At 65.7% G+C, this 54,058-nt stretch carries 68 protein-coding genes and 1 tRNA gene (1 of these 69 running past the window's edge); 54 read left to right on the top strand and 15 right to left on the bottom strand.

Going from position 1 to position 54,058, the window contains the following annotated elements; all coding sequences use genetic code 11:
* A protein-coding gene (treS, locus tag PCK14_RS13795) for a maltose alpha-D-glucosyltransferase (RefSeq protein WP_269939080.1) crosses the window boundary here: on the bottom strand, positions 1–448 show its start. The gene continues 1,340 nt to the left of window position 1, outside the view; 448 of the gene's 1,788 nt are visible here — the first part of the coding sequence; its start codon is at positions 446–448; its stop codon lies off the left edge, out of view.
* Positions 449–450: 2 nt separating this feature from the next.
* Positions 451–2,487 (bottom strand): alpha-1,4-glucan--maltose-1-phosphate maltosyltransferase, encoded by a 2,037-nt coding sequence (locus PCK14_RS13790; RefSeq protein ID WP_269939085.1) that lies wholly within the window; start codon positions 2,485–2,487, stop codon positions 451–453.
* Between the two features lie 301 nt (positions 2,488–2,788).
* On the opposite strand from PCK14_RS13790, the gene glgP reads away from it, so the two are divergent.
* Positions 2,789–5,404, top strand: coding sequence for an alpha-glucan family phosphorylase (gene glgP / locus PCK14_RS13785; RefSeq protein WP_269939079.1), 2,616 nt, complete (start codon positions 2,789–2,791; stop codon positions 5,402–5,404).
* A gap of 107 nt (positions 5,405–5,511) precedes the next feature.
* Here the strand turns inward: glgP and glgX are convergent, their stop codons facing one another.
* From glgX to PCK14_RS13755, 6 genes are all read right to left on the bottom strand, one after another.
* Entirely contained in the window at positions 5,512–7,677 is a 2,166-nt protein-coding gene (gene glgX, locus PCK14_RS13780; protein WP_269939078.1) for a glycogen debranching protein GlgX, read from the bottom strand.
* Positions 7,678–7,681: 4 nt separating this feature from the next.
* Positions 7,682–8,680: a 23S rRNA (guanosine(2251)-2'-O)-methyltransferase RlmB gene (gene rlmB, locus PCK14_RS13775; protein ID WP_269939077.1), complete on the bottom strand. Its 999-nt coding sequence runs from the start codon at positions 8,678–8,680 to the stop codon at positions 7,682–7,684.
* Positions 8,681–8,973: 293 nt separating this feature from the next.
* The gene (gene cysS, locus PCK14_RS13770) at positions 8,974–10,389 is read right to left on the bottom strand and encodes a cysteine--tRNA ligase (protein WP_269939076.1); all 1,416 of its coding nucleotides are present in this window, start codon (positions 10,387–10,389) and stop codon (positions 8,974–8,976) included.
* Positions 10,386–10,928: a 2-C-methyl-D-erythritol 2,4-cyclodiphosphate synthase gene (gene ispF / locus PCK14_RS13765; protein WP_269939075.1), complete on the bottom strand. Its 543-nt coding sequence runs from the start codon at positions 10,926–10,928 to the stop codon at positions 10,386–10,388. The genes cysS and ispF overlap by 4 nt, the downstream gene beginning before the upstream one ends.
* A 2-nt stretch (positions 10,929–10,930) precedes the next feature.
* Positions 10,931–11,710: a 2-C-methyl-D-erythritol 4-phosphate cytidylyltransferase gene (gene ispD, locus PCK14_RS13760; protein ID WP_269939074.1), complete on the bottom strand. Its 780-nt coding sequence runs from the start codon at positions 11,708–11,710 to the stop codon at positions 10,931–10,933.
* 96 nt (positions 11,711–11,806) lie between these two features.
* A complete protein-coding gene (locus PCK14_RS13755; RefSeq protein ID WP_269939073.1) occupies positions 11,807–12,289 on the bottom strand; it encodes a CarD family transcriptional regulator in 483 nt (160 codons plus the stop codon).
* 322 nt (positions 12,290–12,611) lie between these two features.
* Here PCK14_RS13755 and PCK14_RS13750 point away from each other — a divergent pair, with 322 nt between their 5' ends.
* Positions 12,612–13,121, top strand: a complete 510-nt coding sequence (locus PCK14_RS13750; RefSeq protein ID WP_269939072.1) for a hypothetical protein — start codon at positions 12,612–12,614, stop codon at positions 13,119–13,121.
* Positions 13,122–13,285: 164 nt separating this feature from the next.
* Here PCK14_RS13750 and PCK14_RS13745 read toward each other — a convergent pair whose 3' ends face one another.
* The 3 genes from PCK14_RS13745 to PCK14_RS13735 all read right to left on the bottom strand — a co-directional run bounded on the left by PCK14_RS13745 (position 13,286) and on the right by PCK14_RS13735 (position 20,410).
* Entirely contained in the window at positions 13,286–18,238 is a 4,953-nt protein-coding gene (locus tag PCK14_RS13745; protein ID WP_269939071.1) for a beta-galactosidase, read from the bottom strand.
* A 159-nt stretch (positions 18,239–18,397) separates the two neighbouring features.
* Positions 18,398–19,078 (bottom strand): response regulator transcription factor, encoded by a 681-nt coding sequence (locus PCK14_RS13740; protein WP_269939070.1) that lies wholly within the window; start codon positions 19,076–19,078, stop codon positions 18,398–18,400.
* Between the two features lie 15 nt (positions 19,079–19,093).
* The gene (locus PCK14_RS13735; protein WP_269939069.1) at positions 19,094–20,410 is read right to left on the bottom strand and encodes a sensor histidine kinase; all 1,317 of its coding nucleotides are present in this window, start codon (positions 20,408–20,410) and stop codon (positions 19,094–19,096) included.
* A gap of 161 nt (positions 20,411–20,571) precedes the next feature.
* Between PCK14_RS13735 and phoU the strand changes: the two genes are divergently transcribed.
* A complete protein-coding gene (gene phoU / locus PCK14_RS13730; protein WP_269939068.1) occupies positions 20,572–21,234 on the top strand; it encodes a phosphate signaling complex protein PhoU in 663 nt (220 codons plus the stop codon).
* A 258-nt stretch (positions 21,235–21,492) separates the two neighbouring features.
* Here phoU and PCK14_RS13725 read toward each other — a convergent pair whose 3' ends face one another.
* Positions 21,493–22,239, bottom strand: coding sequence for a phosphoglyceromutase (locus PCK14_RS13725; protein ID WP_269939067.1), 747 nt, complete (start codon positions 22,237–22,239; stop codon positions 21,493–21,495).
* 233 nt (positions 22,240–22,472) lie between these two features.
* Here PCK14_RS13725 and PCK14_RS13720 point away from each other — a divergent pair, with 233 nt between their 5' ends.
* Complete coding sequence (locus PCK14_RS13720) at positions 22,473–23,330, top strand: class I SAM-dependent methyltransferase (protein WP_442864719.1); 858 nt, start codon at positions 22,473–22,475, stop codon at positions 23,328–23,330.
* A 32-nt stretch (positions 23,331–23,362) separates the two neighbouring features.
* Positions 23,363–24,220, top strand: coding sequence for a PhzF family phenazine biosynthesis protein (locus PCK14_RS13715; RefSeq protein ID WP_269939066.1), 858 nt, complete (start codon positions 23,363–23,365; stop codon positions 24,218–24,220).
* A gap of 55 nt (positions 24,221–24,275) precedes the next feature.
* On the opposite strand, the gene PCK14_RS13710 is transcribed toward PCK14_RS13715, so the two are convergent.
* Positions 24,276–24,638, bottom strand: coding sequence for a DUF2516 family protein (locus PCK14_RS13710; RefSeq protein ID WP_269939065.1), 363 nt, complete (start codon positions 24,636–24,638; stop codon positions 24,276–24,278).
* Positions 24,639–24,703: 65 nt separating this feature from the next.
* The gene (locus tag PCK14_RS13705; RefSeq protein WP_269939064.1) at positions 24,704–25,906 is read right to left on the bottom strand and encodes a trans-sulfuration enzyme family protein; all 1,203 of its coding nucleotides are present in this window, start codon (positions 25,904–25,906) and stop codon (positions 24,704–24,706) included.
* 156 nt (positions 25,907–26,062) lie between these two features.
* On the opposite strand from PCK14_RS13705, the gene tmk reads away from it, so the two are divergent.
* The 4 genes from tmk (at position 26,063) to PCK14_RS13685 (ending at position 29,623) form a co-directional block, all read left to right on the top strand.
* Positions 26,063–26,710: a dTMP kinase gene (tmk, locus tag PCK14_RS13700; protein WP_269939083.1), complete on the top strand. Its 648-nt coding sequence runs from the start codon at positions 26,063–26,065 to the stop codon at positions 26,708–26,710.
* Positions 26,707–27,876, top strand: a complete 1,170-nt coding sequence (locus PCK14_RS13695; protein ID WP_269939063.1) for a DNA polymerase III subunit delta' — start codon at positions 26,707–26,709, stop codon at positions 27,874–27,876. The genes tmk and PCK14_RS13695 overlap by 4 nt, the downstream gene beginning before the upstream one ends.
* Positions 27,877–27,894: 18 nt before the next feature.
* Positions 27,895–29,442 (top strand): alpha/beta hydrolase, encoded by a 1,548-nt coding sequence (locus PCK14_RS13690; protein WP_269939062.1) that lies wholly within the window; start codon positions 27,895–27,897, stop codon positions 29,440–29,442.
* Positions 29,443–29,550: 108 nt separating this feature from the next.
* Positions 29,551–29,623, top strand: a tRNA-Thr gene (locus PCK14_RS13685).
* Here the strand turns inward: PCK14_RS13685 and PCK14_RS19375 are convergent.
* On the bottom strand, positions 29,579–29,911 hold the full coding sequence (locus PCK14_RS19375; protein WP_442864721.1) for a helix-turn-helix domain-containing protein: 333 nt from the start codon (positions 29,909–29,911) through the stop codon (positions 29,579–29,581). The two genes, PCK14_RS13685 and PCK14_RS19375, sit on opposite strands and share 45 nt — an antisense overlap.
* A gap of 137 nt (positions 29,912–30,048) precedes the next feature.
* Here PCK14_RS19375 and PCK14_RS13675 point away from each other — a divergent pair, with 137 nt between their 5' ends.
* The 45 genes from PCK14_RS13675 to PCK14_RS13460 all read left to right on the top strand — a co-directional run bounded on the left by PCK14_RS13675 (position 30,049) and on the right by PCK14_RS13460 (position 54,052).
* Positions 30,049–30,276 (top strand): helix-turn-helix domain-containing protein, encoded by a 228-nt coding sequence (locus PCK14_RS13675; protein ID WP_269939060.1) that lies wholly within the window; start codon positions 30,049–30,051, stop codon positions 30,274–30,276.
* Between the two features lie 5 nt (positions 30,277–30,281).
* On the top strand, positions 30,282–30,428 hold the full coding sequence (locus tag PCK14_RS13670; protein ID WP_269939059.1) for a hypothetical protein: 147 nt from the start codon (positions 30,282–30,284) through the stop codon (positions 30,426–30,428).
* Positions 30,428–30,760 carry a hypothetical protein gene (locus tag PCK14_RS13665; RefSeq protein ID WP_269939058.1) on the top strand — a complete coding sequence of 111 codons (333 nt, stop codon included), beginning with the start codon at positions 30,428–30,430 and terminating at the stop codon, positions 30,758–30,760. The genes PCK14_RS13670 and PCK14_RS13665 overlap by 1 nt, the downstream gene beginning before the upstream one ends.
* A gap of 4 nt (positions 30,761–30,764) precedes the next feature.
* Positions 30,765–30,947, top strand: a complete 183-nt coding sequence (locus PCK14_RS13660; protein ID WP_269939057.1) for a hypothetical protein — start codon at positions 30,765–30,767, stop codon at positions 30,945–30,947.
* Between the two features lie 34 nt (positions 30,948–30,981).
* Complete coding sequence (locus tag PCK14_RS13655) at positions 30,982–31,299, top strand: hypothetical protein (RefSeq protein ID WP_269939056.1); 318 nt, start codon at positions 30,982–30,984, stop codon at positions 31,297–31,299.
* 31 nt (positions 31,300–31,330) lie between these two features.
* Complete coding sequence (locus tag PCK14_RS13650) at positions 31,331–32,503, top strand: hypothetical protein (protein WP_269939055.1); 1,173 nt, start codon at positions 31,331–31,333, stop codon at positions 32,501–32,503.
* Positions 32,503–32,781 carry a hypothetical protein gene (locus PCK14_RS13645; RefSeq protein ID WP_269939054.1) on the top strand — a complete coding sequence of 93 codons (279 nt, stop codon included), beginning with the start codon at positions 32,503–32,505 and terminating at the stop codon, positions 32,779–32,781. The genes PCK14_RS13650 and PCK14_RS13645 overlap by 1 nt, the downstream gene beginning before the upstream one ends.
* 120 nt (positions 32,782–32,901) lie before the next feature.
* Complete coding sequence (locus PCK14_RS13640) at positions 32,902–33,132, top strand: hypothetical protein (protein WP_269939053.1); 231 nt, start codon at positions 32,902–32,904, stop codon at positions 33,130–33,132.
* A 2-nt stretch (positions 33,133–33,134) separates the two neighbouring features.
* On the top strand, positions 33,135–33,329 hold the full coding sequence (locus PCK14_RS13635; RefSeq protein ID WP_269939052.1) for a hypothetical protein: 195 nt from the start codon (positions 33,135–33,137) through the stop codon (positions 33,327–33,329).
* 29 nt (positions 33,330–33,358) lie between these two features.
* Positions 33,359–34,006, top strand: coding sequence for a hypothetical protein (locus tag PCK14_RS13630; protein WP_269939051.1), 648 nt, complete (start codon positions 33,359–33,361; stop codon positions 34,004–34,006).
* 58 nt (positions 34,007–34,064) lie between these two features.
* Positions 34,065–34,691 carry a hypothetical protein gene (locus PCK14_RS13625; protein ID WP_269939050.1) on the top strand — a complete coding sequence of 209 codons (627 nt, stop codon included), beginning with the start codon at positions 34,065–34,067 and terminating at the stop codon, positions 34,689–34,691.
* A gap of 240 nt (positions 34,692–34,931) precedes the next feature.
* Positions 34,932–35,525, top strand: a complete 594-nt coding sequence (locus PCK14_RS13620) for a bifunctional DNA primase/polymerase (RefSeq protein ID WP_269939049.1) — start codon at positions 34,932–34,934, stop codon at positions 35,523–35,525.
* Positions 35,522–35,797, top strand: coding sequence for a hypothetical protein (locus PCK14_RS13615; RefSeq protein WP_269939048.1), 276 nt, complete (start codon positions 35,522–35,524; stop codon positions 35,795–35,797). Before PCK14_RS13620 ends, PCK14_RS13615 begins: the two co-directional genes overlap by 4 nt.
* Positions 35,794–36,093, top strand: coding sequence for a hypothetical protein (locus tag PCK14_RS13610; protein ID WP_269939047.1), 300 nt, complete (start codon positions 35,794–35,796; stop codon positions 36,091–36,093). Before PCK14_RS13615 ends, PCK14_RS13610 begins: the two co-directional genes overlap by 4 nt.
* The gene (locus PCK14_RS13605) at positions 36,090–36,308 is read left to right on the top strand and encodes a hypothetical protein (RefSeq protein WP_269939046.1); all 219 of its coding nucleotides are present in this window, start codon (positions 36,090–36,092) and stop codon (positions 36,306–36,308) included. Before PCK14_RS13610 ends, PCK14_RS13605 begins: the two co-directional genes overlap by 4 nt.
* Positions 36,305–36,757, top strand: a complete 453-nt coding sequence (locus PCK14_RS13600; protein WP_269939045.1) for a DUF4406 domain-containing protein — start codon at positions 36,305–36,307, stop codon at positions 36,755–36,757. Before PCK14_RS13605 ends, PCK14_RS13600 begins: the two co-directional genes overlap by 4 nt.
* The gene (locus PCK14_RS13595; RefSeq protein ID WP_269939044.1) at positions 36,754–36,987 is read left to right on the top strand and encodes a hypothetical protein; all 234 of its coding nucleotides are present in this window, start codon (positions 36,754–36,756) and stop codon (positions 36,985–36,987) included. Before PCK14_RS13600 ends, PCK14_RS13595 begins: the two co-directional genes overlap by 4 nt.
* Positions 36,984–38,420: a DNA cytosine methyltransferase gene (locus tag PCK14_RS13590; RefSeq protein WP_269939043.1), complete on the top strand. Its 1,437-nt coding sequence runs from the start codon at positions 36,984–36,986 to the stop codon at positions 38,418–38,420. The genes PCK14_RS13595 and PCK14_RS13590 overlap by 4 nt, the downstream gene beginning before the upstream one ends.
* Entirely contained in the window at positions 38,417–39,055 is a 639-nt protein-coding gene (locus PCK14_RS13585) for a hypothetical protein (RefSeq protein WP_269939042.1), read from the top strand. The genes PCK14_RS13590 and PCK14_RS13585 overlap by 4 nt, the downstream gene beginning before the upstream one ends.
* Before the next feature lie 29 nt (positions 39,056–39,084).
* Positions 39,085–40,635 carry an AAA family ATPase gene (locus tag PCK14_RS13580; RefSeq protein ID WP_269939041.1) on the top strand — a complete coding sequence of 517 codons (1,551 nt, stop codon included), beginning with the start codon at positions 39,085–39,087 and terminating at the stop codon, positions 40,633–40,635.
* On the top strand, positions 40,628–41,077 hold the full coding sequence (locus tag PCK14_RS13575; RefSeq protein ID WP_269939040.1) for a hypothetical protein: 450 nt from the start codon (positions 40,628–40,630) through the stop codon (positions 41,075–41,077). Before PCK14_RS13580 ends, PCK14_RS13575 begins: the two co-directional genes overlap by 8 nt.
* Complete coding sequence (locus tag PCK14_RS13570; RefSeq protein WP_269939039.1) at positions 41,074–41,292, top strand: hypothetical protein; 219 nt, start codon at positions 41,074–41,076, stop codon at positions 41,290–41,292. The genes PCK14_RS13575 and PCK14_RS13570 overlap by 4 nt, the downstream gene beginning before the upstream one ends.
* Positions 41,289–41,504 carry a hypothetical protein gene (locus PCK14_RS13565; RefSeq protein ID WP_269939038.1) on the top strand — a complete coding sequence of 72 codons (216 nt, stop codon included), beginning with the start codon at positions 41,289–41,291 and terminating at the stop codon, positions 41,502–41,504. The genes PCK14_RS13570 and PCK14_RS13565 overlap by 4 nt, the downstream gene beginning before the upstream one ends.
* Positions 41,505–41,716: 212 nt before the next feature.
* Positions 41,717–42,133, top strand: a complete 417-nt coding sequence (locus tag PCK14_RS13560; RefSeq protein WP_269939037.1) for a RusA family crossover junction endodeoxyribonuclease — start codon at positions 41,717–41,719, stop codon at positions 42,131–42,133.
* Positions 42,133–42,417: a hypothetical protein gene (locus tag PCK14_RS13555; protein ID WP_269939036.1), complete on the top strand. Its 285-nt coding sequence runs from the start codon at positions 42,133–42,135 to the stop codon at positions 42,415–42,417. The genes PCK14_RS13560 and PCK14_RS13555 overlap by 1 nt, the downstream gene beginning before the upstream one ends.
* Complete coding sequence (locus PCK14_RS13550) at positions 42,410–42,688, top strand: hypothetical protein (protein WP_269939035.1); 279 nt, start codon at positions 42,410–42,412, stop codon at positions 42,686–42,688. Before PCK14_RS13555 ends, PCK14_RS13550 begins: the two co-directional genes overlap by 8 nt.
* Positions 42,689–42,817: 129 nt before the next feature.
* A complete protein-coding gene (locus tag PCK14_RS13545; RefSeq protein WP_269939034.1) occupies positions 42,818–43,132 on the top strand; it encodes a hypothetical protein in 315 nt (104 codons plus the stop codon).
* Positions 43,125–43,460, top strand: a complete 336-nt coding sequence (locus tag PCK14_RS13540) for a hypothetical protein (protein ID WP_269939033.1) — start codon at positions 43,125–43,127, stop codon at positions 43,458–43,460. Before PCK14_RS13545 ends, PCK14_RS13540 begins: the two co-directional genes overlap by 8 nt.
* Positions 43,457–43,843: a hypothetical protein gene (locus PCK14_RS13535; protein WP_269939032.1), complete on the top strand. Its 387-nt coding sequence runs from the start codon at positions 43,457–43,459 to the stop codon at positions 43,841–43,843. The genes PCK14_RS13540 and PCK14_RS13535 overlap by 4 nt, the downstream gene beginning before the upstream one ends.
* A complete protein-coding gene (locus PCK14_RS13530; RefSeq protein WP_269939031.1) occupies positions 43,840–44,640 on the top strand; it encodes a hypothetical protein in 801 nt (266 codons plus the stop codon). Before PCK14_RS13535 ends, PCK14_RS13530 begins: the two co-directional genes overlap by 4 nt.
* Positions 44,637–44,828, top strand: a complete 192-nt coding sequence (locus tag PCK14_RS13525; protein WP_269939030.1) for a hypothetical protein — start codon at positions 44,637–44,639, stop codon at positions 44,826–44,828. The genes PCK14_RS13530 and PCK14_RS13525 overlap by 4 nt, the downstream gene beginning before the upstream one ends.
* Entirely contained in the window at positions 44,828–45,280 is a 453-nt protein-coding gene (locus tag PCK14_RS13520; protein ID WP_269939029.1) for a hypothetical protein, read from the top strand. Before PCK14_RS13525 ends, PCK14_RS13520 begins: the two co-directional genes overlap by 1 nt.
* Positions 45,277–45,435: a hypothetical protein gene (locus PCK14_RS13515; protein ID WP_269939028.1), complete on the top strand. Its 159-nt coding sequence runs from the start codon at positions 45,277–45,279 to the stop codon at positions 45,433–45,435. The genes PCK14_RS13520 and PCK14_RS13515 overlap by 4 nt, the downstream gene beginning before the upstream one ends.
* Positions 45,432–45,581, top strand: coding sequence for a hypothetical protein (locus PCK14_RS13510; RefSeq protein WP_269939027.1), 150 nt, complete (start codon positions 45,432–45,434; stop codon positions 45,579–45,581). Before PCK14_RS13515 ends, PCK14_RS13510 begins: the two co-directional genes overlap by 4 nt.
* Positions 45,574–45,792, top strand: coding sequence for a hypothetical protein (locus tag PCK14_RS13505; protein ID WP_269939026.1), 219 nt, complete (start codon positions 45,574–45,576; stop codon positions 45,790–45,792). Before PCK14_RS13510 ends, PCK14_RS13505 begins: the two co-directional genes overlap by 8 nt.
* On the top strand, positions 45,780–46,094 hold the full coding sequence (locus PCK14_RS13500; RefSeq protein ID WP_269939025.1) for a hypothetical protein: 315 nt from the start codon (positions 45,780–45,782) through the stop codon (positions 46,092–46,094). Before PCK14_RS13505 ends, PCK14_RS13500 begins: the two co-directional genes overlap by 13 nt.
* Before the next feature lie 554 nt (positions 46,095–46,648).
* Positions 46,649–46,861: a hypothetical protein gene (locus tag PCK14_RS13495; protein ID WP_269939024.1), complete on the top strand. Its 213-nt coding sequence runs from the start codon at positions 46,649–46,651 to the stop codon at positions 46,859–46,861.
* A 117-nt stretch (positions 46,862–46,978) separates the two neighbouring features.
* Positions 46,979–47,296, top strand: coding sequence for an HNH endonuclease (locus tag PCK14_RS19370; protein WP_442864718.1), 318 nt, complete (start codon positions 46,979–46,981; stop codon positions 47,294–47,296).
* Between the two features lie 284 nt (positions 47,297–47,580).
* The gene (locus tag PCK14_RS13490) at positions 47,581–47,868 is read left to right on the top strand and encodes a hypothetical protein (protein ID WP_269939023.1); all 288 of its coding nucleotides are present in this window, start codon (positions 47,581–47,583) and stop codon (positions 47,866–47,868) included.
* A complete protein-coding gene (locus PCK14_RS13485; RefSeq protein WP_269939022.1) occupies positions 47,846–49,456 on the top strand; it encodes a hypothetical protein in 1,611 nt (536 codons plus the stop codon). The genes PCK14_RS13490 and PCK14_RS13485 overlap by 23 nt, the downstream gene beginning before the upstream one ends.
* A 293-nt stretch (positions 49,457–49,749) precedes the next feature.
* The gene (locus tag PCK14_RS13480; protein ID WP_269939021.1) at positions 49,750–49,974 is read left to right on the top strand and encodes a hypothetical protein; all 225 of its coding nucleotides are present in this window, start codon (positions 49,750–49,752) and stop codon (positions 49,972–49,974) included.
* A gap of 27 nt (positions 49,975–50,001) precedes the next feature.
* Positions 50,002–51,408: a phage portal protein gene (locus PCK14_RS13475; protein ID WP_269939020.1), complete on the top strand. Its 1,407-nt coding sequence runs from the start codon at positions 50,002–50,004 to the stop codon at positions 51,406–51,408.
* 2 nt (positions 51,409–51,410) lie between these two features.
* Positions 51,411–52,415, top strand: a complete 1,005-nt coding sequence (locus PCK14_RS13470) for a hypothetical protein (RefSeq protein ID WP_269939019.1) — start codon at positions 51,411–51,413, stop codon at positions 52,413–52,415.
* A 21-nt stretch (positions 52,416–52,436) separates the two neighbouring features.
* Positions 52,437–53,684, top strand: a complete 1,248-nt coding sequence (locus tag PCK14_RS13465) for a phage major capsid protein (RefSeq protein WP_269939018.1) — start codon at positions 52,437–52,439, stop codon at positions 53,682–53,684.
* A 14-nt stretch (positions 53,685–53,698) separates the two neighbouring features.
* On the top strand, positions 53,699–54,052 hold the full coding sequence (locus PCK14_RS13460) for a hypothetical protein (protein WP_269939017.1): 354 nt from the start codon (positions 53,699–53,701) through the stop codon (positions 54,050–54,052).
* The last annotated feature ends 6 nt before the right edge of the window (positions 54,053–54,058 follow it).

The raw sequence follows: 54,058 nt of genomic DNA, 5'->3' as shown, positions 1-54,058 counted from the left end.
CGCTCCACATGTAGAAGTCGCCAAAGGGGCCCGTGGGGTCTTCCCGGGACGCCTTGAACCAGGGGTGCTGGTCCGAGGTGTGGTTCAGGGGCAGGTCAATGATGATGCGCATGCCGCGCTCATGGGCCTGGGTGACCAGCGACTTGAAGTCCAGGATGGTCCCGTACGTCTCCATGACGGCGGTGAAGTCGCGGACGTCGTAGCCGCCGTCGAGCTGGGGCGAGTCAAAGAACGGCGGCAGCCACAGGCAGTCAACCCCCAACCACTGCAGGTAGTCCAGGCGGGAGATGAGCCCGGAAAAGTCCCCCGCGCCGTCGCCGTTGGCATCGGCAAAGCTCTGCACCAGGACCTCATAGAACACGGCCTTGCGGTACCAGTGCGGATCATGGGCCAGCCCCGGTGCGTTCAAGTTGAACTGCGGGGCGCTGTTGGCGCGGGGGAAGGCCATGCTCAGCGCCTGATGTGCAGGATGTGGGCCGGCTCCAGGTGGGCGTCGAGGCGGAAGTAGTTCTTCTTGCCCCAGTTCCAGGTGGCGCCGGTGACGAGGTCCTCCACGAGGAAAGTGCCGTCCGGGGACAGCCCGTCCAGCGACAGCGCATCGAGGTCCAGCGTGACCTCGCCCTCGCGCATGCTGTGCGGGTCCACGTTGATGACCACGATGATGGTGTCCTTGCGGGCCGGCTCCGTGGCGGTCGCGGCAATGTTCTTGTGCTTGCTGAACACGAGCGTGGCGGGGTCCGAACTTTCGTGCAGGCTCAGGTTCTGCAGGTCCAGCAGGGCCGGGTGTGCGCGGCGGATCCGGTTCAGCAGAGTGACGAACGGGGCCAGCGAGCTGCCGGCCGCCTCGGCGGCGGCGAAGTCGCGGTCCTTGAACTCGTACTTCTCGTTGTCTATGTTCTCTTCCGAGCCGGGGCGGGCAACGTGCTCGTAGAGTTCGTAGCCGGCGTACATGCCCCACAGCGGGTTGGACATGGCTGCCAGGATGGCGCGGATCTTGAACCCGGCCGGCCCGCCGTACTGCAGGTATTCGGTGAGGATGTCAGGGGTGTTGACAAAGAAGTTGGGGCGGAAGTAGCCGGCTGAATCGCGGCTGACATGCACCAGGTACTCCTCCAGTTCCTCCTTGGTGTTGCGCCACGTGAAGTAGCTGTAGGACTGCTGGAAGCCGGCCCGGCCCAGCGCGGCCATCATGGCCGGGCGGGTGAAGGCCTCGGCCAGGAACACGATGTCGGGGCGCTCGGCGTTGATGGTGCCAATGAGCCATTCCCAGAACCAGACGGGCTTGGTGTGCGGGTTGTCCACCCGGAAAATGCGCACGCCGCGCTCGATCCAGAGCCGCACAATGCGCAGGATCTCGTGGGACAGCCCGGTGGGGTCGTTGTCGAAGTTCAGGGGGTAGATGTCCTGGTACTTCTTGGGCGGGTTTTCCGCATAGGCGATGGTTCCGTCAACGCGCGTGGTGAACCATTCGGGGTGCTCGGTGGCCCAAGGGTGGTCGGGGGCGCACTGCAGGGCCAGGTCCAGGGCAATTTCCAGGTCAAGCTCGTTCGCGGCCGCCACAAATGCCTCGAAGTCCGCCAGCGAGCCGAGGTCGGGGTGGATGGCGTCGTGGCCGCCGTCGGCCGATCCGATGGCCCAAGGGGAACCGGGATCCGCTGGCCCCGCCACGAGGGTGTTGTTGGGGCCCTTGCGGTTGATGGTGCCGATGGGGTGGATGGGCGGCAGGTACAGCACATCGAAGCCCATCGCGGCGACCGCGGGAAGCCGGTGGCGGGCTGTGCGGAAGTTGCCGCTGGTCCACTCCCCCGTCTCCGGGTGGCGCATGGCACCCTCGGAGCGCGGGAAGAATTCGTACCAGGCGCCGCGCCCGGCGGCGTCGCGCTCAACGAGCAGCGGGAACCTTTCACTGCTTGTCACGAGGTCGCGCAGCGGGAAATGTTCGACGGCGGCACGCACCTCCCGGCTTGTCCCGCCGGCCAGGCGGTCGTTGGTGTTCAGGGACGGATCGGCCAGCGTGGCGGCCGCGGCCTTGAACACCTTGGCTGCCTCCGGCGCTGCGGACTTGGCGGCCTTGGCCGCGTTGCCCAGCAGCAGTGCGCCCTCGGCCAGCATGACATCCACGTCGACGTCGGCGTTGATCTTCACCTGTGCGTTGTGCGCCCAGGTGGCATACAGATCGGTCCAGCCTTCGACGGCGAAGCTCCAGTTGCCCTCCGTGGACGGAGTCAGCACGCCTTCCCACGCATCGCTGCCCTTGGCGCCGGGGCGCATCCTGGCCCGCTGTCCCTCTGAGCCGTCGGGTGCGAAGAGGACGGCAGTTGCGCCCAGGACGTCGTGGCCCTCACGGAAAACCACTGCACTGACCCGAACATCGGCGCCGCGGATGCCCTTGGCCGGGAACTTGCCGCCTTCCAGCACAGGCTGGACGTTTGTGACGGGGATCCGGCCAAAGCGCAGGCCCTCGCGGGGGTCGGCCTGGGCTGCCACGGCGGCGGCGCGGCCAGCAGCGGCGGGTGAGCCAGCCGGCGTCGTGCCATTCACGGCGGCCGGGGATGCGGCGGAAGCGGTGGACGGTGCGGCGGGCGCTTTGCGCGAAGGCTTGGAAGTACTCACAAATTAGACGTTAGCGACTCACCGGCCGGATTGCTAAGGTGCTGCGCCTTTTAGCCGCCGCGGCCCGTCACACGGGAGCAGATTTCGCGTTTCCGGCGGGCGTGTCGGCGTAACAAGGGCCAAATTTGTCACAGATCTTGCCGGGGCGCGTCAGACGTGGGCTATGGTGACCGGCATGAAGGCAATCCGCAGATTTACAGTCCGCACCGTCGTCCCGGCCCAGATCTCAGCACTGACCCGGCTGGCCACCAACCTGCGCTGGTCATGGCATGTTCCCACCCGCGCGCTCTTTGAATCCCTGAACCCGGAACAGTGGGAAAAGTCCCGCCGCGACCCGCTCGCCATGCTGGCCGGGCTCTCCCGCGAACAGCTCCAGGAACTGGCCGCGAACCCGGATGTGGTGGCCCGCGTTGACGCCGCCGCGCAGAGCCTGGACAGTTACCTCAGCGAGCCGCGCTGGTTCCAGTCGCTCGGCGCCGGGGCCCCGGAATGCATTGCCTACTTCTCCCCCGAATTCGGCATCACCGAGGTGCTGCCGCAGTACTCCGGCGGCCTGGGCATCCTGGCCGGCGACCACCTCAAGTCCGCCTCCGACCTGGGCGTGCCGCTCATTGGCGTGGGCCTGCTGTACCAGGCCGGATACTTCAAGCAGTCACTGTCCAAGGACGCCTGGCAGCAGGAAAGCTACCCGCTGCTCGACCCCGATGCCCTGCCGCTGACCCTGCTGCGCGAGGAAGACGGCAGCCCCGTGGAGATCCAGCTGCCCCTGCCCGGAAACCGGCTGCTGCGCGCCCACGTCTGGCGCGCCGATGTGGGCCGGGTGCCGCTGCTGCTCCTGGATTCCAACGTGGCCGAGAACGACGACGCCGCCCGCGGCGTCACCGACCGGCTCTACGGCGGCGGCGGGGACCACCGCCTGACGCAGGAACTGCTGCTCGGCATGGGCGGGGTCAAGGCCCTGCGCGCCCACGCCCGCCTCACCGGCACGGCGGCCCCCGAGGTGTTCCACACCAACGAGGGCCACGCGGGCTTCCTGGGCATCGAGCGCATCCGCGAACTCATGGATCCCTCGATCACCCCTGTGCCGCTGTCCTGGGGCGAGGCACTTGCGGCCGGCCGCGCGTCGACCGTTTTCACCACCCACACGCCCGTGCCCGCAGGCATCGACCGCTTCCCGCGCAGCATGATCGAGCACTTCTTCGCCGGCCAGCTGGCGCCGGGCGTGCCCGTTGCGGAAATTCTGTCCCTCGGCGCGGAAAACTACGACGGCGGCGACCCCGAAGTCTTCAACATGGCCGTCATGGGGCTGCGCCTGGCCCAGCGCGCCAACGGCGTCGCCAAGCTGCACGGCGTGGTCTCGCGCGGCATGTTCTCCGGGTTGTGGCCGGGCTTCGACGTGGCCGACGTGCCCATCACCTCCGTCACGAACGGCGTGCACGTGCCCACCTGGGTTGACCCGCAGCTGGCCGAGCTGGCGCGGGAGCGCTTCGGCGCCGAAGTCCTGGACGGGCCCGACTGGTCCAAGGTGTACGACGTCAGCGACGCCGACGTCTGGGCGCTGCGCCGCCGCCTGCGTTCGGCGCTGGTGGATGACGCCCGGCGCCGGCTGCGCGCCTCCTGGAAGAAGCGCGGCGCCGCCGACGCCCAGCTGGCCTGGACCGATTCCGTGCTGGACCCCGATGTGCTCACCATCGGCTTTGCCCGCCGCGTCCCCACCTACAAGCGTCTGACCCTGATGCTGCGCGACCCCGCCCGGCTCAAGGCGCTGCTGCTGCACCCCGAGCACCCCATCCAGATCATCATCGCCGGAAAGTCGCACCCTGCCGACGACGCCGGCAAGAAGATGATCCAGGATCTGGTCCAGTTCACCGACGACCCCGAGGTCCGGCACCGGATTGTGTTCCTGCCCAACTACGACATCGCCATGGCCCGCACCCTCTTCCCGGGCTGCGACGTCTGGCTGAACAACCCGCTGCGGCCGCTCGAGGCATGCGGCACCTCCGGCATGAAGGCCGCCATCAACGGCTCGCTGAACCTGTCCGTCATGGATGGCTGGTGGGATGAAATGTACGACGGCGAAAACGGCTGGGCGATCCCGACGGCCAATACCGGGGCCGGGGATGAGGAACGCGACGACATCGAGGCCTCGGCCCTGTACGAGCTGCTCGAAACCCAGGTGGCGCCGCGCTTCTACGGCGAGGTGGTTGCTGCCGGTGCCGGGGCGGCCGGACCCTCGCAGCCGCACGAAGGCGCCCTGCCGGCGCACTGGATCTCCATGATCAAGCACACCCTGGCCAACCTGGGCCCGGCGGTGTCCGCCAACCGCATGGTGGCCGAATACGTGCAGCGCCTGTACCAGCCGGCCGCGGAATCGGGCCGGCTAGCACGCGCCGACGGCTACGCCTCAGTGCGGACGCTGGCCGGGTGGATCGGGCACGTGCGCGATTCCTGGCAGGACGTCCGTGTGGAGCACGTGGAATCCCACGGGCTGGCCGATGAGCCGCAGATCGGCGAGACGCTGCAGGTGCGGGCCTGGGTGGACCTGGGCCGGCTGGACCCCGCCGATGTGCAGGTCAATGTCATTTACGGCACGGCCGGTGAAAGCGACGAACTCCTGGACACCCAGGTGCTGGCGCTGGAAGCCGTGCAGGAAAACGGCGGGGGCCGGCACCAGTTTGCCGCCGAGCTGCTGATCGACCGCTCGGGCGACTTTGGCTACGGCGTCCAGGTGCTGCCGCGCCACGGCGCCCTGGCCAACCCGGCCGAGCTGGGGCTCATCACCACCGCGTAGAGACCGGTGATCGAGCTTGTCGAGATCAGTTCCTCCCGGTGATTGAGCCTGTCGAAATCCAGGGGGTCTCGACAGGCTCGACCACCGGGGTGTTCGCCGGGCCGGAGTTACCTTGCGGTGAGGTCGTTGCGGTAGATCTGGACGGTGTTGGCGCCCACGCGCACGGCGTCTCCCGGTGCCACGAGCGGCACCGAACGGGGCAGGCTGAAGGTGGGCTCGCCGTCGTCGTTCTGGCGCGCCTCGGCCGTGGTCATCCGCAGCATGTACGGGCGGGGGCGGCCGGGACGGGCCTCGGGGCTGTCCGCGCCGAAACGGGGGTTGGCCGGCAGGACCACGTCCTCGTCCGTGACTCCCGTGTTGAAGACCACCAGGCCATCCACCTTGCCGTCGGGGGAACCCATGAGCATGGTCAGGACGCGCTCGTGCGGGTTGGTCCAGCGCTCCGGGGTCATGGGCAGTCCGTCGGCACCAAACCAGTGGATGAACGACTTCCCGCCGCGGGTGGGATAGCTGCTGGGCTGCTCGGCCAGGAAGTCCTTGCGGATCTGCAGAAGGCGGCGCGTGGCCGCGAGCATGGTCTTGGCTTCCGCATCCATGGTCCAGTCAACCCAGGCGATCTCGTTGTCCTGGCAGTAGACGTTGTTGTTGCCGCCCTGGCTGCGCCCGAGCTCGTCTCCTGCCGTGATCATGGGAACGCCAAGCGCCAACAGCATGGTGGCCATCAAGTTCCGGGACGTGCGGGCGCGCTGGGCCAGGGTGTGGGGGTTGTTGGTGATGCCCTCCACGCCGTGGTTCCAGCTGCGGTTGTTGCTGGTGCCGTCCCGGTTGTCTTCCTGGTTGTCCTCGTTGTGCTTGTGGTTGTAGGCCGTGAGGTCGGCCAGGGTGAAGCCGTCGTGGGCGGTGATCAGGTTGATCGAGGCCATGCGGCTGCGGCCCGAGGCGGCAAAAAGCTCCGCCGAACCGGCAAGGGCGTCGCCGAACTTTGCCAGGCCGTTGTGGTGGTAGCCGGCAAACATGGCGGCACGGTCGGTCAACCACACCTCGCGGACGGTGTCGCGGAAGGAATCGTTCCAGTCCGCCCATCCAGTGGGGAACTTTCCGGTCTGCCAGCCGCCGTAGCCCACGTCCCAGGGCTCGGCAATGAGCTTGGTGGAGGCCAGCACGCCGTCGGTGGCGGCCGCCAGCAGGAACTGGTGCTGGCTGTTGAACTCATGCGCGGCGTCGCGGGCCAGGGAGACGGCCAAATCAAAACGGAAACCGTCGATGTGGTACTCCTGGACCCAGTGCCGCAGCGAATCCATGGCCATCTTGATGACGTGCGGGTTGCTGAAATTCAGGGTGTTGCCACAGCCGGTGGTGTCGTAGTACTTGCCGTCGCGGAGGCGGTAGTACTGCTCCTCGGCAAGGCCCCGCCAGCTGTAGGCGGGCCCGCCGGCGCCGCCCTCGGCCGTGTGGTTGTACACAACGTCCAGGATGACCTCGATGCCGGCCATGTGCAGCAGCTTGATCATGCCCTTGAGCTCGGCCTGCACGGCCTGCGGACCTGCCGCCTGCGCCGCGGCGCTGGCGTAGCCCACGTGCGGGGCGAAGAATCCCAGGGAGTTGTAGCCCCAGTAGTTGGCCATGCCGGTGCCGTCCAGGTGCGGCTCGTCGACGTGGAAGTGGATGGGCAGAAGCTCGACGGCGGTCACACCCAGCCCCTGCAGGTGCTTGATCATTGCCGGGTGCGCCATGCCGGCATAGCTGCCGCGGATGTCCTCGGGCACGTCGGGGTGCAGCATTGTCTGGCCGCGGACGTGTGCTTCGTAGAAGACGGTTTCACGCCACGGGGTGTTGGGCCGGGCAACCGTGCCCCAGTCGAATCCGGGGTCCATCCGGACCGAGAGGTAGCGGGTTTCGCCGCCGGCACCCTGGTGCTCGTCAATGTATTGCCCATACGGGTCCAGCAGCAGCTGGACCGCGTCGGGGTCAATCAGGAGCATCTCCTCCCGGCTGGCACCGGGCTCGGTGTAGAAGCCGTAGCGCGTGCCGGGAGGCATGTTTTCCACCAGGCCGTGGTGGACGCCGTCGGTCTTGTCCGGCAGCAGCATGGCCTTCCACGCCCCGCCCGGAGGCTGGAAGCACAGGACCACGTCGCTCAGGGCAGGCGAATACACCGCCACGTTGGCCGCATCCGGCCCGTGTTCGGCGGGAAGGCCGCTGACGCCCAGCGGAAAATGGCGCGACAGGGCCGCGCCCAGGGTGCTGACGGCCCGGATGACTGTGACGGCCATGCGGCTACCCCTTGACCGCGCGTTGCCTCGAGATCTCGTACAAGCTGATGCCGACTGCCATGGAGGCGTTCAGCGATTCCATGGCGGAGTCGATCGGGATGGAGACGATCTGGTCGCAGTTTTCGCGCACCAGACGGGACAGGCCCTTGCCTTCGGAACCCACAACGATGCAGACAGGTTCCTGCGCCAGGGTGAGGTCGGGCAGAGCAACGTCGCCGTCGCCGTCGAGCCCCAGGACAAAGTAGCCCATCTTCTGGAACGCACCGATGGCGCGGTTCAGGTTCGGGGCCTTGGCGACCGGGACGCGCACGGCTGCACCGGCGCTGGTCTTCCAAGCTGCGGCCGTGACGCCGGCGCTGCGGCGTTCCGGGATGATGACGGCGTGGCCGGAGAAGGCCGAGACGCTGCGGATGATGGCACCGAGGTTGCGGGTGTCGGTGATGCCGTCCAGTGCCACGATGAGCGGGGCGTTGGCGATGTGGCCCTTTTTCCACTTGGCGATGATCTCGCTGGCCGTGTCAACGGCGTCCTCGTAGTCGTACGGGGGGATCTGCAGGACCAGGCCCTGGTGGACGGCGTCCTCGGTGAGGCGGTCCAGTTCCGGCTTCTGGGCTTCCAGCAGCGGGATGCCGCGCTCTGCGGCCAGCTTGATGGATTCGCGCACGCGCTCGTCCATGTCGACGCGCACGGCGACGTAGAGGACCTTGGCGGGGATGCCGGCGCGCAGCGCCTCAACAACCGAGTTGCGGCCCGTGACGAGTTCTTCCATGGCCTTGCCCTTGGGGCCGCTGTTGCGGCGCGGCGAGGCGCTGGTGCCGGCGGTGCGCTTGGCAGCCGAACGCTCCGCAAGCTCCTTGTTCTTGAACGCCTTGTGGTACGTGCGCTCTTCGGCCTTGGGGGTCGGGCCCTTGCCCTCGAGTGCCTTGCGGCCCAGCCCGCCGGTGCCCTTGGAGGGGCCCTTCTTGAGCTTGCGGACGGCGCCGGAACGGGGATTGTTGGCCATGGTGAAACCCTTACGATTGGTGCGGCGCCCTATGTGCAGACCCCGAAGTTCGTCAAACAAATCTTCTCAGCGGGCACATTTTTGGCACGCCTGATAACGGGAATCAAAATACCCGTAGCTACCAGCTTACGTCCTCCGGGCAAATTCAGTGGTGTATGGGCCAAAAAGTGCGCATTGTCACCGCCCGCGGGGCCTGCATCAGCATCCAGGTGATGCCGCGTTGGTGAAAAAGCTGCATCTGGTGGTGCCGCGTCGGGAAAAAGGGGACGTTAAGTGATGCGGCGTCGGAAGGGCTACTTTTTCAGGGACCAGGTGGCGCCGGCTGCTGTGTCGGCCACTTCGACGCCGGCCGCCGCGAGCACGTCGCGGATGCGGTCCGATTCGGCCCAGTTCTTCTCCACGCGCGCCTGCGCCCGGGCTTCCAGCTGTGCCTTGACCAGCACATCGAGGGCGTTGGCCATGGACTCCGAACCGCTCCCCTGCTGCCACTGCGCATCGAGGGGGTTGATGCCCAGCGCCTCCGTCATGCCGACGGCCCCCAGGAATGCTGCCTCGGCGTTGTCGCGGTCGGCGGCCGCCAGTGCGGTGTTGCCGGCGCGGACCGTTTCATGCAGCACGGCCAGGGCCGCGGGGATGTTCAGGTCGTCGTCCATGGCGGTGCGGAAAGCCTCCGGCAGCGTGCCCTGGTAGTCGGAACCGTCCGGGTGGAGCTGGCCCAGGGCTGCGTTCATGAACGTCTCGATGCGTTCGACGGCGGCCGCGGCCTCCGTGAGCGAGCCCGGCCGGTAGTCCAGCACAGAGCGGTAGTGGGCCTGGCCCAGGTAGTACCGGACCACGAGCGGGCGGGCGATTTGAAGCATTTCGCGCGGGTTGATGGTGTTGCCGATGGACTTGGACATTTTTTCACCCTGGTAGGTGACCATGCCGTTGTGCATCCAGAAGTTGGCGAAGCCGTGGCCGGCCGCCTGCGACTGGGCCATCTCGTTCTCGTGGTGCGGGAAGCGCAGGTCCAGGCCGCCGCCGTGGATGTCGAACTCGGTGCCGAGGTACTTGGTGACCATGGCGGAGCACTCCAGGTGCCAGCCGGGACGGCCGGCACCCCAGGGGGACTCCCACTTGGCGGTCTCCGGCTCGCCCTCCTTGAAACCCTTCCACAGCGCAAAGTCGCGGGGGTCGCGCTTGCCCCGGGGGTCGGCGTCGGGCGCTGCCTGCATGTCGTCAATGTTCTGGCGGGTCAGGGATCCGTACTGCTTCCAGGAGCGGACGTCGAAGTAGACGTCGCCGGAATCATCCAGTGCCGGGTAGGCGTGGCCGCGCTCGATCAGCAGCGCAATGAGGGCGTGCATCTCCGGGATGTGGCCAGTGGCGCGCGGCTCGTAGCTGGGCTTGAGGATGCCCAGGGCGTCATAGGCGTCCTCGAAGGCCTGCTCAAAGCGGTAGGCCAAGGCCCACCAGGGCTCGTTGTTCTCCTGCGCCTTGACCAGGATCTTGTCGTCGATGTCCGTCACGTTGCGCACCACTGTGACGTCGTAGCCGCTGGCCTGCAGCCAGCGGGTCAGCTGGTCAAAGGCGAGGGCCGAGCGTACGTGCCCAATGTGCGGCTCGCCCTGGACCGTGGCGCCGCAGTAGTACAGCGAGGCCTTCCCCTCTCGGAGCGGGGTGAAGTCGCGTACGGCGGCGGTGGCGGAGTCATGGAAGCGCAGGGTCACGGCTCTAGGGTATCCCGTTGTCCGGCGGAGTGGGCTTCTTCGGAGCCAAGCCCTGGGGCAACGGCCACCACGAGTGCCGTGGCGACTGCCGTGATGCCCTCGCCGCGGCCGGGGAATCCCAGCCTGTCCGACGTCGTTGCGGTCACCGACACCGGCGCGCCCGCGGCCTCGCCCAGCACGGCCTCGGCTTCCTGGCGTCGGGGCGAGAACTTGGGCCGGTTGCCCACGAACTGCACGGCGATGTTGCCGATCTCGAAGCCGGCGGCGCGCACGATCCTGGCGGCCTCGGACAGCAGGCGCACGCCGGAGGCTCCCTTGTATTCGGGGCGGTCGGTGCCGAAGTGGGTGCCGAGGTCGCCCACCCCTGCAGCGGAAAACAGGGCGTCGGCGGCGGCGTGGGCCACGGCGTCGCCGTCGGAGTGGCCGCTGAGGCCGCGCTCCCCCTCCCAGAGGAGCCCGGCGAGCCAAAGCGGGGCCGGGTCGCCGTCGGGTGCGAAGGCGTGGATGTCAATGCCAATGCCGGTGCGGGGCAGGTTCATGGTTATCCCTCCACCCAGCGCGGGCGCAGCGGGCCCTCGAGCATGGCCTCGGCGAGCAGCAGGTCCATGGGCGTGGTGACCTTGAAGCTGTGGGTGGAGCCCTGCACCACGAACACTTCCTCGCCGAGGGCCTCGACCAGCATGGCGTCGTCGGTGATCTGGGCGGCCGTGGCGGGATCCATGTCCAGGGCGCGGGCGTGGGCGTCGCGCAGGGTGGCCAGGTCAAAGCCCTGCGGGGTCTGCACGGCACGCAGCTGGCTCCTGGCCGGTGTGCCTTCAACCTTTTCCACGCCGGCGCCGGTTGCCGGGAGGCTGGCCGGGACCACTGTCTTGATGGTGTCGGTGACGGCCAGGGCCGGGATGACGGCCTTCGCGCCGTCGCGCAGGGCCGCGGCCACGCGGTTGAAAACGCCGGCAGGGGTCAGCGGCCGGGCGGCGTCGTGCACCATGACCCGGGTGACGCCGTCGCCAATCAGGGCCAGCGCCGCCGCAACGGAGGCCGACCTGTCGGCACCGCCCTCAACGGAGCTGAAGTCCAGTCCGGCTGTAACCGCCTCGGCGCCCAGGCGCTGGCAGATGGCCTCAAGTTCCGGGTCCCCGGCCGGGATGGCCACGCAAATCTGCGTGGCGACGCCCGCCCGCATGACGCCGCGGACGGCATGGACCAGCATGGTCTCCCCGCCCAGGGGCACGCGCGCCTTGGGAACCCCGTGGCCCAGGCGCTGCCCCGAGCCTGCTGCAACAATCACCACGGCGCATCCGCCGGCCTTCATCTCGTTCATGGCTTCTACATTAGACCGCCGCACGCATTGCGGCCCCAAATGCGAAAAACCCCCGCACCAAGTGGGTGCAGGGGTTTTTCAAAAATGTGCGACTTGCTATGAAGCGAGTACCTCGTCGAGGACTTCAGCAGCCTTGTCCTCGTCGGTCTTTTCCGCCAGTGCCAGCTCGGAAATCAGGATCTGGCGGGCCTTGGCCAGCATGCGCTTTTCGCCAGCCGAGAGGCCGCGGTCGTTGTCACGGCGCCACAGGTCGCGAACAACCTCGGCCACCTTGATGACATCGCCGGAGGCCAGCTTTTCCAGGTTTGCCTTGTACCGGCGGGACCAGTTGGTGGGCTCCTCCGTGAACTCCGCGCGAAGCACTTCGAATACGTGCTCCAGCCCTTCCTTGCCTACAACGTCACGAACCCCAACCAGGTCAACGTTTTCTGCAGGGACCTCAATGGTCAAATCCCCCTGCGCAACCTTGAGCTTGAGATACATCTTCTCTTCACCCCGGATGGTGCGCATCTTGATCTCTTCGATCTTTGCCGCACCATGGTGTGGGTAAACTACTGTCTCGCCGACCTCAAAAAGCATGTGGATTCTCCCTTTCCAATACCTCTAGTTTACCACGGTTAACTTCCCGCTCCCTTGAGTTTCCGCAGGTCAGGGGCCGCCGGGACTACGCTGAACGCGCAATTGTTCCAGCAATTGGAGATTTCCCGCCCCCTTGACTAAAGGCTGCCGAGGTGCATCGGGCACCCAGGGTGCCGGCGGAGGCAAAGTTGCCCCGCCGCAACCGAAGAGTACTTTTACCACGTTTGCGGATAAGCTGGGCAAAGATATTTTGTCTTTTCCATGAGGAGTTACTGACGTGAGAATCGCTGCCGGCATCCGCGGTACAAAACGAGCGCAACGCTTGAGCCTGATTGCAGCCATCGGCATTGGCGCCATGGCATTCACCGGTTGCAGTGCCATCAACCAGCAAAGCACCGCCATGGAGGTCACTGTTTCCGACGGCGTGCACCTGGACATGGGCAAGCTGGAACTGCGCAACGTGTTGATCATTTCCGAGGCAGCCGGCAAGCCCGGCCGCGTCGCCGGATCGTTCTACAACGATGCAGACTCCGACATCACCCTGACCATCAGCGGTGCCGCCGGTTCCCAGACGGAGATCACCGTCAAGCCGGGCGTGCCCCTGATCCTGAGCACCGCAAGCGACCAGGCCATCCTCAGCACTGTTGAGCAGCCCCCGGGAAGCGTTGAAACAGTTGAACTGCGCCAGTCCGGTGCCGGCTCGGAGACTGCAAGCCTGAAGGTTCCCGTCCTGGACGGCACCCTGGCCGAGTACAAGAACCTGGTCCCCACGGCTGCCCCCACCACGGAGGCCGCGGCAGAGGCAACCCCCACTGCCACCGCCACTCCGTAGTTCCAGCTTTCACGCGAGAAGGGCCCGTTGTCACCATGACAACGGGCCCTTCTTGCGTCCGGCCCCTGAAGCTGCGCGCCATTTCCGGTTAACCATGCGCCACTGACGAAGCTGCGCCCCGTTGATTCACAACGGAGCGCAGCTTCAGTGGCCTTGCCGTGGTGCTAGTGGCTGGCCTTCCGGCGGCGGTTCAGGACGAACACCGCGGTGCCGGCCAGGAGCAGCAGCACTGCCGCGCCGCCCAGGGCCGTGTTGTTGGCACCCGTGTTGGCGAGGTCATCTTCCGCAGCGGGGGTGGTGGTGGCGGCAGTGATGGTCAAGGCGATGCTGAGCTGGCGGGGCTTGCCGTCAACCCCCACACCGTCAACGACAATCGAGTGCGCACCGGCGGCAACGTCCGCCGGCAGGGTCACTGCCAGGGACGCCACACCCTTGGCGTCGGCCGTCGCGGTTCCCAGCAGCACCGGCGTGGAGTGCAGCGTGAAGCTGACCTTGCTGCCGGGCTTGAAGCCCGTGCCGGTGATGGTGAGCTTGCCGCCCGGAGCAGCCGTGCCGGAGCTCAGCGTGACCGGGGCCTTCGGGCTGGCACTGGGGGCAACCGAGGGCTTGGTGCTCGTGGACGGGGTCCCCGTGGCACCCGGCGTGGCCGAGGACGAAGCCGACGGTGACGCCGACGGCTCCACCGACGGGCTTGCCGACGGTGACGCGCTGGGCGTGGCACTCGGCGTTGCCGAAGGCGTTGCACTCGGCGTCGCACTGGGCGTCGCCGACGGCGTTGCACTGGGCGTGGCGCTCGGGGTTGCACTGGGCGTTGCGCTGGGCGTAGCCGACGGTGTTGCCGTGGGCGTCGTGCCCGGTTCGGCCACCGTGACCGCGACGCTCTTGCTGCCCAGCACGGCGCCGGAAACGGCATCCTTGATGGTGACGGTGCTGGAGTAGCTGCCCTTCGCGGTGAAGCTGTGCTCCGCCGAGTAACTGCCGTTGACCACGGGAACCGTGACGGCCGCAGTGCCGTCACCGTAGTTGATGACGGCGTTGGTCAGTGCGCCGTTGCCGATCGCGGCCAGCGCAGAGGTGCCGCTGAAGGCCGTCTTCTCGCCGACGTCGAGCGTTGACTTGGCGGCTGCTGCCGTGACAACCGGCAGGGTGTAGTCCGGCGCCGTGTTCAGCGTGGTGGGCACGCCGCCCAGGCTGGTGCCGCGGTCCACCAGGGTGAAGGAGTCCGGGCCCTGGGCGTCGCGCTCGGTGGTGAGGGCAATGGCCAGGGTGTTGTCCCCGGACTTGTTCAGGAAGCCGCTGGGGATGGTGAAGGTGCTCTGCGGGCCCACATCTCCAACCCAGGTTCCGGTGTTCCAGCCGTTGACGTAGATGACGGCGCGCGCGAAGGACTGGCGGCCGGCGTCGAACTTGGCGTCATTGACCTTCAGGCCGATGGCGGTGTCGGTGCCGGCCGGGATGGCCAGCTTGAAGCTGCTGCGGTACCAGGTCACCCCGGCCTTGGCAGGCTTGAAGCCGCTGGCATCCGCCCACTGCGAATCCGGGTAGCCGGGCAGGTACCAACCGGCACGCTCGCCGTACAGACCGCCTGTGTTGTACATGGTGCGTGCAACATCAACCGGGGCTGCCTTGTCCTTGGCGCCCTGGAGCTTCCAGGTGACGGCTCCGCTGCTGGGCAGGACTGCGTCGAACAATCCGCGGTTCTGGCGTGAGAGGCCGTCGTCGGACCAGTCGAGGTTCTGTCCGTTGTTGCGGACCACTACCGCGACGAGGGTCGGCTCGCCGCTCTTGATGACGCCGGCCGGGACAGGCACCGTCACCATGTTGCCATTGGCGTCGGGTGCGCCAACGAAGGTGCCGTTGACCCAGACCAGCATGTTGCCGGCGTTTCCGCCCTGTCCACGCAGCTGGATGCTGGTGGCGGCGGTGGCGGCCGTGAAGCTGGCGCGGTACCAGGTGTCGCCCTCGTAGAAGCCGTGGAAGGCGGTGTCCAGGACCTTGCCCTGGTTGGGGCCGGGGCCCTGGCGCGTGTTGGCGGCAGTGGTGGCGTTGGCCACCACCCACTTGGAGTCGTCAAACGCCACGGCGGACTCCGGGTTTTCGCCCGAGACCTTCCAGTTTGTCAGCGCCGGCAGCACGGCCGGGGCCGGTCCTGCCAGGTTGGCGACCAGCTGGCCGTTGGCGCCTGTTGTTGTGGCCAGTGCCACGCCGTTCCAGCTGGCCTTGGTGATGCCGGCCGGGACGTAGATGTTGATGGCCCGGGCTGCCTTGGTGTCGCCCACGAGCTTGACGGTTTCGCCGTCGAACTCGGCGGAACGGAGCAGGTCAACGCCTGCCACCATGACGGTCTTGTTGGTGGTGCCGCCCTTGACAATGCCGTCCACCTGCCACTGCTGGCCGGTGGCGCTGCGGTCGGTGGTGACGATGCGCAGCTCGGGGGCGCCGCCGCCGGTGATCTTCACAGCGGTGCCGTTGCCGTGGACGTAGTTCAGGCGCAGCGTCTTGGTGGCTGCGTCCCACACGGATTCCACGGGGGTTCCGCCCAAGGTGGTGACGGCGGGCTCGGAGGCGTACTTCAGAACTGTTTCGCCGGCGTCGTTCTTGGAGCCGTTGAGGACCAGCAGCGTGCCGGTGGCGACGGGCATCTTGGTGAACAGCTCGGAGGTGGAGTACATGAGCTTCTGGCCGTCGAAGGCGTAGTCGGCAATGACCATGTTGGCGTCGCGGCCGTGCATGCTCAGGAACGTGCCTGCCTTCTGCGGGACGCGGGCGAAGGTGATGGAGTCATCCGGGACCTCGGGGGTGGTGCCGCCCGGGGTTGAGGTTTCAATGGCGTCAATGCCGATGAAGGTGCCGTTGGCTTCGAGATCGCCCTTGACGCCTGTGTTGACCACCTTGATGGTGTGGCTAACGTTCGGGTCCAGGCCCTTCTTTTCAAAGGCCTTGAAGCCCGACTGGCCAGCCGGGTTCGACACGTACGTGTTGGTCTCGCCCGCCTTCACGCCGTCAATGAAGACATCTGCCTTGGCGTGGTTGGTGGCCTGCGGGGTGATGAGGCGGACCTCGGCGGCCTTGAACGTGTACTCATAGAAGGCGCCTGCGATATCGCTGAACGTCTGGGTGCCCTGGTAGTCATTGGCCGTCCAGTTCTCGCCGGTGGCGTGCGTCCACTGGGACACCCCGCCGGCCTTGGAGTACGTGATGGCGGCGTCGACGTCGTCGGGCTTGACCACCGTGGCCTGGGCCGGGGCGGCGATGACGTCAAAGGCGTCAACGGTGACAAACGTGCCCTCGCTGGCCGCATCCTTCTGGCCCGTCACCACAATCTTGATGGTGTGCTCAACGCTGGGATCCAGCCCGTCCTTTTGGAAGGCGACGTACTGGAAGTTGGCGTTCTGGCCGCGGTAGGTGTTGGTCTGGCCAACCTTCACGCCGTCAATGTAGACATCGCCGTAGCCGTGGTTGGTGGACTGTGCGGCAATGACGCGGATGCCGGCGCCGGTGAACTTGTATTCAACAAAATCACCGGTGCGGTTGCTGAACGTTTCGGTTCCCTTGTAGTTTCCTGCGGCCCAGCCTTCGCCGTTCGACTTGCCCCAGGTGCCCGTGTACTTGATGGCGGAGGTGTCGCGGTCGTCGTTGGTATAGCTGGCTTCGACAACTTCCTTGCGCGGGGACAGCGTCAGCGGGAAGGAGTACTTCAGCTCTGACGTGCTGTTGCTGTCGGACTGGCGGAAGCCAAGGAAGCGGGAGCCGTTGCCCGAGACGGAATCCGTGGCCAGGTCCTCGGTGGCAATGCGCTGGTAGGATTTGATGCTCCCGGCGCCGCCCTCAACTGTGACGGGCGCTCCCTCTTGCGCAACCATGTTGGAGATGGGCGTGAAGTCACCCTGGAAGTAGCCCAGTTCCTTCTGGACGGCAGCCTTGGGCGTGAGCTGACGGTCCGCATTGATGGCCGCACCGTAGTCGTAGGAGGTGAAGCCGGAGGACGGCGAGCCGGTCCAGCCCCAGTTGGTGCCGCCGTACTGCATGTAGTAGTTGAACATGTTGATGCCGTTGTTGAGATTGTTCACGCCGTATTGGCGGGTGAAGGCCGGGTCAACAAATTCGGCGCAGCGGTCCGGGTTGAAGTTGGCACCCCACGGGGTGAAGGCGCCGCCCTGGCCCTCGGCGATGAACATGGGGCTGGTGGCGGTCATGGCGCGGAAGCGGGTTTCCATGTCCGGGATCTGGCCGCGGCTGTTGGAACACGTGAATCCCAGTGGGTACTGGTCAAAGGCGTAGTAGTCCAGGCCCACGTTGCCTCCGGCGCTTGAGCTGCCGGGAACGAAGGCGCCATTCATGCTGTAGTCGTTGTGGAAGACGGGGACGGTGATGCCGTCGGCCTTGATCTTGGTGACCAGTGCCCGCATGAACGCCGTGCGATCGCCGGCCTCGTTGAGGAGCTCGTTTTCGGCCTGGTAGGTGACGATCGAGCCGCCGCCGTCGGTGACCTGGTGCTTGACGGCAATCTTGTTGAACGCGTCAATCCAGGCCAGCGACTCGGCCAGCGCTGCGGGATCCGTGCTGCGCAGAGAGCCCGCGCCGCTCTTGGTCAGGTAGGCCGGCAGTCCGCCCATGGAGATTTCGGCGTTGACGTAGGGGCCGGGGCGGGCAATGACGTAGAGGCCTTCTTCCTCGGCCATGTTCATCAGGAGTTCAATGTCCTTGATGCCGGTGAAATCAAACTTGCCGGGCTCGGTGGAGTGCAGGCCCCAGAAGAAGTACAGGGAGACGGCGTTGAAACCGCTGGCACGCATCTTCTGGAACATGTCGCGCCAGTCGTCGGTGCCGGGCAGGCGCCAGTAGTGGAATTCGCCGCTCCAGACGTTGAGGCGTTCGCCGTCGACCATCATCGACTTCGAATCCTGGGTGACGGTGTGGGCCTTGCCGTCGTTGCCCGGGAAGATGACCTTGTTGCCTGCCATGGCCGAGGTGGCCACGGATTCTGCCGTGGGCGCCGCGTCCTGGGCAAGCGCCGGGCTGGAAACAGCCATCAGCCCCATGGCGGCCGCTGCGGCAAAGGCAACGGCCTTGCGCCCGCGCAGGCGCCCGGAGGCCTTCGGTGAAGGGGAATTCATAGACATTGGTCCTTGGTCTTGATGCGGCCGCACAGGCCACTGCCTGGATGTTATCCATCACAGCCTATGGTGCAGCTCACACCAGGACAATCAAAACCAAACAATTCCGCCCATATGACGCACTTGTGACAAGTGAGTCACATAACCGCAGGTGTTCGTTTACGGCTCGAACTTGTACCCCAGGCCGCGGACAGTGACCAGGTGCTTGGGCACGGCCGGGTCGGGCTCGATCTTGCTGCGCAGCCGCTTGACGTGCACATCCAGGGTCTTGGTGTCCCCCACGTAGTCCGAGCCCCACACGCGGTCGATCAGCTGGCCGCGGGTCAGCACCTTGCCGGCGTTGCGCAGCAGCATCTCCAACAGCTCGAATTCCTTCAGCGGGAATGCCACGTTCTCGCCGTGGACGCTGACCACGTGACGCTCCACATCCATGCGGACAGGTCCGGCGTGGACAGTGGAGTCCATGAGCTCCTCGGGCTCGGCCTGGCGGCGCAGCACGGCCCGGATGCGGGCAATGAGCTCACGCGAGGAGTACGGCTTGGTGACATAGTCGTCGGCGCCCAGCTCCAGGCCCACCACCTTGTCAATCTCCGAGTCCTTGGCTGTCAGCATGATGATGGGCACGCTGGAGCGCTGGCGTAGGTGCTTGCACACCTCGGTGCCGCTCATGCCGGGCAGCTGCAAGTCCAGCAGCACCAAATCGGCGCCGTTGCGCTCAAATTCCACCAGGGCGTCCAGGCCGTTGTCGGCCACCTGGACCTCGTAGCCCTCCTTCGACAGCAGGAACTGCAGCGGGTCGCTGATGGAATCCTCGTCTTCAACAATCAAAACTCTGCTCACGCTTGGTGCGCTCCTTTAGGTCAAGCCTGGGTGCCGGTCGGCGCGGTGGTGCATGCCGCCGTCGGACGTGGGGTTGGAAAGCTGCGGCAGGCGCACCGTGAAGGTGGAGCCCATCTTGGGGGCCGACCACAGTGTCACCTCGCCGCCGTGGTTGCTGATGATGTGCTTGACGATGCTCAGGCCCAGGCCCGTGCCGCCGGTGTGGCGGGAGCGGGCGGCGTCAACGCGGTAGAAGCGCTCGAACACGCGGTCCTGCTCGGCGGGGGTGAGGCCGTCGCCCTGGTCGGAGATGCTGACGGAGACGACGCCGTCCCCCACCGACAATCCGATGCCCACCTGGGTGTTTTCCGGGGAGTAGCGCACGGCGTTGTCAATGAGATTGCGCAGCGCTGTCACCAACTGGGCCTGCTCGCCGTACACCTCCGCCGGCTGGCCCGGTCCCACTGCCAGGGTGATGTTCTTGCTCTGCGCCGGCATGCGCGTGCGGTCCACGGCCTCGGCAATCACGGCGTTCATGTCCACGTTGGTGCCAACGATGGCCACATCCTTACCCTGCACGCGGGAGAGCTCGATGATGTCCTGCACCAGCGCGGCCAGGCGGGCGGATTCCGTCATCATGCGGGAGGCGAAGCGGCGCACAGTGGACTGGTCCTCGGGGGCCGATTCGAGCGCCTCGGCCAGCAGCGAGATGGCACCCACGGGGGTCTTGAGCTCGTGTGAAACGTTGGCCACGAAGTCGTTGCGGACGGCCTCGGTGCGGGCAATCTCGGTGCGGTCGTCGGCCAGCAGCAGGATGTATTCCTCACCCAGCGGCGCGACGCGGACCTGGATGACAAGGGTGCCCTGGCCGGGGCCGCCGGAAGTGGTTGTGGTGGCGCTGGTGGTGGCGCCGTGGGCGGAGGTTGCCCCTTGGCTTGACGGGGCCGCGGCACCCGCTGCGGCAGGCGCCGTCGTGCCCGGGCCGCCGGATGCCGGGCCGGCCACGGGAAGCGCAACGCGCGGCAGGATCAGGTCCCGCTCCTCGATGACGCCGTCGCGCCGGACTCTGTTGGCAAGCTCCACGAGTTCACTGTGCACCACAGTGTGGCCGCGGACCAGGCCGAAGGCGTAGGCGCCGGGGCTGGCCCGGACCACGCCGTCCACAGTGTCCAGCACAATGTAGGCCCGGCCCACCACGGAGAGAACTTCGGTGGCGCCGTCGGGCAGGGTGGGTTCGCCGATGTCCACGGGAAACCGGCGTGAACGTTCGCTCAGGCTGAAGGCAAACATGCCAAACACGCCCAAGGCCAGGCCAATCAACCCGGCAACCAGTCCTACAACCAATGGATCCACGGATCAAGCCTAAGCTGTGCACGTGCCTGTTTTGCCAAAACTGCCTTCCGGCGGGGCCCGTTCAACAAACGTTCACCTTGGCGTGCCGCCGCGTTCACCTTGGACTGTCATGCTGGAGGCCAGTTGGGCACCTGTTGCCCTGCCCAAGAAAGGACACACGCGTGCGTAAAGTTTTCCAGGCCGAGCTCCACCAGATCGGCGAGGGTCTCATTGAGATTTCCGCCCTGGTTGGCGAGGCCGTCACCAAGGCAACGACGGCATTTGCCGCAGCGGACCTGCAAAAGGCCCAGGAAGTCATTGCCGCGGACGCCCGAATCGACTTCCTCCAGAACGATCTCGACGAGCGCGCCATTGACGTGCTGGCCCTGCAGGGACCCGTGGCGAGCGACCTCCGCATGATCGTGGGCTCGCTGCGGATGAGCGCCTCCCTGGAGCGCATGGGCGATTTGGCCCGCCACATTGCCCAGCTGACCCGTCTGCGCTTTCCCAACACCGTCATCCCGGCGCAGCTTGGCGAAACCTTCGCTGAGCTGGCGCGCCTTGACATCCTGATTGCGGAGAAGGTCACCGAGCTGCTGGACACCCGCGACCTGGAACTGGTGGGCGACATTGCCGCCGCCAAGGCCCAGATCAGCAAGCTGCACAAGTCCGTGTTCGCCACCATGGCCGCCCCCGAATGGACCGAAACCCCGGCCACCACAGTGGACGTCACGCTGGCCAGCCGCTACTTTGAGCGCTTCGGCGACCACGGCGTGTCCGTGGCCCGCAAGGTCTCCTACCTGGTCACCGGCGAATGGCAGCCCGAGGACTTCCTCGCCAGCTAATTTTCGGTGCCGGCAAAAATGAGCCCGGTCCCGCCAAGTGATCCCGACATCCCGGGCTCATTTGGCGGGATCGGGCTCATTTTTGCTTGGGCCCACGCGCCCGAGGTGCCACGGCCGAGGCACGAGGCTGGGGAGGGCGTGGGGAACGACGGCGGGCCGTCACCTTTCGTGTGAAAGGTGACGGCCCGTCGTCGAACTTGTTGCCGGTGGTTGAGCTTGCCGAAACCTGGATCTCGGCAAGCTCGATCAGCGGATAAGTTACTTCTTGCCCTGGTTGGCGACTGCCTGGATGGAGGCGGCTGCGGCTTCCGGGTCCAGGTAGGTGCCGCCGGGGGTGATGGGGGCGAAGTTCTCATCGAGTTCGTACACCAGCGGGATGCCCGTGGGGATGTTCAGGGACGCGATGGCCTCATCGGAGATGCCGTCGAGGTGCTTGACCAGGGCGCGCAGCGAGTTGCCGTGGGCCGTGACCAGGACCGTCTTGCCGGCCTTGAGGTCTTCCTTGATGTCTGATTCCCAGTACGGGAGCAGGCGGACGAGGACGTCCTTGAGGCACTCGGTGCGCGGCAGGGCGTCGCCCAGGCCTGCGTAGCGGGGATCGTGGGCCTGGGAGAATTCGCTGTCGTCGGACAGGGGCGGCGGCGGGGTGTCGTAGCTGCGGCGCCATTCCATGAACTGCTCTTCGCCGTATTCGGCCAGGGTCTGGGCCTTGTCCTTGCCCTGCAGTGCGCCGTAGTGGCGCTCGTTCAGGCGCCAGTCGCGCTTGACGTCGATCCAGCCGCGGTCGGCCTTGTCCAGGGCAATGTTGGCGGTGTTGATGGCACGCTTGAGGCGCGAGGTGTAGAGCACGTCGGGGAGGATGTTGTTCTCCACCAGCAGCTCACCGCCGCGGGCGGCCTCGGCGAGACCCTGCTCGTTCAGGTCAACGTCCACCCAGCCGGTGAACAGGTTCTTGGCGTTCCACTCACTGTGGCCATGGCGAAGCAAAATCAGCGTATAAGTCATGGTTTCATCCTAGCGGGCGGGGCTGGGCGGACCCGAAATGCTACGCAGAACTGCCCGCAGGGCGGACAGCTGACTGACTTATGCGCCGCCTGGGGTCGCTGCCGTTGCGCATAGGCGATTGTGCGCACCGGAGGCATCCAGGGTCCACGCATAAGTTCAGGCTGCGGCCGCACGCCGCGGTGGAAGCGGCCCATCTGTCCCGTGCCAGGGCGCCGCGCGCCTAAACTTGGTGTGTGGTTCAACGTGCGCAGAGGGTCAGGGCGTCTTCCGCCGACCCCGCGGCCCGGGCAGTTCGCCAGCGCAACAAGCCCTTTGGCAACATCACCCGCGGCACCACCAACCCGAACCGCCTGCGCCGCGTGGACCGCTGGTTGGCGGGGCCGCAGGCCTGGCGCCTGCGGACAGAAGACAGCCCGCTCGTGGTGGACCTGGGCTACGGCGGCTCCCCCGCCACCGCCGTGGAACTGTATTCACGCATCAATGCCGTCTGCCCCTCCGCCCACGTGACCGGCATCGAAATTGAGCCCGAACGGGTGCGCATTGCCAAGCCGTTGGAGCACGGAGGCCTGGACTTCAGGGTGGGCGGCTTTGAAATCCCCGCCCCAGGCCTGGCCACCATGGTGCGCGCCTTCAACGTGCTGCGCCAATACGACGAGGCCGACGTCCGCCTCATCTGGGACACCGTCTGTGCCCGGTTGTCCCCGCACGGCATTTTTGTGGACGGCACCTGCGATGAAATCGGCCGCCGCAGCACCTGGGTTGCGCTGGACCGCACGGGCCCGTTGTCGCTGACCATTTCCCTGCGTTTTGGTGCGTTCGAGCTGCCCAGCGACGTTGCCGAGCGGCTGCCCAAGGCCCTCATCCACCACAACGTCCCGGGCGAAAAAATCCATGACTTCCTGCAGGCGCTGGACAAGCACTGGCAGGCCGGCGCCCCGCTGGCATCCTTCGGCAACCGCCAGCGCTGGATGAACATGTGCCAGAAGATGCACGACGACGGCTGGCCCGTTGTGCGCGCGCCCTCACGGTGGCGGCTCGGCGAGTTGACCGTGGCGTGGAGTGCCGTGGACCCGTCCGCAGCAGTAGCCTGAACAGACAACGGCAAACGCAAGGGGCAGCAACCATGATTGACGCAGCACGCCCGGAGTTCCTCCACATGGCGGCGTTTGCCGACGGGCCCGGCGGCGGCAACATGGCCGGCGTGGTGCTTGACGCGGCGGGCCTGGACGACGCCCAAATGCAGGAAATCGCCAAGGACCTTGGCTACTCGGAAACGGCGTTCGTCACCTCACCCCTGGACGCGGGGCGGCGCGCACGGATCCGCTATTTCTCCCCCGGGGCGGAAGTTCCCTTCTGCGGACACGCCACGATGGCCACTGCCGTGGCCTTGGCGGAAAAGTTCGGGGCGGGACCGTTCCGCCTCGACACACCCGTGGGGGAAATCGTTCTGGCCACTGCGCCCTCGGAACGCGGCTTTGAAGCCTCCTTCACGAGCGTCGAACCTCGTGTCACAGAATTTGAGCCGTCCGTGCTGCGGCGGCTGCTGGAACTGCTCTCACTCGATTCCGGCGCCCTGCATCCTGAATACCCGCCTCGGTTGTCGTTCACGGGCAACACGCACCCGATCTTGGTGCTGGGCCGCGACAGCGACTTTGAGGCCTTCGGCTTTGACGCCCATGCAATGCGGGAGCTCATGGACGAGCAGGGCTGGGCCGGAACCGTGACGGTGCTGCGCGTCATGGGCCCCACGGAATTTGAGGCCCGCAACTTGTTCCCCGTGGGCAGCATCCGGGAGGATCCGGCCACCGGCTCGGCAGCCGCCTCGCTGGGAGCCTACCTGCGCGCGCTTGGTGCGGTGGACACCCCCGCCAAGGTGCTCATCCACCAGGGCAGGCACCTTGGACGGCCCAGCATCCTGCGGGTTTTCATCCCCGCATCCGGCGGAATCACCGTCTCAGGCACCGCCACGCACACCTCTTAAAGCAGCGCGCCCCGCCGGCCGGTTGGGCCTGCGGGGCGCTGGGTTGCGCGGCCTTCTACCAGGAGGAGCCACCGCGGTTCTGGTTGCCGCGTCCGCGGCCACGCACCTCGGCGAGGGCCGGGCGCACATCGGCAAGGTACACGCCGGCAGCCGTGGCGCCGGCCAGCGTCAGCAGCATGCTGAAGCCCAGCGGCGGCACGGTCAGCGTGGTGATCGGCACAATGACGTACAGGAAGCCGAAGAATGCGGCACCGCCTGTCAAAGCAGCCCAAAACGTCTTGGTGCGCTTGTACACGCGCTCAAAATAGGCGGCCGGAGTGCGCAGGGCATCACTAAATGCCCACACCTGTACGCCCAGTGCCAGCAGGCCCAGGGCCGTCAGAATAAGAAACTCAACGAAGTACAAAATATTGGCCACAGCCCAAGCTTACAGTCAGCGGCGGCCGTTCGGGTGGGAGTTTGCTGTGAAGCACCCGGGAGCGACTACGCCTCCCGGGCCGCCCCGTCCGCTGAACCACGCAGTGCCAGCCCGAGCGCCTGGTCAAGGTCGGCCCACAGGTCCTCGAGGTTCTCAATGCCCACGCTCAGGCGCAGCAGATTGGCCGGCACCGAGTCCGGTTCATTGGCGTGGCGGCGGCGGCGTTCGATGAGGGATTCCACGCCGCCGAGCGAGGTGGCCGGTGTCCACAGGCGCAGCGCGTCAACCACGGCGTCGGCCGCATCCGGGCCTCCTGCCACCTCGATACACAGGATGGAGCCGAAGCCGTTCATCTGGGCCTGCGCCCGGACGTGGCCCGGATCCGAAGCCAGGCCGGGGAAGCGAACCCGTTCGACGCCGTCGTGCGCGTCCAGGCGGTTCGCAAGTTCAACGGCACTGGCCTGCGAGCGCTCGATCCGAAGGGCCAGCGTGCGCATCCCGCGCAGGGCCAGCCAGGCCTCGAACGGCCCGGCAATGGCGCCGTGGATGGAGCGGTGGTGCAGGAGGCGTTCGCGCAGTTCAGCGCTGGAGGTCACCAGGGCGCCGAGGATCACGTCGGAGTGGCCGGCCAGGTACTTGGTGACCGAGTGCAGCACGATGTCCGAGCCCAGTTCCAGCGGCTTTTGCACGAGCGGCGTGGAGAAGGTGTTGTCGGTGACCACAATGGCGCCGACGGCCTGGGCGGAGCGGCACAGCACGTGGAGGTCGGCGACTTCCAGCATGGGGTTGGTGGGGCTTTCCAGCCACAGCATGTCCGCAGCCTTCTCCCCCGAACCGGTGAGGGCGGCAATGACCTCGTCGGTGTTCGCAATGTCCACAGTGCGCAGGCTGAACAGTCCCCTGTTGGCGAGCTCCTGGGCCATGACAAGCGCACCCTGATAGGAATGCGTGGGCATGACCAGGACGCCGCCGGCCGGAACCAGCGACAGTCCGGCCGAGACCGCTGCCATGCCCGAGCTGAACACCAGGCCCGGGAGCGTGGCACCTTCCAGCTGGGACAGTGCGTCCTCCAGCGGATCCCACGTGGGGTTGGAGTAGCGGCCGTAGGCGCGGTCCCCGTCCACCACGTTCCCCGTCCCCACATAGGTGGAGGACAGCACGATGGGCGGGTTCACCGGGGCGTCGTGCCCGCGGGCGGGGCGGCCCGCCGCCACAACAACTGTGTCCGGGCTGAGCTGGTCGGGGTGGGTGGAAGGCTGGTACGTCATGATTCCAGCGTAGTCCGGGCAATGAAGGCATCCGGGACATTGTGACGGCAATGCTCAACATTGTGGACAACCCGCCCCTGTGGACAAGCCGCGTCCGCCCACGGTCCACCCAGCTTGGGCCGGTAGGCTAATGGGGTGACTGACTCTTCCTCGCCCATGCCGGGCCTTTTCATTGCTTTTGAGGGCGGCGACGGCGCGGGAAAATCCACCCAGGCCGCACTGCTGGCAAAGACCCTGTCCGACGCCGGACGCACAGTCTTGCGGACCCGTGAACCGGGCGGAACCCCCGTGGGTGAGAAGCTGCGCTCCCTGGTCCTTGACCATGGGCAGGGCGAGATCGACGCAAAGACCGAGGCGCTCATCTTTGCCGCCGCCCGGGCAGCACATGCCAGCCAGGTCATCGCCCCGGCCGTGGCGCGCGGCGAGGTGGTCATCACCGACCGCTACGCCGATTCCTCCATTGCCTACCAGGGCGCCGGACGCGGGCTGGGCACCGCGGACATCACCAAGCTCAACGACTGGGCCGCCAGCGGGCTCTGGCCCGACCTCACGGTGTTGCTGGACGTTGCCCCCTCCGAAGGACGCCAACGCCGCACCGCCGGAGACGCCGCAGAAGACCGCCTCGAATCCGAGCCGGACGACTTCCATGCCGCCATCCGCGCCGCGTTCCTGGACCTGGCCGCGGCCAGCCCGGAACGCTATCTGGTGCTCCCCGCCAATTCCGCTGTGGAGGAACTGGCGGGCGCCGTGGGCCGGCGGATCGCCGAACTGCTGCAGGAGCGCGGCCGCCAGGGCGCGGCATGAGCGTCTGGGTGGACCTGCAGGGCCAGGAATCCGTGGTGGCGCAGCTGCGCCGGGCCGCGCAGTCCGGCGCCCCCACCCACGCCTGGCTGCTGACCGGCCCGCCGGGTTCGGGGCGGTCCAACGCGGCCCTGGCCTTTGCCGCCGCCCTGGTGTGTGAGCAGCCCGAGCTGGCTGCCCGCGGCTGCGGCGTGTGCAAGGCCTGCCACACCACCATGGCCGGCACCAACGCCGACGTCACGTTCATCGCGACCGAGAAAACCACCATCAGCATTGACGAGGCCCGCAGCCTGGTCCGCAAGGCGCACGACAGCCCGTCGTCGGCCCGCTGGCGCGTCATGATCGTGGGCGACGCCGACCGCATGGCCGAGCGCACCACCAACGTGCTGCTCAAGGCCATCGAGGAGCCGCCGCCTCGCACCATCTGGATCCTGTGCGCCCCCAGCCCCGCGGACGTGCTGGTCACCATCCGCTCGCGCTGCCGCACACTAACGCTGCGCCTTCCCCCCGTGGACGACGTCGCCGCCCTGCTGGTGCGCCGCGACGGCGTGGAGCCGGGCCTGGCCCTGACGGCGGCACGTGCAGCGCAGAGCCACATTGGCATTGCCCGCCGCCTGGCCACCGACGCCGGCGCCCGGGAACGGCGCGACGCCACCGTGCGCCTGCCGCTGAACCTGCGGGATGTGACCACCGCCGTGCTGGCCGCCGCATCCCTGCTGGAGCTGGCCCAGGCCGAGGCCGCGTCCTCCAACGAGGAGCGCGACGCCGTCGAAAAGGCCAAGCTGCTGGAATCGCTGGGCGCGCCCGAAACCGGGACCCTGCCGCCACCCCTGCGCGCGCAGGTCCGGGCACTCGAGGAGGACCAGAAGCGCCGTGCCAAGCGCTCCGTGACGGACCACCTTGACCGGGCCCTGACTGACCTTCTCTCCTTCTACCGCGACGTGCTGGTGCTGCAGCTGGACGCCCGTGGAGTAACCGGTGCCGGGCCTGCCTCGGTTGAACTGGTCAACGAGCCACTCCGGGCGGCCCTGCAGGAGTATGCAGCCGGCGCCCGCCCCGAAACAACCCTGGCCCGCATGGACGCCGTCAATGCCGTGCGGCGCCGCCTGACCACCACCAACGTTGCCCCGCTGCTGGCCCTGGAGGCCATGGCTGTCAGCCTGCTCTAGATCCCGAAGGACCACCATATGACTGCTGGAAAAGTACGACGCCGGAACCGCCTCCGCCTGCCCCTCACCGCAGCGGCGGCGGTCCTTGCGCTGCTTTTGTCCTCCTGTTCGGCGCCGACCCAGGCGCCGGATGTAACCACCTCCGCGGATGCACAGGTGGTGGGGGACGTGCCTGCGGACCTGTCGGACTTTTACACGCAGGTGGTCACGTGGACGTCGTGCAACGGCGGCTTCCAGTGCGCCGAGGTGGAGGTGCCGCTGGACTACGACAAGCCCAAGAAGGACTCGGTCAAGATCTCCGCGATCCGGCTGCCCGCCACGGGCAAGCGGCAGGGCGCCATGCTGGTCAACCCCGGCGGCCCGGGCGGCTCGGGCGTAAACATGGTCAAGGACGGGGCAAAGAGCTACTTCTCCGACAAGCTGCGCGGCGCCTATGACGTGGTGGGCTTTGACCCCCGCGGCGTGCAGCGCTCGGCAGGCGTCAAGTGCCTGGACGATGCCCAGATGGATGCCGCCCGCCAGGTCAGCTACGATCTGTTCACCGATGCCGGCCTGGCCAAGGCCGAGGCCGATATGAAGACACAGGACGCGCTGTGCGCCAAGAACTCCGGGCCCGTCCTGGAACACATGGACACCGTCAGCGCTGCCAAGGACATGGACATCCTGCGCGCCGTGGTGGGCGACAAGAAGCTGAACTACATGGGCTTCTCCTACGGCACCAAGCTGGGTGCAACCTACGCCGGGCTGTTCCCGGATCGGGTGGGCAAGTTCTCCCTGGACGGCGCCTTGGACCCCTCCCTGGACATTGACCAGGTGTCGATGGGACAGGCCGTGGGCTTTGAAAACGCGCTGCGCGCCTGGGTCAAGTATTGCCTGGGCACCCAGGACTGCCCCCTGTCCGGCACCGTGGATGACGCCATGGCGCAGATCCGCAATTTGAACGACGTTTACTCGGCCACCCCGCAGCAGACGCCCGAGGGCCGCGTGGTGACAGGCACGGAGTTTGCCGGCGCCCTCGCGTTCGGCATGTACTCCACCGATTTGTGGGAGCCGCTGGCCGGCGCCCTCAAGCAGGCCTTCGCCGGGGACGCCTCGGGCATGCTGATGCTTGCGGACTTCTCCGCCGACCGCGACTCGGACGGCAAGTACAACTCCAACACGGCCGCGGCGTTCTCCGCCGTCAACTGCCTTGACTACTCCATGAACTCCGACCCGGCGCACATGCGTGAACAGGCCGAGCTGCTGAAAAAGGCCGCCCCCACCTTCGGGGAGCTGCTGGCCTTCTCAGGGCTGAGCTGCAAGTACTGGCCGTTCCCCGCAACGGGCAAGCCAGCCCCGATCTCCGCAACAGGGGCGGGCCCCATCCTGGTGGTCGGCACCACGGGCGACCCCGCCACGCCATACCAGTGGGCCGAGGCGCTCGCCAAGCAGCTGGACTCCGGCGTCCTGGTGACATGGAAGGGCGAGGGCCACACGGCCTACGGGCGCTCCAACGAGTGCCTGACCACAGTGGTGGACGCCTACTTCGTGGACGGAAAGGTGCCGGCAGCAGGCACAAGCTGCTGAGTTTTTGAACTATTCGGCGGGGCGGATTTTGTACATCCGCCCCGCACCTATTAGAGTTGTTTCTTGTGTTCAGCACATCGGCCCGGTTCGGGTTGAAGCCGGACACAGGCCTCCATAGCTCAGTTGGTAGAGCGTTTCACTCGTAATGAAAAGGTCTACGGTTCGATTCCGTATGGAGGCTCAAGTTGACGCCGCCCCCTGTGGGCGGCGTTTGGCGTTTAATGCCGGTCAGGATGTAGTCGAGGTCAAATCCGGCAGCATTGGCGAGCTGCTCGACTTCTACAATCTTTATGTCTTGACGACCGCGAGTCAGGCGCGAAATCTTTTGCTGGGAGATTCCGGACCGAGCTTCGAGTTCCGTCTGCGTTAAGCTGCTTTCCGCGATCTGTCCCCTTAGTCGCCGCGCAACTGCCTGAGACCGTGATTCCCCTGCGAAATTGGGGACAAATTGGTTTGGTTGGCTGCTCATGAACCAAGTCTAATTACGCGCTGCGCGCGTGTAAAGTACCCGATCCCGGCAAATTTTCACCAAGTGTCGACCACTTCACGCGCCCAGCGCGTAAACTGCTTCTTGCCAGCTACACACACAGCGCGTAGATTACACATATGGAAACAGAACCAGCCCCGGAGCGCGTAGCACGTAGAGTCCGGGAGCTGGCCTTGGCTTCACGGGTCACTCAAGCAACCTTGGCCCGCGTTTTAGGCACTTGCCAGCAGACAGCTTCACGGAAGCTGTCCGGCAAGATTCCGTTCCGGCTCGATGAAATCGACGCCGTGGCCGACGCGCTGAACGTCGAACCCGAAACCCTCATTACCCGATCCACGAAGAAGTGATCACAATGACTCAATTCCTTTTCGGCCTGCTGATTGTCGGCCTCGTATGGCTCGCCATTGCAAGCTTCATTGTCGGCCTCGTTGCCGGCGCTGAACGCCGCCACAAGGCCCAGCAGGCCCGGGCCGCGCAGCGCACCGGACGGGACGCCTGATGTACGGCGCCCAGCCCACGGAATACGACGACCCCTACTACGGCGACGGACGTGCCGACTACAGCCACGAAACCGGGCACAACGAATTTCCGTACTACCCCGGCATCTACGAACTCAACGGCAAGACGCCGGACCCGCCAGAACCCGCACCGCGGAAGCATGGGGCGCACGCCAAGCGGAACCTGCGCCGTGTGGAGCAGGACCGGGCTGCGGCCCTCGAGGCCGAACGTGCCGAAATCATGTACGCCATGGCGAACCTCACGATTTTTGCCGGTTACCGCGCTGTCGTGTTCGAGCTGACCGACGCATTCCAGCCGGAACTTCGGGGCTAGGGCCATGGACTACATCAAGACCGTGAAGCCGGGCAGCTGGAACAGCCTCGGTGACGACCCGCCGGCGACCCCGGAGGAAGAGGACAAGGCCAAGTGGTGCGTCCTGAACAAGGCCCCGATCGGGGCTGTTGAATCCATCCTCGCCGCCCTCGGCATCCCGGACCCTCCCCTGTCCGACCTGATCTAACCCACCCCACTCCACCCGGAAGCCGTGACCTGCCATGTCCAATTTCAACGACGCGACCTTGACGATCTACATCTGGAAGGACTTGCTGCCCGAGGTCAAGCTCGGCCGCAAGGACGTCCCGTATGTGGAAATCCCGGACCCGCACAACCCCGCCGACACCATCCATTTCATCAGCCTCCCCGGTGACGGGGTCGAAGAACTGTACACGCTGGCGGCCGCCTATCTGGCTCTGGCGCAGCACATGGAAAAGCAGCAGGCCGAAGCGGCGGCTGCCAACATGCTCAACCCGGCGAACCTCGCCGCCGCCGTGTGGGACATTCCCCGCTACCCGTCGCACCGCGACACCATCTGAAACCCGCTCCCAAGGCAAGGAACCCGCAACCGTGACCGACATCAAGCAGTTTTTCACCGGCGCCGCCGCCGACCTGATCCCGAGGGATCGTTGGGGCCGCCCACAGATCAAGCAGCCGGACGGCAAGCTCAAGGCATACCAGCGCGTCACCACCTTTGTTGGCCCGCTCGAGGACACCAGCAACCTCACCAAGTGGAAGATGCGGATGGCGCTCAAGGGCGTTATGTCCCGCCCATCGCTGCAGATGGAGGTCGCCTCGTCACTGGACGACGACCGGAAGCTGAACGCGATCGCCGAGAAGTGCCTGGACGCGGCCGGCTCATCCGACAAGGCCGACCTTGGTTCGGCGCTCCACAAGTTCACGGAGAACCACGACAACGGGCTGGACATTTCAGCCATGCCGGACGCGTTCAAACCGGACCTCGCCGCCTATGTGCAGGCCACCAGCATTTTTGAGATGGCCGCTATCGAGCAGTTCGTGGTCATTGACGAGCTGGCTGTGGCCGGCACCATGGACCGGATCGTGAAGTACAACGGCCGCTACTACATCGCCGACGTCAAGACCGGGTCCATTGAGTACGGCATGGGCAAGATTTGCATGCAGCTGGCAGCCTACGCGCACGGTAAAGGGTACGACGCCGACACGGGCCAGCGCATCGACTTGCCGCCGGTGTCCCAGACGGCCGGGATCATCATTCACCTGCCCGCCGGGACCGGTACTTGCGAGCTGATCTGGTGTGACCTGACGGCTGGCTGGTATGCGTGCACGCAGCTGGCGGTTGGGGTGCAGGCGTGGCGGAAGCGGAAGGACTTGTTCAAGCCGTTCTACGCCCCCGCGGAGGTGCCCGGGCAGACGGCCATGGAGTTGCCGACCGCAGCCCCGCAGGCGGCGCCCCAGGCCCCGCAGCAGGCGAACCCGCTGCAGCAGGTGATAGCCCAGACGCACGAGGCGGCCGCTGCTGCCAGTGCCGCCGTGGCTGCCCGGCCCGTGGCCGAGTCGCTGCCGCCGCGGAACATGCCCGGGTCACAGGCCGGTTTCGACAACCTGGCCGGGGAAGTGTCCGCGGCGCTGCTGCAGGCGATCCGTGGGGCGATCGACGAGAACACGCTCAAGGTTCTTTGGAACCATAATCAGCCGGTCTGGTCGGAGGAGCATACGGCGGCGGCGAAGGTTCGCCATGGCGAGCTGATGGGTGGTGCGTGATGGGCAACCTGGATCGCGCCAACGTCGACGCACGCAAGGGCGGTGTGCCGATTATCCCCCGCGGCGCCTTCGGTGTTGCTGCCCCGCAGGCACCGGACAACGGGGCCGCTGAAAAGGCCGCACTGCTGGAACTGGACACGCGGGAGCGGGCATTGGTGCTGGCTATTGAGGCCATGAAGCAGGGGATCACCCCGACCCAGTGCTGGACAGACCCGGAGGGCAAGGCGGTCTTCGTGGCCACCAAGTTCTACGCATTCCTCAAGGGCGACGTCAAGTGATCGCCACCTGTGGCCGGTGTGGCGGGACGGGCAACGACCCAGACACCAGCCGCGACTATGCACCGCCGGAATGCCGCCGCTGTGACGGATCCGGAGAAGAACCAACGGAAGGACAGGGCGATGGAACAGCTTGAAAAGGCAGCCCGCCAGTACCACGAGGCGCACCGGGCAACGGCGAAGGCGCAGGCGGCGCAGGACGCCGCATACAAGGCCCAAGCCACCGCACCGGGCCACATCACCACCCTTGCATGGGTGCAAGCCGTGAAGGTGCAGCGCATGGCACAGCTGGTCGAGGGTGCGGCGTTGGGTGCCCTTGCTGTGGCGGCCCTGCAGGTTCCGGAGGTGATGTAGCCGTGACCGAGCTGGAAAAGGCCGCCGAGGAATACGGGCAGGCGCAGCGCATCGAGCAGCGTGCCGACCGGCTGGCCAGCATGGCCCGCGACAAGGCCGCCGAGTACGAAGCCGGCGCCGAGGAAGCGCACCGGGCGACCTGCCGGGCGCGGGAACGGCTCGAGCAGGCGGCCCTGCACCACGGCAAAGATTTCTAACCCACCCCTACCAGTAAGGAAACCCCGCTATGACAAAGCTTTCTGGAACCCTCCCCGGTGGTGACAACAACGGGCTCGGATCACTGGCCCGGGCACTGACCGCGGACCCGCACAAGACGGCGCTGATCGTGGCTGTGGTGGATTGCAAGTCCATCACCATCGACACGGACACCGGCGACAAGGTTGCCACGGTCCGGATCCGGCGTGTGGAGCCGATCGACCCGCAGGACACGGAGCAGGCGCAGCGGCTGCTGGTGCGTGGTTTGGAGCGCCGGACCGGGGCGGTGATGCTGCCGATCGACTTGGAGGACGAGCTGTCCAAGCTGTTCGCCAACCTGGTCGACCTCGTCGATTTGGAGACCGGCGAAGTTCTGGACCGCCAGGCCGAGGACGCTGCAGACGATGCCGCCGAGGACGAGCTGGCCCTGCCGGCCGAGGACGACAGCACCGACGAGGCCGAGAAGCTGCCCGAGGCGTCGGCCGCCGAGGTCGCCGCCCTCGAGGCGCTGATGAACGAGCCCGACCCGGTGGCACCCGAACCGGCCGCCGAAGAGGCGCCGGCAGAGAAGCCGAAGCGTGTCCGGAAATCCCGGGCCAAGGCTGTGGCGGACGCCGTGGCCGAAGAGGAAGCCGCCCCCGCGGCTGACGATGAGGGTTTGCCCTGGCTCAAGGACTGACCCCCTGCAACAACCCAACCCCACCCAACAAGACCCACCCCACAGTTAGGACCACACAATGAGTGTTTGGGACGACCCCAGCATGAAGGTCGGTGGCAATTACGTCACCTTCGACAACCCGGGCGATTTCGTGTCCGGCACGATCAGCCTGATCCGGCCCCACGTTTTCAACGACGGCAGCGTTGCGGCGCAGCTGTTCATCACCACCGACAACGGCGAAGAGGTCACCGTCACCGCCGGGCAGATCAAGCTGAAGATCGAGCTGGTCCGCCTGCGCCCGGAGGCCGGCGATCACATCATGATCCGGTATGCGCAGAAGGAGCAGCGCGCAGGCGGCAAGACCCTCAAGCACTTTGAGGTGCAGGTGACGCCGGGTCAGGTGCAGCAGGGCGGCTATCAGCAGCCCCAGCAGCCGCAGCAGTACGCGCCCCAGCAGCAGCCGTTCCAGCAGGCACCGACACCGGCACAGCAGCACTATCCGCAGGCAACGGATGCGTGGTCACAGCCGCAGCAGGGGCAGCAGCCCCCCGCGCAGCCGTGGGGCGGGCAGGGGCAGCAGCAGGCCGCATTCGCGCCGCCGGTGCAGCAGCAGCCCCCGGCCGGTCCTGGCCCGTTCCAGCAGGCTCCCCAGCCCGCACAGCCCCAGTACCAGCAGCCGCCGCAGGCTGCGGAGCCGCCGTTCTAACAGGGAGGTGATCCACATCTACCCCCGCACCGGAACCAGCCGGGCGCCGCGTGCAAGCCGCGGGGCGGGACCTAACGAAAGGAACGTCATGGACAAGCGCAACACCACAATGAACCCGGATTGCCGGGACGGCAAGCACGCCGCCTGCAGCGGGGATGGATGGGACACGGCGACGGATTGCTACACCCCGTGCCCGTGCGCCTGCCACGGCCATTTCAGCCGCACACCCAAGGGAGCGAAGTGAACTACACCCCAGCCCAGCAGGCCTACTTGGCCGCCCTGCAAACCCCCGAGAACATCATGGGCGTCATACAGGCCGAGCGTGCTGTGGACGCCGAACACGCAGCCCAGGAGGCCCGCCTGAACGCCCCCGGCGCCTTGCTCAACGCGGCGCTCTGGTACGCGGGCCAAGGCCTGCTGGTGTTCCCCTGCCGGCCCGGTGAAAAGGTGCCAGCCACGAGACACGGATTCAAGGAAGCCACCACCGACCTCGACCAGATCCGGACGTGGTGGCACAACTGGCCCGCAGCCAACGTCGGCCTGCCGACCGGGCACCAGTTCGACGTCCTCGACATCGACGGCCCCAAAGGACACCAGTCCCTCACCATCCTCCGCGGCCGTGGCCTGCTGGACGAGCCCGCCCTGGCTGTGGCCACAACCCCGCACGGCACCCACTTCTACTACACGCCCAGCGGCGACGGCAACACCACCGCCCTCGCCCCCGGCATTGATTACCGCGGCATGGGCGGCTACGTCCTCGCCGCACCCTCCCGGCTGGCAGACGGCGGCGTGTACCGCTGGACGCAGCCCCTCACCCTAGGAGCAACGCAATGAGCGCTTGCATCGGCCCAATGGGCGAATACAGCTCGCACACACCCGGCAAAGACGACCCGTACACCTGCGAATGGTGCGGCGTGGAAGATACCGACCGGATGCGCCGTGACATTGCCGCCCTGACCGCGGCCGCCACGTCCATCGCCGTCGAGGCCAAGGCCGAGGCGTGGCGGGATGCCGCCGACTGGCTCGAAGCAATCGAAATGCCCAACCGAACAGCATCACAGCGCCTACGCGTGTACGCCGACCAGATCGAAGGGAACAAGTCATGAAGGTTTACGTTGGCACCAGCACCCGCAACGGGCACGTCGCGGTCGACGGCCCGCACCATGTCACCGCCCACGGCGGCCGCTGGTTCGTGTACATCCCCCAGGCAGCTGGCGACCCCATCACCCGGGTCCGTATCGGGTCGACTCCGAACTTCGACACGATGGTTGCTGAGCAGTTGGTGAAGCATCCGGCGCCGGAAGAGACGACGGCGTTCCTGCCAGCGTTCCGCGCCGTGCTGACCATGCGCGGCAACAAGGTCCGCATCGAGGTCACCGACACGGCCGAGGTGACGGCATGAGCGACCGGATGACCGAGGCGCACGCCGCCGGCGGGTACGGGATCGCCACCTACGGGCGCAAGACCCGGCCCGAAATGATCGCCAAGTACCGCGCGCACTACGAGTTTCAGCTACGGAAGGCCACCGAGGCCCTGGCTAAGACTGACGACGAAATCGTGGTCTCAACCTATGTCGGCCCGTGGGCTCGCACTAACGAAAAGGTTGTGACGGAATGATTTACATTTCAGGCCCCATCACCAATGCCGACCCCAAAGCGCAGGATGCGAACCTGCACGAATTCAACGCCGCCGCCGATAAGCTCCGGGCCGCTGGTCTCGAGGTGTTCAACCCCGCGGAACAGCCCCCAGGCTTGACCTACGCACAGTACATGCGAACCGACATTCTCGCACTGCTCGAATGCAAAGCCATGGTGCAGTTGCCCGGTTGGCGCGAATCCCGTGGCGCAACCATCGAACACAACATCGCCGTCGCCCTCGATATACCCGTTCGGTTCTTCAATGACTGGGAAGAACTGACGGTTCAGACCACGCACGGCCAGGCCGAGGACCACAACGGGGATCCCATCTGCTGCTGCGGTTGGGATCCGGCCCGGGCACTCATCCCCGCCACCAGCCAAGTGGTTGCCGTTCGTATGATCACCCAGCACATCAAGGCCACATCATGAAGTACTTTGAGACGCCCGAGTTCAAGGCGGCACGGTCCGAGGACGCCCGCCTGTACGCCGCCCTGTGCGAAACCGTCGACTACCGCAACTTGCCACCGGCGGGAACCGAGGCATACGCCACCTACCGCCGCGACGTCGTCGAACCGGCCAAGGCTGAATGGTGGGAGGCCCGGAAACAGCTCAACGCGCTACGCGCCGCTGGCGAAGCCGCCGAGGCGGTGACGGCATGACCCATTCACCAGTGGTCGAGTGGACAGATATGTTCTGCGGCATGGGTGGCAGTGCCACCGGTGTCGAAATGGTCGGCGGGATGCACGTCCAAACCGCGATGAACCATTGGGATTTCGCGATCGACCTGCACCAGAACAACCACCCCACCACCGACCACATCACAGCCGACATCAAGGAAACCGACCCGCGCCTCGTCAAGCACTCAACCGCACTCTGGGCCAGCCCAGAATGCACCAACCACAGCGTGGCCAAGAGCAAGAAGCGCATCACGAACCAGCAGGCCCTGTTCGGTGAACAGCTTCCCGACGAGGCTGCCGCCCGGTCCCGCGCGACCATGTGGGACGTGGTCCGGTATGCCGAGTTCCACAAGTACCAGATCATCATCACCGAGAACGTGGTCGACGCCGCGAAGTGGATCCTTTTCGATTCCTGGCTCGGAGCCATGGACGCCATCGGCTACATGCACAAGGTCATGTACGTCAACAGCATGCACGCCCAAGCCTTGGGCGACCCCGCACCCCAGTCCCGCGACCGCATCTACGTCCTGTTCTGGCGCAAGGGCAACAAGGCCCCCGACACGGACAAATACTTCCGGCCCAGGGCGTACTGCCCCAGCTGCGACGAGGTCGTCAACGCCATGCAGGTATTCAAGAAGCCGGGACAGCCATGGGGACGCTACCGCGCCCAGTACAACTGGCGTTGCCCCAAATCCTCGTGCAAGAACCGGATCGTTGAGCCGGGCTGGCTGGCTGCCGAAACGGCCATTGACTGGTCCATTCCGGGCCAGCGCATCGGGGACCGCGGCAAGCCGTTGGCGGAAAAGACCATGGCCCGCATTGAGGCCGGGATCCAGAAGTTCTGGGACGCCCCGTTCAGCATCGACAGTGTTCGCGGATCCCAAATCCTCACCCCCGTCCGCACGGAACCCTTCCCCACCCAAACCACGGCCTACACTCGCGGCCTGCTAATCCCGGTCGAGGGCAGGGATGGCAAGCAAGCGGCCCCCACCACCGACCCCATGCGGACGCAGACGACCCGAAATGAGACCGGGCTGTTGATGGAGTACTACGGCAACGGGGTCATGCACGAGACGGTGAAGCCGATCCCGACGATCACCACCCACGACCGTTTCGCCATGATCACGCTGCGCGGCCACAACGCCCCGAAGCCGGTCACGGAGGCCCTGGACACGATCGTTGCCGCCGGCACGCACCACGGCCTCATGGGTATGCGTGACCGGCCCCGTGTTGAGGACTGCACTTTCCGGATGTTGGAGCCCCGCGAGCTGGCCAATGGTTTCGCGTTCCCCGCCGACTACTGGATGGAAGGCAACAAACGGTCCCTTGTGAAGGCGATCGGCAATTCTGTCACCCCGCCAAACGCCCGTGACGCTGTCGCGTGCATGGCTGAAACTTTGGGAGTCGAGTCATGAATCAGACACGCTACTTCGCAACGCGCCTTAGTGACATTCCTGGCCCGAAGGTCCGGGCAGCCAAGACGGAAACACCCGAGCAGGACAAGGAGTGGTTCGACGCCTATGTGGCGGACCGGCGGCTGCGCGGGGTGGATCCGAACGGGGTCGTCATGGACGGGGAGGAACCCGCACCGAGGGGCCGCCCCAGTGGACCACAGTTCTACTGCAAGCACGGACACCGTCGCGAACCCGGGAACGTTCTCACGTATGAAACCCCGGCCGGCATGGTGCGCCTGGCCTGCCTTACCTGCCACGAATTGGGGCTCGCTACGGTGCCCGCGACCAAGCCGAGGACGTACAAGCCGGTAACGTCGGCGCCCAAGCCGCCGCGCACGCACTGCACGCATGGGCATGAGCTGACCCGCGACAACGTGTACATCATCAAAGCGACCGGCCGCAGGCAGTGCCGGACGTGCCAGCTGGCAGCGACCCGGAAGAACCGGAAGAAGTCCGCCAAGCCTCGCCAGCCCAAGACGCATTGCGTGCACGGGCACGAGTACACGGAGGCAAACACATTCATCAACCGCAAGGGTGCCCGTGAGTGCCGGACGTGCATTCAGGCCCGAATCAACGCTAGGAAGGTCTCCGCGTAATGCCCCGGATTAGCGACCTGAAAGCGGGTATGAGTGACGGCAATGAGCCGTCACGGCCCGCCCCCATGGTTGCCCCGCTGCTGGATGTGGCTGGGGCGACCAGCTACGCCCTCGCCGCACTGAACGCCGAGACCTTGCTTGTGGCCACTGCCCCGGAGGGCACCAGGAACGACACGCTGAATAAGGCGGCGTTCAACATGGCGCAGCTGGTCGCTGGTGGGCAACTACCTGGCCCGCTGGTGCTGCAGGAACTGGGATCCGCGGCCCGGGCCAACGGGCTCGATGATGTGGAGATCCTGCGGACGCTGCAGTCGGCACTGCCGGCTGGGGAGAAGATGCCGAGGGTGAAGGCGCCGGACGAGACCGAGGCGTGGTTGAACAGCCTGCCGCGTACCTCCAACCCGGTGGCAAAACCGGACATGGCCCCGCAGCAGCCCGCCACAGCCCCGCAGGCGCCCCAGCAGCAAGGCCCCGGCCCCGCGATACCGGAGCAGCTGTTCAACCGCGACGTCGCCCTAGAAGCCCACCGCGGCAGGGTGCAGGAAGCAGCCAAGCGGCTACTCAAAGCCGAACGCGAAGCAGGGCAAGGCAAGCCGCGCATGATCGGGCTGCGCGAGTTCCTGAACGAACCCGACGAGGACGTCCAATACCGGATCAGCGAGGTCTGGCCCACCGGCGGCCGCGTCGTGTTCGCCGCCCAGTACAAGGCCGGGAAGTCGACCGCGGTCGGCAACGTGATCCGCGCCCTCGCTGACGGCTCCCCATTCTTGGGCCAGTTCACCACCGCCCCGGCCCGCCGCATCATCCTCATAGACAACGAACTGGACCAGCGCACCCTGCGCCGCTGGTTAAGAGACCAAGACGTACAGAATGCAGACGCTGTCACCCTCATCCCTTTGCGTGGCATGGTCGGCGCCTTCGACATCCTCGACGACGACACCCGCAAGCAATGGGCCGCCGCCCTGGCCACCACCGGCGCAGACGTGATCATCCTCGACTGCCTACGCCCCGTACTGGACGCGCTCGGCCTGTCCGAGGACAAGGACGCCGGCCGGTTCCTCGTCACCTTCGACGCCCTGCTCCACGGAGCCGGCGCAGCCGAAGCCCTAGTCGTGCACCATATGGGGCACGGCGGCGAACGATCCCGCGGTGATAGCCGCATCCTCGACTGGCCCGACGCCACCTGGAAGCTCGTCCGCCAGGACGGCGAGGATTTAACCAGCCCGCGCTATTTCAGCGCCTTCGGCCGCGACGTCGAAGTGTCCGAGTCGCTGCTGCAGTACGACCCGGACACCCGCCACCTCGACATCATTGGCGGATCCCGGCGCCGATCCAAAACCGAGGACGCACTAGGCAAGCTGCTCAAGTTCCTGTCTGTGCAGGAGCGGCCCGTGTCCGGGAACTGGATCGAGAAGAACATTGAGCGCGGCTACGGTTCCCAGACGTGGCGGGACGCCCTGAAAGAGGGCGCCGCCCAAGGCCTGATCGTGAAGGGCTACACGGGCTGGTCGCTGGCCGCACCACTACCCCCGGCCGCGGAGGAACCGCCGGAAGGGTTTGAGGGGGTGCCCCGTGCCTAAGAAGCCAGTGCAGCCGAACCTGCCGGGCATGAAAGCCCCGGCGAAGCCGAAGAAGCCGATGTCGGCGTACATGCTCGAGCAGATCAAGGCCGCGCATCCGGAAGCGTTCGGGCACAACGCGCATTGGGTGCAGTGCCGGGACTGCGGCGCGTGGACGCTGCAGGGCCACGACTGGACCGAGGACTGGGCCGGGCTCGGCATCGTGGACCCCGCCCAGCTCACCGTCATGACGGAGCTACAGGCGCTGCTGGCCGGGCGCCGCACCTACGAAATTATTCTCCGCGACACCCAGAAAACGTTGCGGTCCCGGGATCAGTGGCGGATAGGCGCCCACACCCCCGAATCCCTGGCCTGCCCCGTTGTCCCCGCCCACCAATGCTATTCACCCTTGGGTGTGCCGATCCCGCGCACAGCCCTCGTCGAGAAAAGGAACACCCCATGACCAAGACCAAGACCAAGACCAAGTTCGTCAAGCGATACCCCCGCGCCGTGATCCGCCGCAGCAACTACGGTTTCCAGTTTGCGCACATCCTGCACCACCCGACCGAGAAGCCCGACGACAGCAACGTCGTTGGATTCCAGTACCAGCAGATCAGTCCCGCCAATCTCCGCAAAGTAACCGACCTGATCCAGAGCTACAGGAGTGAACCGTCATGAAGAAGCAGCTCGCCTACCCCCGCGGTTTCGTGCACCTGAACAAGTCCGGTGGCTGGTCCCTGGCTTGGCGGTTGCACCCCGACACCGGCAACCACTGGGACGACCCCATGGCCGCCCCGCACTTCGCCGCGGACCAGCTGCCGCGGGCGTGCGATGTAGCCCGCAACCACGTCGACCACATGTGGATGCTGCTCGGCAGGGGCGACTCGTGAGTAGCTTCCGGGAAATATTCGACGCCGCGGACCCGGAGCCCGAACCAGAGGCACGGAAGCCCCGAGGATGGGCGGCAAACTGCCCCGGATGTGGACGTTTCTGCCGATCCCGCACTGAACACACCTACAACGGCTGGTTCGACGGAATCGACCAAATCACCTACTGCGCCAATTGCGGCGAACAACGAACAGCACTGGTTTAGGAGGCGGCTATGAATTTCACCGGCGAGGTCCGGTTCGGGATCTGGGGCACCGCCCCCGCCCCGCAAGGCAGCAAGTCCGTCACCAAGAAAGGCATCATGTTTGAGGCCAACAAAAACCTCAAGCCGTGGCGGGAAATCATGGTCGCCCACATGAAAGCCACGGTCGGCCCCGACTGGGAACCATGGTCTGGCCCGGTCCAGGCGGTCGGCATCTTCTACATGCCGAAGCCCCGCACAACCCGTTTCCCGGTCCCCATGGGCAAACCGGATCTGGACAAGCTGCAGCGCGCGGTCGGTGACGCGCTCACCCAGGCCCGCATCATCAGCGACGACGCCCGCATCGTCCACTGGAACGTCCAAAAGCAGTGGGCTCTGGATGGCGGCCCAGGGCTGCACCTCGTGCTGCGGCAGATTGGAGGCCTGTGATGGGTCAAATGTTCATCGTCGAGGACGGGCTGATCATCTGCCACGACTACTCGTTCACGGTCACCACGGCGGCCGCCCTGCGCGTCGTCAAAGTACTACTCATGAACCCGCCACCACCGGACATTCCGGATTGGATGGCTGAAACGGCAGTGTTCGGGCTGCTGTGCAAGGCCGAGGGCTACAGCCGCGAAGTGACTACGGCCCTCGCATCCAACGACGACTATGCACAGATCGTCCAGCTCCTGTGGGAAACCTTCAAAGAATCGCAGGCACCAAATGACTAACACCCAGTTCAACGCGCGCACCCCCCTCAACCAGGAACCCCAGCGCGGACCGAACTTCTGCCCGTACTGCGACTACTGGCACCCCGTCGCCTCCATCCTCGGCGACCACGTCACCCGGGAACATGCCGCACAGCTGCCCCGCGGTGACCGCCCCGAACGGACCCCGGAGCAGGTCGGGCATGACGCCGCGGCCCGCGCCGATCAGATTGCCGCGATCAAGGCCCGCAAGGCTGCCAGGGACGCGGCGAAGGGAAAGGGGAAGGCGTCATGATCCAGACACCCAGGGAGCCGCGCCCCGCCCCGGCCACACCCTGCCGCAAAGGCTGCTGCTGGAACCCCTACGGGGTGTGTCGCACCAAAGGCGCCTGCACCTGCCACACCGAGGCGGGAGGTGGGAACCGTGGCTAGCCTATTCGACACCGGGCCGCTGCCTGCTGGACCCCTCAAGGCTTTCGTCATTGTGGAAATGAAGGACGGCAGCGCCGTCGCCTACGCCATCGAACACCCCGAGGAAGTGAGTGTTGAAACGCAACACCACTACGCCAGAGGATTTGACCCATTCTTCGATATGTACCGCGTCGATTCCGCCACCCATTCCCTGACGTTCGACTTTCGGAACGCCCTCGGCTACACCTCGATCCGGTTGGCGCCCGGTGCTTGGGGCGGTTTCAATTTCGACCGCCCCGCCATTGAGGCGGGTGACTCCCATGACTGAACAGCCAGCCGAGCAGCCCCCGGCACCGGCACCCGACCCGCTGGCGCTGCTGGACTTCCCGCTGGTCTGCGACATGATCCACCACGACCACACCGACTGCCAGCAACCGGCAACACACTTCGCACGAGTCCACTTCTGCCGAGAAACCGCCCCAGGGAAGCACGTCTACCGGCCAGCCGGCATCCGTGTCGTGGTGTGCGACAAATTCATCAATGACGCGATCGAGCTGGCCAACAGCGGCGAGGGTCAATGCGCCCGCTGCTCCAAGAAATTCACCAGCATCGTCGACCGCATCTGGGACATCGAAAAATTCAAGGACACGAAATGAGCAACCGCAGCGACCTCCGCAACACCATCCTCACCGCGATCAAGCGGTCCATGCATCGCCCCCGCTACAGGGGATCCGAGGAACTGGCTGACGAACTGACCGTCACGGTCCGGCGGGCCCAGGCAGACGCATGGACGCGCGGTTGGGCCGCGGGGAGGCTGGACGATGCTTCCGACCACTGCGGTCGGCGCCCCAACCCGTACATGGGCGGCCGGCACGCAGGACCGTTCGCCCCGGCGGGGGACTTCATTGGTCGCACCCCAGGTGATCAATATGTGGTAGTTGGGGCGGACACGAACAACGCTGTCGCTGTCCGCGTCACGGGCACATTTCAGCCTCGCGCCGCCTACCCGCAGACCAACCCATACCCGGAGCCGAAATGAAAACGGAATGCCTCGTCTGCGCCGCGCAGCTCAAGGACGTTTGGCTGTGCGGCCGCCACCTCGCCCAGCTGCGCGACACGCTGCGCCGGCTGCCCGCCCTGGCCCGCGACCTCGAGGACACGATCGCGAAACAAGACCGCATGAACAAGAGCGTCGGCAGCAGCGGCAAAGGCGGGACGAAACCGCTGATCCTGAACGTGGACGCCTCGGAAGTCATGCGCACCCTACGCTCGACCCTGCTGGTGTGGACCCACGTCACCTACCGGACCATAGGCAGCGCCCCGGCCTCGTTCCAGATCCACGACATGGCTTATCACCTGGACCGGGTCCTCGACAAGCTGGTCGCGCACCAGCCCATCGGCGCCCTCTACGCCGAGGTCATGCACGCCGCCCGCATGGTCACCCAAGCCGTCGACCTGCCACCCAGCACCGCCGGCCTCCAATACGCCGGCCCCTGCGGCGCCGTGTTCCCCAACGACGTCACCTGCACCCACCAACTCTGGGCGCGGCCACGCGAGGACAACATCACCTGCCCGCGCTGCGGCACCGAATGGAACGTCCCCGACCGCCGCGACAACGCCCTCGACGCGGCCGAAGACATCCTCGCCACCGCAGACACCATCAGCCGAGCCCTCACCGCCCAAGGCGTCGACGTCACAGCCCAGAACGTTTACGACTGGAGACGCCGCGGCAAACTCACACCCGCGGGCACGAATAAGGCGAATCAGCCTGTTTACCGGGTCGGGGACGTCCTCGACATCATCGACGAAATGCACACAAAAGGACACCGACCATGAGCCGCTACTACGGGTACGTCTTGATCACATTCACGGACGGCACCACAACCCGGGTCGGCGGAAACGACGCCGTCACCCGCAACGACCAGCTGGTCGTCAAGACCAACAGCGATTACGGCGGGGCCGCCAGGGACGTCCAGTTCTTCCCGCTATCCAACATCAAAACGTGGCGATGGGAGGGAGAATAATGACCACCCCCGATCCCGAGGCCACCAACATCCCGTCGACAAACATGATCAATTGGGAGAGTTTCATGTTCAAGATGCACGACATGAAGCCATCGCGGGACCACCCAGCCCCTGAAGCAATCAAAACTGGGACAATCCAGCCCTCGCCTAGGTCTGACACCATGCTCTCGATCCACGCCGACGATGGGTCAGAAATGCTGGCCATCCTCCCCAACGGGACTGTTCGCGGAACCATCGAGAACGCAGGACCGGCCGCCCAACTTTTCGTGGCCGAAATGCGCGGCATGACCGAAGCCATCGCCGCCAAAGCCAAAGCCGAAGCGCTCCGAGAAGCAGCGGAGGCAATGCCGGCGCGTCTACTCATCGGTCTTGAAGGCGAATACGACGGCAATGACTATCACCGCGAATGGCTGCGCGCCCGTGCCGCAATGATTGAAGGGAAAGACTCATGATGTCCAATGAGCAGGCCATGAAGGCCATGGAAGAAGCAACCCAAGGCATCGCCATGATCAACGGTTTGCGGCAGCAACTCATCGACGCCGGGTGGGATCCCGGCAACGCCGAAATGGCTGTCGTGTCCATGCTCAACGCCACGAACAAATCATGAACCGGGCACGCATGTTCCTGGCCCGCATCATCAACGCCGACTGGGACGTCACCATCACCAACGCGGACGGTGGCACCATCATCACCGTCCGCACCGGAACCGACACCGCACAACTCACCATCGGAAGCAGGCAAAAAAATGACTAACCTGATCCCCGCCATGGCCACCATGGTCGGCGTGTTCTCATTCGTGATTGTCGCCCTCGCCGTGGCCGCCGCCATGACCCCGGAAGACAACAAGGACAAGCACCGCACCATCCTGCGCATGGTCGGCGCGTTCGCCGCCCTGCTGGCCCTCACCCTCGCCGTCCTGCTCGTGTCCCTGATCGTGTGGGCAGTGACCCAGTGGACGGGCTAACCACAACCATCATTGAGGTTGACCCCGGTGTCTGGGCCTCACTGATCCATGGCCCGCAACAGCGCTGCGAACACTCCCGACACAATGACCCGGGCTGGCAGCACACTCACGGCGGCCCGGCCACCCACTACATCAAAGCCGTCCACCGCTGCACCGGAACAGACCCGATCGTCTACCCGGCCTGCAACCCGTTCGCCCAGTACGTGCTATCTCACATGGGCATGGATTGGATGTGCCCGGCCTGCAAGCACATCGACAAAACGCAACACATGGTGCAGGTCGTCGCCATCATCGACCACTAAACCCGCGCCCACACCTACACAACAGACAAGTAAATTACTTGACAAACGTGTACTAGTTGCCAGATCATAGCTAGTGGCGTCGAAAACTAGACGGCAAACGCTCCACCACAAGGTGGGGCGTTTCGCCGTTAAAACATGGCAATGAAGGACGGGCACCGTCATGACCGGCAAAACACCACCACAAGAACCCGCCCAAAACCCGGCCACACCGGCACGCACACACTGCCCCCGCTGCCGAGCCCCCAAAGTCATCCACGCCAAAGAACACTGCCCAGGCAACACCCGCTGCCAATGGCGCGTCTGCGACTGCGGCACCACCTGGAACCCCAACACCGGCACCCACTACCCACCCATCCAAGGCTAGACATGAGCCGCAACACCAGAACCCTGCTACTGGCCACAGGCGCCGGCATCCTGGCAGGCAGCATCCTCGGACCCGCCCTAGCCATCAGCATCGGCGCCTACGGATGGAACACGGTAAGCCGCGGCCGCGACCCAATATGGGTCCGCACAAAGCATCGACAAACCCGACACCCAAGCGCACACTAAAGGGCATGGGCATACTCAACCGCAAACCACGCCCCAAAGCCGGGCTACTCGACTACTGGTTCAACGGCGCCCAACTCAACGCAGCCACAGCCCGCCTCACCAACAACCAACGCATCCTCAACGCCATAGAAGCACGCAAAGCAGCAGGCAACAACGACCCGCTCACCCCCGAGGAAATGCGTCAACTCATGCACCCCACACCACAACCCGAACAATAAGCCCCACCACACACGCTGGCCCGGTGTGGTGCAAGTACCCGCGCCCAGGCCCCAGCACCACACACGGCGCGGGACACCAACCACCTAACGCCCTGCACCAAGTGCAGGGCGTTAGTCATGCCCCGAGGTGACACCATGCCAGCCCGAGAAACCGGCACAGACGCAGCCCTCTACGCCCGCCTCGTAGAAGAACAACGCAACAAACACATCATCAACTGCTGGCTATGCGGACAACCAATCAGGTACGACCTCAAGTACCCCGACCCCGACAGCTTCAGCTACGACCACGCACAACCATGGTCCACACACCCACACCTCCGCTACGAACCCAGCAACGGACGCAGCGCACACCTCGACTGCAACAAACGCCGAGGCAACAGAGACCCACACCTGCAACGAGGCACACCATCCGAAGCATGGGGCGCACCCGCATAACAACAACAACGGCAGCGGCAGCAGCGATGACAACGAAGTCCACACCCACTACCGCGCACCCCACCCACACCCCGGGTACACCCCCAAAACACGAGTTCCAACCCTATTGACAAACACGCATGGGTGGGGGTGTTAAATCTCTGGTGCCGTGAGGGCCTGTTGACCTTCGCCGGGCAGGTTTCTCTGTCTCTACAGCATTTTCACCCACCAAGAAACCATGATCGAGGCCCGCAACCATGCCCGAATCAGCAGCCCCCCAGACACCCCGCGTCTCCCGAAAACACATGAACGCCCTCAACGCCGCGTTCCGTGAAAACAAAGCCATCCTGACCGGCAGCCACAAACCGTTGATGGAGCTGTGCCGCACATTGGCGGGCCAGATGGACAGGGAAGGCGCGAACGCGTCAACCAGGCTGACGGCCGCCTACCTGTCCGCGCTCAAGGACTTGAACCGTGTCACCACCGGTTCCGGCAGTGCTGGTGCGACCGGATCCAGCGCCCAGAAACTGCGCGACGAGCTGCGCGCCAAGCGGGAGGGACGTGGCCGGAATGGTCGCGGTAAAGCCAGCTAAAGCGAAGCGGTACGGGTGCGAAACGCCCCGCATCTTCACGCCGCCGCTGCGCGAGCTGACACCGGAAACGTCCCTCGGCTTTGAGGTTATCGAGTTCGCCGCCCTGCTGGGTGTGACCCTGCTGCCCTGGCAGAAATGGCTGCTGATTCACGCGCTCGAATTGAACCTCGACGGGACGTACCGTTTCCGGACTGTGCTGCTTTTGGTGGCACGCCAGAACGGCAAGTCCCTCGTCATGCAGGTGCTGACGCTGTGGCGCATGGTCGTTGATGCTGCCCGCCTGGTCATTGGTACCGCCCAGAACTTGGACGTCTCCGAAGAACAATGGGCCGAGGCTGTGGAGCTGCTGCGCGACTCCGAGTTCGGTCCGCTTGTCGCCAAGGTGGAGACCGGGTCGGGTCGGAAGATGATGAAGCTGGTCACCCGCGAACGGTACAAGGTCGCTGCGGCCAGCCGCAAGGGTGGGCGCGGGAAGTCCGCGGAACTGGTCCTCATGGACGAACTGCGCGAACACACGAACTGGGAGGCCTGGGCGGCCGTCACGTTTACGACGATGGCCCGGGCCAACGCCCAAATCTGGGCCGCGTCCAACGCCGGCGACCCGGCATCCATCGTCCTGCGCTACCTGCGGAACCAGGCGCACGCCGCGCTCGGGAACCCGGACAACATTCAAGACCTCGGGGAAATCACCGTCCCAGAAGAATGGCTCGACGAAGAGTACGACGACGAAGAGTTCAGTGACGCCCTCGGCATCTTTGAATGGTCGGCTCTGCCGGAATGTTCCGTGTGGGACCGCAACGGCTGGCAGCAGGCCAACCCATCACTGGGTTACGGCTACGTCACCGAGCGAGCCATTGCCGCCGCCGCACGCACGCCCGACCGGGTGTTCCGGACCGAGGTGCTATGCCAGTGGCTGGACACGGTGCTAGCCGGGATTTTCCCGGACGGCGCTTGGGAGCTGGCGAAGGATCCGGCATCCCGGCGCGCGAGCCCCGACTACATGTTCTGCATCGACGTGCAGCCGGGAAACACGGGCTGGGCGCATATCGCGGTCGCGGCACTGCAAAAGGATGGGCTGTTGCACGTTGAGCTGGCCGAGTCCCGCGGCGGCACCGCCTGGATTGTTCCGTGGTTCAAGAGGCTCGTCAATAAGGACGGTATGAAGGAAGGAATGCTCGGGGTGACGTTGCAAGCCAACGGCGCCCCGGTGTCGGCGCTGCTGACCGACCTCGAGGCCATTGAGGGTTTGAATGTGATCCCTTGGGGCGGTTCGGATTTGTCCCGCGGCATGGGCATGTTTTGGAACCTTGTCCGCGGCGTCACCGAGGACGAGGCGGGCCAAGACATTGAGCTTGCCGACCGTGAGCCGTTGTTCCGGCACCGTGGGGATCCGCTGCTGACACTGGCCGCGCAGATGGCGGTGACGAAGCCTGCCGGTGATGGTGCGTGGCTGGTGGACCGGATGAAGTCCCCTGTGGATGTGGCCCCGCTGATTGCTGTCATGGGCGCCGCGTGGGCGTATGTGGCGAAGAAACCGGAGCCGGTGAAGCGGTCCAAGTACGAGGACGGCGACCTGCTGACGTACTAAATCCAGCAACCCCGTTGCCCTACTTGTGCACAGAAAAGAATCGACAGTGAAATTTCATTGTCGATCACATTTACTAATTTTCCACCCAAATCAACATACCTCGCCCAGGTTCGTCCAACCTCGTCCGGCGAACCTCGCCTACTCGCCTTAAGGGCGAGGGGCGAGGTTTGCGGCGAACCCACCTCGACTGAAACCCAGACGAGGGACGAGGCCCCCAACGGAAGGGCAGACCCCGCAATGGTCACCAACCCAAAAATTCGAACATCGAAAACCCCGAACGAGGGGTGCTGATCATGGGACGCAAAGACCGCCTCCTGACCATGGCCGAACGCGGCCGGTTCCTCGCAACCCTCGACGACGACACCGCCGTCGATGGGGTGCTTGTGGACTGGGACGAATCCCACCTGATCCTGGGTGACGTTTCCAGCGTGGCCGCGACCGGCGACCGGCTGGCCATCGACGGTGAACTGTGGTTACCGCGCAGCCGTGTTAAATACCTCCAAAAATTCCGCGCCTGAGCGGACGCACTCACAAAGGGGCTGACCGTGTTTCTGTCCAATGGCACCATCACCCCGGCCCCCGGCGGATCCCTGGCGGACCTGTCCCCCATGTTCGCGAACGCCTCCTACTACGGCGGCTCCCACCTGCAACTCGAGAACACTTTCGCCAGCTACGGAGCCCTGTACAAAGCCCAGCTGTGGGTCGGTGTTGTGGTTCGCAAGCGGGCCATGGCCACGGCCCGGATGCCGTTCGACGTTTTGAAGCAGGGCAAGGGCATTTTGAAGTCCGCGGAGGACGGGGCGCTGACCGCGCTCATGCAGGATCCGAATCCTGAAATGTCCGGTTTTGACCTGTGGCGGTGGACGTCCTCGACCCGGGACATTTTTGGGGAGTCGTTTTGGCGGAAGGTTCGTGGGCCTAACAACGAGGTTCGGGAACTTTGGCCGATGCACCCGGCCAACGTGATTGTACGCCGCAACAAGGACGGCCAGCTCGAGTATGTGTATGCGCCTGGTGGGCAGACTGCCGAGGCCATGAAACCCCTGCCGGCTGAGGACGTTGTTGTGTTCACCGCATACAACCCGGACACGGTGGCGCGCGGCCTGTCGAACCTCGAGGCGTTGCGCATGACGCTGCTGAATGAGGACGCCAGCCGGCGGGCCACGGCGTCATTCTGGCGCAAGGGTGCCCGCCCGTCCATGATCCTGACCCACCCCAATAGCCTTTCGGAGCCCGCGCAGAAGCGACTGAAAACGCAGGCCGAGGCCAGCATGGGCGGCGCCGAGAACACGGGCAGCGTTTCGCTGTTTGAAGAGGGCATCGTCCCTCACATCATGCAGCTGAACATGGAAGAAATGCAGTACGTCGAATCTCGGAGATTGAACCGCGAAGAGGTATGCGCGGCCTACGATATTTCGCCGCTGGTGGTTCACATCCTGGATCACGCCACATTTTCCAACGTCACGGAGCAGCTGCGCAGCCAGTACAGGGACACGATGGCGCCGTGGTTCACGGAGCTTGAGGCTGCCGTGAATCGGCAACTGGTCCCGGACTTCTACCCCCGCACCGGGGACACGCGCGTAGTGACCCGGTTCAACATGGACGACGTCCTGCGCGGCGACTACGAAACACGATCCACGGCGGCAACAACCATGCGCCAGGGCGGTATCACTACCGGCAACGAGGCTCGCGTGATCATGGGCCTCGAACCTATCAAAGACCCGAACATGGACGTCGTTTTTGCCAACTCTGCACTGCAGCTGCTGGGTGCGCCGAAACCCCAGCTGGCACTGCCTGCCGCCCCTGCTGCTGATCCGGTTCCGCCCGGGGAGCAGGACACGCCGGCCCCGGTCAAGCAGGGCATCATCCCGAACCCACCGAAACCGAATGGCCGGACCTCGCGCAGGGCTGCTGCTGCAGCGCGCACTGCCGGAAACGATAAGGAGCAATAGCCATGGGAAACATCATCCGAAAGGACGCGACGATCACCCCCACGGGCACGGATGAAGATTTCCCGGGCACGTTTCAGGTGATTTTGTCGGCGCCCACGAAGGACCGGGACGGGGAGACCCTGCTGCCCGACGAGTGGAAGCAGCCGCTGCCGAGCCACATCACGTTCGATCAGGACCACGCCATGACGGTCGCGGGTTGTGTCGGTTCCGGCGCCCCGTACCTGGACGAGGACACCGGGAACCTGGTTGTCGATGGGACGTATTCCAGCATCCCGGAAGCGCAGAAGGTGCGGACCCTTGTGAACGAGGGGCACATCCGAACGACGTCGGTGGCGTTCATGTCGGAGAAGTCCACCAAGGACGGCGTGACGTCGGTGAAGCGCGAACTGCTGAACGGTGCGTTCGTGGCGATCCCCTCGAACCGTGAGGCGTTGGTGCTGTCCAGCAAGGGTTTCAAGGCCGGGGCTCGGAACAGCAAGGCCGACGCGGACGCGATCCAGTCCATCCACGACGGCGCGGCTGCGCTTGGTGCGGCCTGCAGCGCTGAGAAATCCGCCGGCGGGTCGGAGTTCAAGGCGCTTGCGGGCAGCCTCGAGGCCACGCAGGAGCGCGCATCCCAAGCATTGCGGAACGCGAACAGTGACGCGTGGGTTTGGCTGCGCGGCACCGTTCCGGATGGCAATGGTGGCGGCTACCTCGTGTACGAGGACAGCGAAGGTGGCGGCACCTTCCAACAGGATTTTACGGACGACGGCAAGACGGTGACCCTCGTGGGGGATCCGGCGGCGGTGTCTGTGGAAGAAGTGACCTCCCCCCGGGGCGGCCATGGCGAGGACGACGGCGAGCCGACTGGCTCGGATGTGACCCCCGCGGACGGGACTGGGAAATCAGCGACCCCCGCAGGCAACCCATCCGGTGACCGGATCGAAGAATCCGAAGAACTCGAATCAATGAAAAAGCGCGCCCTGGCATTGGGCCTGCGCGCAAAAATCACGCTCGCCAACTAAACCTCGAAAGGAATTAGTCAAATGGCAACGCTCAAAGAAGCACAGGACAAGGTCCGGGAATTGAGCCTCAAGGCTCTGGCCGTGGCCGAATCCCCGACCATGACGTTCGCGGAAATGAAGACCGCACTGAACGGCGAGGACGGCAAGTCCGGTATCGAAGCCGACATCAAGAAGTGGGAGGACGAAGTCGCCGCCCTGTCCTTCGTGGAGGAAAAGCGCGCCCAGTACGCGGCCGCCACCGGATCCCACGTCGAGGACGGTGCCGACGACAAGGACACCAAGTCCCTCGGTTCCATCGGATCCCAGTTCGTGCAGTCCGACGGGTACAAGTCCCTCATGGACCGCGGCCTGAAGGGCGGCAGCTGGTCCTCCGGCGACGTCGAAGTCAAGACAACTTTCACGGAAGGAAACGCTGGAGCCCCCGGCCCCGGTTTCGCCCCGGTCGGACAGCCGACCGTGCTGCCCGGCATCGTCGACATCCGGTTCAAGCCGCTCACCATCGCGGACCTTTTCCCTGCCGGCACCACGACCACACCGCTGATCCGGTACCTCGTGGAAACGGCGGTCACCAACGCTGCCGCCACCGTGGCTGAAGGAAACCTGAAGCCCGAGTCCGCCCTGTCGTTCGGCAAGGTCGACGAGGTGCTGCACAAGATCGCCACGTTCCTGCCCATCTCGGACGAAATGCTCGAGGACTGGGCACAGGCCCGGTCGTACATCGACGCCCGTCTGCTGCTGTTCGTGAAGCTGGCCGAAGAGGCGCAGCTGCTCAACGGCGACGGCACCGGGTCCAACCTCGTTGGCCTGCTGAATCGTGGCGGCCTGGCCACCACGGTCGTCAAGGGCTCCGCCCCGTCGACTGGCTCGGACAACAGCATGGACGCCATCTACCGGCAGATCACCGCCATCCGTGTGACCCAGTTCCTGGAACCGGACGCACTGGCGATTGACCCGCTGGGTTGGGGCGAAATCATGCTCGCCAAGAACAGCCAGGGCCAGTACTACGCAAACGGCCCGTTCGCGGACATGGTCGGCCAGGCCCTGTGGGGCAAGCGCGTTGCTGTTTCCCCGGCCATGGCCGACAAGACCGCGCTCGTTGGTGCGTTCCAGCAGGGCGGCCAGATCTTCCGCAAGGGCGGCCTGACCGTGGAGGCCAGCAACTCGCATGCTGATTTCTTCCAGCGGAACCTCACCGCAGTCCGCGCCGAGGAACGCGTCGGCCTCGCTGTCTACCGACCGGGCGCTTTCGGCCTGGTCACCGGCCTGTAAGGGGGCGCATCACCATGGCATTTGCAAACAATGGCAACGATGTTGTCCTGCTCCCCGCCGGCACCGTGGTCACGGTCACCGGCAACGGCCCGGCTGTGCGCCTGGACAACAAGGCGTCCATCCGGATCCAGTCCGTCGTGACCGCCGTGGCCGGAACTTCGCCGTCTGTGACGGTGAAGGTCCAGACCAGCCACGACGGCAGCACCGGATGGGCCGATGTTGGTTCGGCACTCACGGCCCAGACCGCGGCCAACGACTCGGGTGTGAAGGTAGTCGGCCTGATCGACCGCTACGTCCGCGCCGCATACACCGTGTCTGGCAGCGCCGGACAGTCACTGACGCTCGGCGTCTACGGCGAAGCCGTCTAGGCCCAG

It is taken from the genome of Arthrobacter sp. HY1533, from assembly GCF_027568515.1.
Taxonomy (GTDB): domain Bacteria; phylum Actinomycetota; class Actinomycetes; order Actinomycetales; family Micrococcaceae; genus Specibacter.
This window is presented reverse-complemented; position numbering and strand designations above follow the sequence as displayed.

What these genes read in the sequence shown, in the direction of transcription:
- glgP (WP_269939079.1), top strand. Translation starts at nt 2,789, where the DNA reads ATGAAGGCAATCCGCAGATTTACAGTCCGCACCGTCGTCCCGGCCCAG.
- glgX (WP_269939078.1), bottom strand. Translation starts at nt 7,677, where the DNA reads ATGGCCGTCACAGTCATCCGGGCCGTCAGCACCCTGGGCGCGGCCCTG.
- rlmB (WP_269939077.1), bottom strand. Translation starts at nt 8,680, where the DNA reads ATGGCCAACAATCCCCGTTCCGGCGCCGTCCGCAAGCTCAAGAAGGGC.
- ispF (WP_269939075.1), bottom strand. Translation starts at nt 10,928, where the DNA reads ATGAACCTGCCCCGCACCGGCATTGGCATTGACATCCACGCCTTCGCA.
- ispD (WP_269939074.1), bottom strand. Translation starts at nt 11,710, where the DNA reads ATGAACGAGATGAAGGCCGGCGGATGCGCCGTGGTGATTGTTGCAGCA.
- PCK14_RS13755 (WP_269939073.1), bottom strand. Translation starts at nt 12,289, where the DNA reads ATGCTTTTTGAGGTCGGCGAGACAGTAGTTTACCCACACCATGGTGCG.
- PCK14_RS13745 (WP_269939071.1), bottom strand. Translation starts at nt 18,238, where the DNA reads ATGAATTCCCCTTCACCGAAGGCCTCCGGGCGCCTGCGCGGGCGCAAG.
- PCK14_RS13725 (WP_269939067.1), bottom strand. Translation starts at nt 22,239, where the DNA reads ATGACTTATACGCTGATTTTGCTTCGCCATGGCCACAGTGAGTGGAAC.
- PCK14_RS13715 (WP_269939066.1), top strand. Translation starts at nt 23,363, where the DNA reads ATGATTGACGCAGCACGCCCGGAGTTCCTCCACATGGCGGCGTTTGCC.
- PCK14_RS13705 (WP_269939064.1), bottom strand. Translation starts at nt 25,906, where the DNA reads ATGACGTACCAGCCTTCCACCCACCCCGACCAGCTCAGCCCGGACACA.
- tmk (WP_269939083.1), top strand. Translation starts at nt 26,063, where the DNA reads ATGCCGGGCCTTTTCATTGCTTTTGAGGGCGGCGACGGCGCGGGAAAA.
- PCK14_RS13695 (WP_269939063.1), top strand. Translation starts at nt 26,707, where the DNA reads ATGAGCGTCTGGGTGGACCTGCAGGGCCAGGAATCCGTGGTGGCGCAG.
- PCK14_RS13690 (WP_269939062.1), top strand. Translation starts at nt 27,895, where the DNA reads ATGACTGCTGGAAAAGTACGACGCCGGAACCGCCTCCGCCTGCCCCTC.
- PCK14_RS19375 (WP_442864721.1), bottom strand. Translation starts at nt 29,911, where the DNA reads ATGAGCAGCCAACCAAACCAATTTGTCCCCAATTTCGCAGGGGAATCA.
- PCK14_RS13675 (WP_269939060.1), top strand. Translation starts at nt 30,049, where the DNA reads ATGGAAACAGAACCAGCCCCGGAGCGCGTAGCACGTAGAGTCCGGGAG.
- PCK14_RS13670 (WP_269939059.1), top strand. Translation starts at nt 30,282, where the DNA reads ATGACTCAATTCCTTTTCGGCCTGCTGATTGTCGGCCTCGTATGGCTC.
- PCK14_RS13665 (WP_269939058.1), top strand. Translation starts at nt 30,428, where the DNA reads ATGTACGGCGCCCAGCCCACGGAATACGACGACCCCTACTACGGCGAC.
- PCK14_RS13660 (WP_269939057.1), top strand. Translation starts at nt 30,765, where the DNA reads ATGGACTACATCAAGACCGTGAAGCCGGGCAGCTGGAACAGCCTCGGT.
- PCK14_RS13655 (WP_269939056.1), top strand. Translation starts at nt 30,982, where the DNA reads ATGTCCAATTTCAACGACGCGACCTTGACGATCTACATCTGGAAGGAC.
- PCK14_RS13645 (WP_269939054.1), top strand. Translation starts at nt 32,503, where the DNA reads ATGGGCAACCTGGATCGCGCCAACGTCGACGCACGCAAGGGCGGTGTG.
- PCK14_RS13640 (WP_269939053.1), top strand. Translation starts at nt 32,902, where the DNA reads ATGGAACAGCTTGAAAAGGCAGCCCGCCAGTACCACGAGGCGCACCGG.
- PCK14_RS13630 (WP_269939051.1), top strand. Translation starts at nt 33,359, where the DNA reads ATGACAAAGCTTTCTGGAACCCTCCCCGGTGGTGACAACAACGGGCTC.
- PCK14_RS13625 (WP_269939050.1), top strand. Translation starts at nt 34,065, where the DNA reads ATGAGTGTTTGGGACGACCCCAGCATGAAGGTCGGTGGCAATTACGTC.
- PCK14_RS13615 (WP_269939048.1), top strand. Translation starts at nt 35,522, where the DNA reads ATGAGCGCTTGCATCGGCCCAATGGGCGAATACAGCTCGCACACACCC.
- PCK14_RS13610 (WP_269939047.1), top strand. Translation starts at nt 35,794, where the DNA reads ATGAAGGTTTACGTTGGCACCAGCACCCGCAACGGGCACGTCGCGGTC.
- PCK14_RS13605 (WP_269939046.1), top strand. Translation starts at nt 36,090, where the DNA reads ATGAGCGACCGGATGACCGAGGCGCACGCCGCCGGCGGGTACGGGATC.
- PCK14_RS13600 (WP_269939045.1), top strand. Translation starts at nt 36,305, where the DNA reads ATGATTTACATTTCAGGCCCCATCACCAATGCCGACCCCAAAGCGCAG.
- PCK14_RS13595 (WP_269939044.1), top strand. Translation starts at nt 36,754, where the DNA reads ATGAAGTACTTTGAGACGCCCGAGTTCAAGGCGGCACGGTCCGAGGAC.
- PCK14_RS13590 (WP_269939043.1), top strand. Translation starts at nt 36,984, where the DNA reads ATGACCCATTCACCAGTGGTCGAGTGGACAGATATGTTCTGCGGCATG.
- PCK14_RS13585 (WP_269939042.1), top strand. Translation starts at nt 38,417, where the DNA reads ATGAATCAGACACGCTACTTCGCAACGCGCCTTAGTGACATTCCTGGC.
- PCK14_RS13580 (WP_269939041.1), top strand. Translation starts at nt 39,085, where the DNA reads ATGAGTGACGGCAATGAGCCGTCACGGCCCGCCCCCATGGTTGCCCCG.
- PCK14_RS13570 (WP_269939039.1), top strand. Translation starts at nt 41,074, where the DNA reads ATGACCAAGACCAAGACCAAGACCAAGTTCGTCAAGCGATACCCCCGC.
- PCK14_RS13565 (WP_269939038.1), top strand. Translation starts at nt 41,289, where the DNA reads ATGAAGAAGCAGCTCGCCTACCCCCGCGGTTTCGTGCACCTGAACAAG.
- PCK14_RS13560 (WP_269939037.1), top strand. Translation starts at nt 41,717, where the DNA reads ATGAATTTCACCGGCGAGGTCCGGTTCGGGATCTGGGGCACCGCCCCC.
- PCK14_RS13555 (WP_269939036.1), top strand. Translation starts at nt 42,133, where the DNA reads ATGGGTCAAATGTTCATCGTCGAGGACGGGCTGATCATCTGCCACGAC.
- PCK14_RS13550 (WP_269939035.1), top strand. Translation starts at nt 42,410, where the DNA reads ATGACTAACACCCAGTTCAACGCGCGCACCCCCCTCAACCAGGAACCC.
- PCK14_RS13540 (WP_269939033.1), top strand. Translation starts at nt 43,125, where the DNA reads ATGACTGAACAGCCAGCCGAGCAGCCCCCGGCACCGGCACCCGACCCG.
- PCK14_RS13535 (WP_269939032.1), top strand. Translation starts at nt 43,457, where the DNA reads ATGAGCAACCGCAGCGACCTCCGCAACACCATCCTCACCGCGATCAAG.
- PCK14_RS13530 (WP_269939031.1), top strand. Translation starts at nt 43,840, where the DNA reads ATGAAAACGGAATGCCTCGTCTGCGCCGCGCAGCTCAAGGACGTTTGG.
- PCK14_RS13525 (WP_269939030.1), top strand. Translation starts at nt 44,637, where the DNA reads ATGAGCCGCTACTACGGGTACGTCTTGATCACATTCACGGACGGCACC.
- PCK14_RS13520 (WP_269939029.1), top strand. Translation starts at nt 44,828, where the DNA reads ATGACCACCCCCGATCCCGAGGCCACCAACATCCCGTCGACAAACATG.
- PCK14_RS13515 (WP_269939028.1), top strand. Translation starts at nt 45,277, where the DNA reads ATGATGTCCAATGAGCAGGCCATGAAGGCCATGGAAGAAGCAACCCAA.
- PCK14_RS13510 (WP_269939027.1), top strand. Translation starts at nt 45,432, where the DNA reads ATGAACCGGGCACGCATGTTCCTGGCCCGCATCATCAACGCCGACTGG.
- PCK14_RS13505 (WP_269939026.1), top strand. Translation starts at nt 45,574, where the DNA reads ATGACTAACCTGATCCCCGCCATGGCCACCATGGTCGGCGTGTTCTCA.
- PCK14_RS13495 (WP_269939024.1), top strand. Translation starts at nt 46,649, where the DNA reads ATGGGCATACTCAACCGCAAACCACGCCCCAAAGCCGGGCTACTCGAC.
- PCK14_RS19370 (WP_442864718.1), top strand. Translation starts at nt 46,979, where the DNA reads ATGCCCCGAGGTGACACCATGCCAGCCCGAGAAACCGGCACAGACGCA.
- PCK14_RS13490 (WP_269939023.1), top strand. Translation starts at nt 47,581, where the DNA reads ATGAACGCCCTCAACGCCGCGTTCCGTGAAAACAAAGCCATCCTGACC.
- PCK14_RS13485 (WP_269939022.1), top strand. Translation starts at nt 47,846, where the DNA reads ATGGTCGCGGTAAAGCCAGCTAAAGCGAAGCGGTACGGGTGCGAAACG.
- PCK14_RS13480 (WP_269939021.1), top strand. Translation starts at nt 49,750, where the DNA reads ATGGGACGCAAAGACCGCCTCCTGACCATGGCCGAACGCGGCCGGTTC.
- PCK14_RS13470 (WP_269939019.1), top strand. Translation starts at nt 51,411, where the DNA reads ATGGGAAACATCATCCGAAAGGACGCGACGATCACCCCCACGGGCACG.
- PCK14_RS13465 (WP_269939018.1), top strand. Translation starts at nt 52,437, where the DNA reads ATGGCAACGCTCAAAGAAGCACAGGACAAGGTCCGGGAATTGAGCCTC.
- PCK14_RS13460 (WP_269939017.1), top strand. Translation starts at nt 53,699, where the DNA reads ATGGCATTTGCAAACAATGGCAACGATGTTGTCCTGCTCCCCGCCGGC.